The sequence below is a fragment of the Stenotrophomonas sp. Steno-Z4 genome, from assembly GCF_056393145.1.
This window is the reverse complement of record NZ_JBWJPC010000003.1, coordinates 220,549-276,998: the sequence shown is the minus strand read 5'-3', so window position 1 is coordinate 276,998 and position 56,450 is coordinate 220,549. Positions and strand designations below refer to the sequence as shown.

The following is a 56,450-nucleotide window of genomic DNA, read 5'->3' as shown; positions in this document are numbered from 1 at the left end:
GACCGCCAGGCCGAACTGGTGAAGTACTTCCCCAACGCCAAGCGCGAAGACTGGGAACTGGTCACCGCCGGCCAGCGCGTGCAGATCATCAAGCACGACCCGGAAAAGGGCGCCGTCCTGCAGTTCGGCACCGAAATCGTCACCGACAAGGACCACACCCTGGCCGCCCTGCTCGGCGCCTCCCCGGGTGCCTCGACCTCCCCGCCGATCATGCTGGACCTGCTCAAGAAGGCCTTCCCCGAGCAGATGGCCGCCGGCTGGGAAGCCCGCCTGGCCCAGATCGTGCCGTCCTACGGGCGCAAGCTCAACGACAGCCCGGCCCTGACCAACGAGATCCGCCGCCAGACCAGCGACACCCTGCGCCTGCCGTACCTGGACGTTCCGGTGGAAACCAGCCCGGCAGTGATGCTGACGCCGCCGCCGGTGACCCCGGCAGCGCCGGCCAAGGAAAAGCGCAACGCCAACGAGGAATTGCAGGCGTTGTGAGCCTTTCCGGCACCGCGTAGACACGCATGGCGTGTCCCTACAACCGGCCCTCGCGGGCCGGTTTTTTTTTGCCTTTGCCTGTTCCGGCCGCCCCGCGCCCCAACTCGTAGAAACGAGACGCCCTCGCTTTCATCTCGTTAAATTATTGTAATTAGAATGCGAACGATTTACATTTGCGTCCCACTGTGCCCCACGGCCCCCGCTGAGACCGCGTATGTCCTTCCGTTCCCGCTCTGCTTCCGTCCGCCGCGCCCCGCTCGGCCTGGCCCTGCTTTCCGTGCTGTCGCTCGCCGCGCCCCTCGCGCAGGCCGAGACCGCCGATGCCGCCAGCGATGCCAAGACCCTGGACCAGGTGAACGTCGTCGGCTCCCAGCGCGCGCCGTCCAGCACCACCCGCCTGCCCATCACCCTGCAGGAAACCCCGCAGTCCACCAGCGTGCTCGCCCTCGACCGCATCCAGAACGAATCGCTGTTCTCGATCAACGACGTCATGCGCAACATCACCGGCGTCAACGTCTCCTTCTACGACACCCAGCGCCCCCTGTACTACGCGCGCGGCTTCACCATCACCGACTTCCAGGTCGACAGCCTGCCCACCTACAGCGGCTCCACCAACCAGGAATACGACACCGCCTTCTACGACCGCATCGAAGTCATCCGCGGCGCCAACGGCCTGCTCAGCGGCGCCGGCATTCCCTCGGCCACCGTCAACCTGCTGCGCAAGCGCCCCGGCAAGGAGTTCGACGCCTCCTTCGCCATCAGCGCCGGCAGCTGGGACTTCCGCCGCATGGAAGCCGACGTCAACGCCCCGCTCACCCGCGATGGCCGCTTCCGCAGCCGCGTCGTTGCCGCCTATACCGATCGCGAGCTGTATTACGACCGCTACAAAGAAGACAAGATGGCCGGCATGGCCGTGCTGGAAGGCGACCTGACCGATTCCACCACCGTCACCGTCGGCTACCAGCGCCAGGACAACAACCCGGTCGGCTCCACCTGGGGCACCGTGCCCTTCTTCAACAGCGACGGCACCTTCGCCCACCTCCCCCGCGAAACCAACATGGCCCCCAAGTGGAGCTACTGGCAGCGCGAAACCAGCACCGCCTTCGCCAACCTCGAACAGCGCTTCGGTGAGAACTGGCTGCTCAAGCTCAACACCGCCTACACCCGCGGCAACGTCCAGAACGTGCGCGTCTACGGCAGCGGCTACCCCGATCCCGTGAGCGGTGCCGGCACTTACCTGCTGGCCGGTGCCGGCGATGCCGAAGACACCCGCAAGGGCGCCGACCTGTTCCTGTCCGGCACCTTCCCCGCCTTCGGCCGCGAACACGATGTCGTCGTCGGTGGCAGCTGGTCCGACCTCGAAGCCACCACCTGGACCCTTACCTCGGTGGCCAACTGGCGCTACAACATCCCCGACATCCGCAACTGGAACGGCGACATTCCCGAGCTGACCGCCAGCCGCACCGGCGCCCGCCGCATCGCCCGCACCCGGCAGAGCGGCGTGTACGCCTCCACCCGCCTGCGCCTGGCCGATCCGCTGTCGCTGATCGCCGGCGCACGCCTGAGCCGCTGGGAAACCCTGACCCGCGCCTACAACGCCGCCGGCACCTACACCGGCACCAGCGGCCAGTACAAAGTCACCGACGAGGTCACTCCCTACGTCGGCCTGGTCTACGACATCGTGCCCGACTTCTCGGTGTACGCCAGCTACACCGAAATCTTCAACCCGCAGAACTACAAGGACCGCAACGAGAACCTGCTCGCCCCGGTGGAAGGCTCCAACCTGGAAGCCGGCATCAAGTCGCAGTGGTTCGACGGCCGGCTGACCGCCAACGCCGCCATCTTCGAAGCCAAGCAGGACAACTACGCCGTGCGCGACATGAGCCTGCCGGACGGCTCACTCAGCGATGGCACCTCGGCCTACATCGGCGTCAACGGCACCAAGTCGCGCGGCTGGGAAATGGACATCAACGGCGAGATCCGCCCGGGCTGGACCGTCAATGCCGGCTACACCCACGTCAAGGTGACCCGTGCCAGCACCGACCTGATCTACGCCAACCTGCCCGAGGATTTCCTGCAGCTCAACACCAGCGTGCGCCTGCCCGGCGTGCTGGACCGCCTGACCGTGGGCGGCGGCTTCTCCTGGCAGAGCGAAGTGGAGGGCTACAACATCCCCTACCCGCTGGGCGGCACCCGCACCGTGCGCCAGCCGGCCTACATGCTGGTCAACCTGCACGCCAACTACCAGATCAGCGACAGCTGGACCGCCACCCTGAGCGTGCGCAACGCGCTGGACAAGACCTATTGGGCCAACCTGGACTACAACAACTACGGCGAACCGCGCTTCATTTCGGCGAGCCTGCGCTGGAAATACTGATCGTCAGCAGGGTCGCGTTTCGCGCAGGCCCCACAGCACCGGCAGCACCAGCAGCGCGACGGCGGCGATCATCGCCCCGGGCGCTGCCGCCCAGCCGGTGTGGCGTACCAGCAGTTCGGCCAACAACGGGGTGGCGCCGCCGAAGAAGGCGGTGGCCATGGTCACGCCCAGCGCCAGGCCGCTGAGCCGGCCTTCGCCGGGGAACTGTTCGGCGGTGGCCGGCGCGGCGACGGCGCTGACGCCGCCGGCCAGGCAGGCCAGCACCACGGCGGCCAGTGCGATCTGCACCGCGCTGCCGGTGGCCATCACGCCAAACATCGTCAACGGCAGCAGCGCTGACAACAGTGCCAACCCGATCAACACCGGGCGTCGCCCCACCTTGTCGGACAACGCGCCCACCAGCGGGGTCACGCCGATCACGGCGACGGCGGCGATGGTGGACAGCCACAGTGCCTGGGATTCGCCGATGTCACTGGCCGAGCCGAGAAACGCTGGCACGTAGGTGATGCCCACGTAGTAGGTGATCGAACCCAGCGCGGAGATGGCGAAGGTGCGCGCGACCGCGCCGCGGTGGTAGCGCCAGGTATCGCGGATCGGCGAGGTCGGTACCGTGCCGGCAGCCACCTGGCGTTCGAATTCGGGCGATTCGTGCATGGTCGAGCGCGCGAGGAGGATCGCGCCGGCCAGGGCCGCACCGATGAAGAAGGGAATGCGCCAGCCCCAGCCATCGAGCTGGGCGCTGCTGAGCAGCGCCACGGTCAGTGCCGAGAGTGCAACGGCGAGCAGGGCACCCACTTCGCTTGCGGCGGAGGCGAGAGAGGTCACCAGCCCGCGCCGGCGGATGGGGGCGCTTTCCAGCAGGTACGCCACCACGCCGGTGTATTCGCCGCCTACCGAGAAGGCCATGACGCAGCGGAGCAGCAGCAACAGCACGCCGGCGGTGGCGCCGATGCTGTCGAAGGTCGGCAGCAGCGCGGTGGCCAGCATCGCCAGCGTCATCAGGGCCATGGAGGCCAGCAGCATGTAGCGGCGGCCGAAGCGGTCACCGAAGTGGCCGAAGCAGAGCGCGCCGAGGGGCCGCATCAGGTAGCTCACCGCGAAGCCGGCCAGGGTGGCCAGCAAGGCGTTGTCGCCCCCGCCGAAGAACACCCGCGACAGCACCGTGGCCAGGTAGAGGTACAGGGTGAAGTCGTACCACTCCACCACGGTGGACAGACCAGCGACGATCATGGAGCGGGTGGGTGTGGCGGGCGGTGGGTTGGTCATGGGGTGGAAGCCTACGACAGCAGACCTGCAGGCGATGTCGTCGTGGGGACGCCGTGCCTGGCTCACGCATTCCGTGGGACACGCGTGGCGTGTCACTACGTCCGGGTGTAGGGGCACGCCATGCGTGTCGTCACGCGGTACGGGCGTAACGCAGGAGGCGTCCGCGCCCTGGCGAACTGCTTTCATCCTCGCCGAAGCCGCCCTCTTCGCTCGCTTCATACCCCTGCAGGGCCATGGCGCGCGAGAAGCCGCCGAGGTTGCCGCGACCGGGATCGGTCAGCAGCAGTTCGGCCGTAGGCTTGGCGTGGCGCTCCATCACCGCGGCGATCTGTACGCCGTGGCCCCGCTCGTACAGCACATCGCTGCCGATGATCAGGTCGAACCGACCCAGTGACGTATCTGGCATTTCCCAGGGCAGGTCGCGGTAATGCACGGCCGGCAGGTCGTTGAGCCCGGCGTTGTAGGCCAGGAACGATTCGGCCAGCGGATGGTGGTCACTGGCCACCACGTTGGCACCACGATGCGCCAGCACCAGGCTGGACAGGCCCAGCCCGCAACCCAGTTCCAGGATGCGTTTGCCGGCCACGTCGTACTGGCTCATGGTCTCGGCCAGCACCCGGCCGGCGGGCCAGACCTGGCCGAACAGGCTCCACAGCGAGGAATGGATGCCGGCGCGTTCGGCGCGGCCGGTGGGATCGGCGAACTGCTGCAGGTCGCTCAGGGCACGAATACGGAACTCGTGGCCGTTGACGGCAACCGTGAGAATGCGGGTGGTATAGCCCGGCATGTGCGCTCCATGAAACACGGAGAGCCGGCCCACCCCGGTGGCGGACGGCTCGAAAGGGGAGCGAAGCGGGCGACCGCAAGGGGCCGCGCAGGACGCGCGAAACGGCGTGGGACGCACCCATCCTACAGGACGGGTGGTTTCCGCCCTTCACTCAGTACCGGATCTGGCAATTGGGACAGAAGAAGGTGCGCCGCCGGCTCTTGCCGGGGTAGGTCTTGGAAACCGGGCCGCCGCAGGTCGGGCAGGTCCGCTTGGTATGGATCTGCCAATGCTTCTTGAGCTCGAAGGCGCGCTTCCATTCCAGGAACAGGAAGCTGTAGGCGCGGGCGTCGGCAATGACCCGGCCGAGTACCCGCGGCGGCAACGCTCCCACCGTGCTTTCCGGGTGCACCCGCTGGCGGAACAGCACTTCGTTCTTGATGATGTTGCCGACGCCGGCAAACAGCTCCTGGTCCAGCAGTGCATCGCAGATAAGGGTGTCCGGCTGCTGCTTCAGACGGCGCCGGGCCAGGCGGGGGTCCCACGCGTCGTTCATCACGTCGGTGCGCCAATCGTAGGTTTCGTCCAGCTTGCCTTCGATGTACTTCAGCGATGAGGCGTAGATGTTCAGCTCGCCGTTGTCGAACTGCAGCGAAACGCGCGGGGGCGATGGCTTGCGTTCGTCGATGCGGTAGCTGCCGAACATCAGCATGTGCACGCGCAGGCTGAAGCCGCTGAACTCGATCAGGAAGTGTTTGCCCCAGCTGCGCAGCGCGATCACGCGCCGCCCCTCCATGCGGGTGAGATCCAGGGAGCTGTTGCCCAGCGCCCGGCGCACGGTCTTGCCACGGAACTTCGCCGCCGCCTCGCGCAGGATGACGATGGAAGGACCTTCAGGCATGCAACCGCTCCTGCAGGCGCGCCGCGTTGACCACGGCAAAGCCGTGCGCGGTGTTGTCGAAGATGACCCAGCGGGGTCCACGTGCATGGCGCACCTGCGCGGCCAGCGCGTCCAATGCCGCGTCGTCGTAGTCGCTGTAGTACATCCGCGGTGCGCCGTGCCAGCGCCAGTAGCGCCACGTCGGTGCACCGCCCGGTTGGGCCGCCGCCGGCACGCGCGCTGGATCGGCCCCCAGCCGCGAGACGCCGTGACGCAGCAGCAACGCGTCGGCCGTGTCGGTGAACCAGCTGGCATGGCGCGGCTCGCACGCCAGCGGCACCCCGCTGCGCCTGCGCAGCGCGCGGAAGAAGCTCGAGGCGCGGCGGGTATCCAACGCCAATGAGGGCGGCAACTGCAGCAGCAGGCCGCCCAGCTTGGTGCCGAGCGCGCTGGAGTCATCGAGGAAGCGGTCAAGCAACGGCCCTACGCCGACCAACGCCGAATCGTGGGAGATCGTGCGCGGGATCTTGACCGAAAAGCGGAACCCGGGCGGCACACTGGCCGCCCAACGCTCGTAGGTGCCGGGCTTGTGCGGCCGGTAGAACGAGGAGTTGATCTCCACTACGGGAAACCGGGTGGCGTAGCGCGCGAGCATGCTCTCCCCGGGGCCGAACAGGTCAGCGTAGCGGCCCGGAATGGACCAGCCAGCGCAGCCGACCAGCGGCCCGGAGGAGGCAGGCATGTCCGGCGTTCCTCAGACCTGGATCTCGCCCTGGTCTTCACCGTCCCAGTAATGGATGCGGTGCGCGTGGACGTGGATCAGGACCAGGCCGGGGGTGTCCACACCCTGTTCGAACCAGCGCTCCAGGCTCTTCTGCCAGTGTTCGCGCATCACTTCCTTGTCGCGGATGATCCGGCCCTTGCCCTGCACGAACACGAACAACGGCGGTTTGCCGAGCAGACCCTTGCTGCCGACGAAGCTCAGCGCGGCCTTGGGCTCGGCCTGCAGCTCGCGCACCATGTCGGTGCTGTCCAGCGAGAAGAACCAGCTGTCACCGTCGTAATCGACATCACCGTTGTTGCTCATCGGGCGGCCGGCGATCTCGCCGTTGTCGGCGAAGGTCTGCAGCATGGTGAAGTCGATGCCGGCCATCTTCTTGGCCAGGTCGTGCAGGGTGAGCGTGGTCATGGCGGTATCCGTGCGGGAATCGGGTACTGCCAGACTCGGTGGGGGGCCGTGACCGGATCGTGCACGTGCCATGTCGTGGCGTTCACGGCGGTGAGTTGTTGCCGATGAACACCGGGTTGGAATGGAACCACAGGTCCTGCCAGGGATCTTCGCCTTTGATGTCGACCAGTGGCGTCGGCTCATCCGTGTTGCTGCCGCGTGCACGTACGAATCCGCCGCCGGGCGGCGCCGGCAATTCCCACGTCACCTCATACCACTGACCTTCCTGCTTCCACTCCTTGGCGGTAAAGCGCCGGGTCTGCATCCTGGGCGCCTGGCCGGTGCCACTGCCGAAGATCAGCTGCAGCTGGCGCAGCGCCGGATGTCGCCCGATCGCATTGGCGCTGTCCGGCGTTCGCACCCGCAGCTGCACGCGCATCGGCGTACCCGCTGCCACGGTCACGCCCCCGCCCATGTGCCCCACCCCACCGCTGCCATCGACCGCCTGCACGGTCAGCTCCAATGCATCGATCAGGTCGCCGGTCACCGCGAACATGCGCCCGGCACGCACGCCGCCGAGGATGTCATCGGCTTCCGGGCGTGCCCAGACATACGTCTTGCTGTACTCACCGGGATCGAAATCGCTGCCCCCGTCGCGCTGGTTCACGTGCGAATCGGAACTGGCGGTGATCCAGAAGCGGCTACCGTCGGCCAGCATCTGGTCCCAGACGCCGCCGACCTGCGTGGTCATCTGATCGAAGCCGCCGAAGGTCGGCGCCGCCGCATTCCGGTACAGGCCGCGCTCGGAGCGGGTAGCCTGGTGCCCGGGCGCGCCCTCCATGCCGACCAGCACCTGCGGCGCAGCGGCATGCCACGCCTTCAGCTCAGCAGGCTCCACTTCGCCCCACTGCCCCACCCCGGTGGCGGTTCGCGAGGGGTGGTTGATCAGCATCAGCGGCAGCGGACGCAGCCCGCGCATGTGGACCAACGCGTCCAGCATGTGCTGGTGGGTATCGCGGCTACCCGCTTCCAGCGGTTCACCGCGACCGTAGTGGCGCTCGATCGTCACCAGCTGTTCGGCTTCGCGCGCGCCCGGCGCGATGATCAGCGAGGCGTGTTCGCCGGCCGGCACATCGAACTCCATGCCGTTGAACTGGATGACCTCGGGCACGTCCTGCCGGGCCTGCAGCAGCGCCGGATAGGCGTGATCGCGGGTCACCGCCGAGTGGCCCGGGCCGCCGTGGTCGGTGTGCACCATCCAGCGCAGCCCGAAGTGCCGCGCCCGTTCAGCGTTGTGGCTGCGGGTGTAGGACGAGTCGCCGCCACGGATCGGTGTGGGCGGCGTGGTGCTGCGGTCCCAGTCCACGCTCCATTCGCTGTGCACGTGGTGGTCGCCAGGCTGCCAGTCGCGACCGGCATCAGGATCGGCAGGCGACGCCGTGGTCGGCGCCGCAAGGAGCGCCAGCAGGAGAAGTGTCTGCATGATCAGAAGTCGGCGCGCAGGCCCAGGCTGATGCGGCGGCCCGAGGCTTCGTACATGGTCGGGAAGGATGGATCCATGGTGTAACCGCTGGTGATCTCGTTGGTCAGGTTGATGCCCTTCAGGCTGACCTTGATGTTGTCGGTGATCCGGTAGCCGATCGACACATCCATCTGGCCATAGGCATCGCGCCAGATCGGGTACATGTCATAGCCGATCGATTCCACGTATTCGTCCTTGTGGTTGTAGGACACGCGGGCATCGAACCGGTCATTTTCGTAGTACGCAGTAAGGTTCCAGGTCTTCTCGGCCAGGCCCGGCATCGGCGTGCGGATGCCCAGGTCGGACTCACCGGCCAGCGAGCTGTCCAGCACGGTGTAGTTGGCATTGACGCCGAAGCCTTCCAGCATGGGGTGGAACATGCCCAGTGGCAGCTGCGCCACCAGCTCCACGCCGTCCACCTGGTAGGAACCCTTGGCGTTCACCGGCTGGTACACGTCGAAATCGAAGATGCCGTTGAGGGTGCCGTTGGCGTTGTACACGGCCACATCCTCGACCACGCCGGTCAACGAGTTGATCACCACGCCGTCGATGTTCTTGCGGAAGTAGGAAGCGGCAAACAGCGCGCCGTTGTCCAGGTACTTCTCCAGGCCCACTTCCCACTGCTTGGCGTAAGTGGGCTTCAGCTCCGGGTTGCCATCGGTGAAGCGGTACGAGCTCCAGCTGGCGGTGCGCTTGTAGGCAATGTCGGTCAGCGCCGGGCGCATCATGGTCTTGGACGCGGCCGCACGCAGCAGCAGGCCCTGGGCCAGTTCGGCGGTCATGTTGAAGCTGGGCAGCAGGTCGTCGTAGCTGCCGTCCCTGGACACCGGGGCATCGGTGTAGCCGGTGCTGCCATCGGGCCGCTGGATCGGGTGGTAGCCGAACGAGGTGACGCTGGTATCGACATAGCGCGCTCCGGCGTTGATGTTGACCGGCACGTGGCCGATCTCGAAGGCGAAATCCGCCATCGCGTACACGCTCGTCACCTTCTCATCGACCTGGTAGAACTGGCCGGCGTCGAAGGGGGTGTAGAAGCCGTCATAGCGGAAGGCGCGGCGTGCGTAGTCGTTGGACACCTGCTGCCAGTCCAGGTCCTTGATGGTGTAGTCGCCGCCGGGAACGATGTCGCCGATCCACTGCAGCGGGCTGTCGGCCAGGGTGCGGGTGTTGACCCAGGCGCTGCTGCCGGCGGTCGGCCCGGTGATCTTGAGCTCGCCATACTCGCGCTGCTTGGAGCGGTCGGTGTAGCGCGCCCCGAACTTCAGGTCACGCAAGGCCGGCAGGAAGGCCAGGTCGAGCATGCGGGTCACGTTGACCTGGGCGGCGTACTTGTCGTCGTCCACCTTCTCCAGCGTGGTTTCGTAGGCTTCGAACAGGTACTTGTCCGAGGCGTTGTACATGTCGAAGCCGCCCGGCGTGCTGGGGATGGTTTCGCCGCTGCGGCCGGTCCAGCGGGTGCGCGAAGGCGCGTAGGCGACGTGCTTGAGGTTGGAGAAGTCCGAGGTCTTCTCCGCGCCGGAATAGCCGGCCATGGCATCGATGTACCAGTCCTGGCCCTTCCAGTCGAGCGCAACGCTGTACTGGCTGTAATCGGTCTTGTTGATCCGCTCCTTGCTCAGCATCTCGTGCTGGGTGGCGGTGTAGGACACATCGCGCAGCACCACCATGCCGTACTCGGACAGGGTGCTGGCGTCGTATTCGTGGATGGTGTCGAGGGTGCTGCGGCTGGAGGCGGAATAGGCCGCCGCGTCGTACTCGTCCTCGGTTGAATCGTAGCCGCCCAGCATCGCATCGAAGGTCAGGCTGAAGCTGCTGCTGGGCTTGTACTGCAGCGACGCGGTGGCGCCCCACTTGTCCTGCTCGTTGAGGTAGACGCGGTCGCCGACCTTGTCCTGGAAGACCACCCGATTGGTTTCATCGGTGTCGGTGCGGTTGGCGATGTTCACCCCGGCGTCGCGGGCCAGCACGGCCTGGGCCTGGGTACCGCGCGTGCCGGACGCCCCCAGGAAGCGCGACATCGGACGGAAGTTGATGCCCGAGGTGGAGTCGGTACGGTTGGTGCGCTTGGACTGCGAGTACGACACCAGGCCGCCCCAGTCGCCCCAGGTATCGGCGGCCAGGAAGGCGAAGCGCGGGTCGACTTCTTCGGAGATGCTGTTGTGTGCGCCCTCGGCCGACAGCACCAGCTTGCGCTCGTTGTAATCGAACGGTCGCGCGGTGGTGATCTTCACCGAGCCGGCGATGCCGCCCTCTTCGTCGGCGGCGGTGGGCGACTTCTGCACCGTGACCTGCTGGATGATCTCCGAGGCGAACATGTCGAATTCCACGTCACGCCCGCCACTGCCCGAAGCAGTGGCCAGGTCGTTGATCGACACGTACGTGTACTCCGAAGGCAGGCCGCGCACGTTGACCTTGGTGCCCAGGCCCTTGCTGCGCTCGATGGTCACGCCGGGAACGCGCTGCAGCGCTTCGGCCAGGTTCTGTTCCGGAAAGTCGGCCACGTCGGTGGCGACGATGGAGTCGGAAAAGCCGATGTTGTTGCGCTTCAGGTCGACCGCCTGTTCCAGGCTGCGGCTGTAGCTTCCGGTCACCTGGATGGTTTCCAGGTTCTGCGCGCCGGGCGCGGCGCCTTCGCCCGCAGAAGCCTGCAGCGGGGCGGCCCCGGCCTCGGCTGCCGCCATCGGCGCAACCACGCCGGAGGTGGGCGCGTTGCCCGCCGTCGCCGCTTCAATGGTGACCGTACCGGCATTGAGGTAGCGGTAGCGCAGCCCGGTGCCGGCCAGCAGGCGGTCAAGCGCCGCCTCCGCGCTCAGGCCCGCCGGCACCGCCGGGGTGCGCGGATTCCCCGCCACCTGCGCGTTGTAGACGAACTGCAGGCCGGTCTGGCGCGACAGCGCGTTGAGTGCCATGTCCAGCGGCTGCGAGGCGATGGCGTCGGCGGCAAGCCGGGTCGGTTCTGCAGCGGTAGCCGTCGCGGTGGCCTGCAGGGCAAGGGCGATCGAAAGGAACAGAGTGCAGCGCATCGTGGGATCCAGTGAGGGAATGGCGGTGGCGTTCCCCAACTACGACGCGGCAAGGCGTGGATCGGGCACCGCTAATTCGATGAATTTTTTTTGACAACGCTTTCGGCCACGTCGCGCATGCGTACGTGGATGCCATCGGCACGTTGCTGGATGACCAGCGCCGGCTGCTGGTCCAGGAACGCACGCAGCGAACCCAGGTCATCGGCGCGCAGGTTGCCGGTCAGGCGAAGCGCGCCGGCGTCATCGCCCACGCGCAGGCGCAGGGTGTTGCTGCGGTTGAAGCGGTCGGCCACTTCGCGCAGGGGCTCGTCGCGGAACACGATGCGGCCCTGCCACCACGCGATCATGCTGGCCGCGTCCTCATCGCGCAGCTGCACGCGCTGGTCGCGATAGTCCACCTGGACCACCTTGCCCGCCGACAGATCGGCCAGCAGGCGTCCGCGGCCGCCATCACCGTGCACCTGTACGCGGCCCTCGCTGACCGCGATCCGCGCCTGCTCGCGCAGCAGCGAGACATCAAAGGTGGTGCCGATGTCGGTCACCCGCAGGCCGCCAGCATGCACGGCGAATGGCCGGCGGTCCGGCGCGACCACGAAGCTGGCCTGGCCTCGCTCCAGTTCAACGCGTCGACCGAACAGGCTCATCCGCACCGAGACTTCGCTCTCGGCATTGAGATGAAGCACGCTGTGGTCGGACAGCTCGATCTGGCGCGGCGCGCCATGGGCGGCCACATAGCGGTTGGTCTGCGGCCACGGCAGCGGCGTGCCGACACCCACCGCCAGCAGCAGCGCGGCTGCGGCAGCGATACCAGGAAGCCACCGACGTCGCGCCGGCGCAGGCGCGGCTGCACGCGGCGCGCGCGCCGGCAGCTGCACGACGTTATCGCCCGAGCCCTGCGCTGCCGGCGCCGCCAGCAGTGCATCCAGGTCGATCGGCATCGCGCGCAGCGCCTCCCCCAGCGCGCCCGCGGTTTCGCTGATCACCAGGTACTCGCGCAGGTGCTCGGGTGAGACCAGCAGCCAGTCCATGAAGGCGCGCTGCTGCGCGGACGTCACATCGCCCTGGCGTTGCAGCGCATGCCAGTGGGCGGCGGCCTGGGTCAACGCGGAGGGGTGCAGCGACGGTGCGCTCATCGCAGCACCTCGCGGTCGGCCATCGCACGCCGGCACACGGCAAGTCCGCGCACGACGTGCTTCTTCACCATGTGCGGGGAAACACCCAGGCGCTCGGCAATCTGCTTGTAGCTCAGCCCATCGCGGTACTGCATCACCAGCACGGCGCGGGTGTGGTCGGGCAGCGTGGCCAGCAGCGCCTGCAGGCGCTGGCTGCGTTGTTCGCGTTCGGCGGCATCTTCCACGCATTCCCCGCTGGCCAGGCCCTGGCCCAGCTGTTCGATGTCCTCGATCGGCAGGGTCGACCAGCGCCTGCGGCTGGCCTGCTCACGCGCCAGGTTCAGCGCTACGGTGAACAGATACGCCTCGGGGTTGGCGATAGACTCGCCCGGCCCCGCATGCGCACGCAGCAGACGCAGGTACGTCTCCTGCACCAGGTCTTCGGCGTCCTGTCGCGCCCCCCGGCGCACGAAGAACCCCCGAAGCACCGGCGCGTGTTCCACGAACATCCGCGCCAGCCGCCCTCTTGCCTGCTCGGCCACTGTGCCGCCCCAACCCCTGAAGTGCGGCGCAAGGTAAGCGCTGCGTATTACGCGGTGGTGACGGTGCGATGCGGCACCCGGCACTTGACAGACCCAGGGCCACGAAGCACGATTAGTTAACGAATTAATTAACTACCGGAATGGACCGCATCTTCGAGGCCCTGGCCTCCACCGCCCGCCGCCAGATCCTGGCCTACCTCAACGGCGGCGAGCTCACTGCGGGCGAACTGGGCGAACGCTTTGATTTCAGCAAGCCGGCGCTGTCCAGCCACCTGCGCATCCTGGAAGATGCGGGCCTGATAGAACGCGAGAAGCGCGGCCAGTTCGTGTATTTCCGCCAGGTGCCCGACCGCCTGACCAACACCCTGTTCGCCTGGGCCGCCGAAGTCTGCCCGGTTGGCGGCCCCTTGCAGCGCGAGAGCCGCGCACGCGCCAAGCGCAAACCCACCCCTTCGACCTGAGCCCTGCCACCAGGAGACCGGCATGCTGGACACCCACCGCGTGAGTCGTTCGTTCCCCAGCATCAGCCTGCCTTCGTACGGGGATGGCAGCCCGGTGGAAGTGGCCTTGATCACCCAGCTCGGGATCGGTGCGGGCGACCAGCTGCTGCGTGATGCCGGGCTTCGCCAGGCCGCGCATCCGGCCTTCGTGGATGCGCTGGACGAGCCCTCCGCACGGCTCGGCGGCATGCACCTGGCCCACGACGATGCGTCGTCGCTGTACTCGTTCTCGGTCGGGCGCCAGGGGCATCCGTTCCACCGCCATGCCGGGCCCCGCATGTTCACCGCCATCGCCGGCAGCGGCGGTGCGCAGCTGCGTTTTTCCACCGCGTCCGATGCCCAGCTGCAGCGCGACCCCGCTGCGTTCCTGCATGCGCTGCGCTGCGTGGACATCCCGCCTGATTGCCTGTTCACGGTGCGCTTCGGCAGCGGCACCTGGCACCAGTTCGTGTCGCGCCACCCGCGCCACCCGGCGCTGTTCGCGCTCTCCTGCCATGCCAACGAACGCAGCGGCGCGTTGACCGAGGCGCAGCGCGAGCAGATCGATGCGGACAGCGCCGACATTCCGTCCCTGACCGATACCCTGCCGCAGACGCTGCAGTTGTTGCTGGAGCAAGCCGACCTGTCGCGCGTTCCGGTGGTGAGCCTGTCGCTGCAGTCGCCGGCCCGTTCGGCGTTGGCCGGCCTGTGCGCGCGCACACGCGACCTGGTCGGCCCACTGCGCGCGTGGCTGGCGCGGCTGCGCCCGGCGCAGGGTTACATCGGCCGCAGCGCTGCGCGGCATCCGGTGCAGGCGCTGCCCGCCCCGCCGGCGGATTCGCTGCTGCACGGGGCGCTCGCCGACGGCGTCGACCACCAGGACTACAACACGCTGGTGCTGCCCGCGCACAGCGTGGCAAGCCGTTCGGCCAGCGTGGTGCTGGAAGCGCTGCTGGAAGGCTTCGTGCTCAATCCACCGCCCAGCGTGGGCCGTTTGATGGCACTGCGAAATGCACTGGTGGCGCCGCTTCATCTGCGCACTTCAGCCTTGGGTTGCCCGGTCTCCTCGCTGCTTTCGACCGACCGCAGCACGCTCTTTGCCGGTCGTTTCCCGGTCCATGCACAGCGCGTGGACGCAACCGACCGCAGCGCCGAAGTGCTGCTGGGCGCGGACGACCGCCACCTGCGCTTCCGTTCCTGCGTCCGTGTGCAGCTGCAGGCGGACGGCGCGGCAGTGATTGCACTGGGCACGCGGGTGCGCACCCACAACCGCTTCGGTCGCCTCTACATGGCGGCCATCGACCACGTGCATCGCCGCCACATCAGCCCCGCCATGCTGCGCATGGCCGTAGCCCACGCGCTGGCCCCGGAACTGGCGCAGGCCACCACGCACGCCAGCTGCCGACCGGTGGTCGGCACGCTGTCTACCGCGCCCGCAACGTCACCAGGGTGATCTCCGACGGCACGCCGATGCGCGCGGCGAAGCCCGGCCACAGGCCGGCGCCGTTGCTGACGTACAGGGTCATGCCGTTCACCTCGTAACGCCCGGAGACATAACCGCCGTTGGCGCGCTTGACCAGCTGGTCCATGCCGACGATGTGGCCCCCATGGGTATGACCGGACAGCTGCAGCTTCACGCCCTTGGCCGCATTGGCCAGGGCCTCGCGAGGGCGGTGGTCGAGCAGGATCACCGGGGCGGCGGGATCGGCACCTGCCAGTGCGGCAGTCAGATCCGGCATTGGCAGGCCATAGCGCGCCGCCACCGGGTCGGTGACCCCGGCGATGGTCAGCACCGCGCCATCGCGCGTCACCTGGGTGTGGCTGTTCTCCAGCACCTGCATGTGCAGCGCGCGGAACGCCTGCATCCATTGCGCGTACTGGCCGTAGTATTCGTGGTTGCCGGTAATGGCGATCACGCCGTCCGGCGCCTGCAGCTGGTCCAGGCTGCGCACATCGTTGGCACGGGCGCTGACACTGCCATCGACCAGGTCGCCGGTGATCACCACCAGGTCCGGCTTCAGCGCGTTGCTTTCAGCCACCACCTTGGCCACCCAGTCGCCGGTGAGCAGGCGGCTGGCGTGGATGTCGGTGAGCTGCAGCACGCGATAGCCATCGAACGCTTGCGGCAGGCCGGCAATGGTCACCTCGATCTGGCGGCTCTGCGGCACGGCAATGCCCTGCTGCACGCCCCAGATGCCCAGTACCAGCGCCAGTCCGCCCGCCGCTGGCCGCAGCCAGCTGCGACGCAGGGCATCGGCAGCGCGCGGCAGCTTCAGCAGGCGCGCGCCCAGCAGCAGGACGTCCAGCACCAGCAGGAACACCGCCACCAGCAGCAGGGCGGTGAAACCGCTGGCCAGCACCACCAGGGCCGCCTTGGGAATCTCCGGCGAGGCCATCGTGCCGGCAAACCGCGCCACGATCCGGTGGTGCAGCGCCAGCGCCAGCACCAGCAGGCCAAGCGGACCACGTACCGAGACCGGCACGCGCAGCGGCCAGATCAAGCGCCACACCACATACAACGCAAGCACTACTCCAACAACACTCAGCACAGGCAATTCCAGGTTCCGGGGGGATGCGCGCGCGCCAGCGGCGATCGTGCAGCGCACCATCTTTGCCGATGTTGACGACAGGTGCCACCGCGAGGGGGTGGAATTCTGGGTTGCGCGGTTCAGCGCGAGGGTGATTTCTTCGCTTTTGCCTTGGCCGTATTGAAGGCCACCGCCGCCCGGATCAAGGCCTTCAAGGCCGCCTCGTTGATCTTCTCGCCTTCATGCACGTCGATGGCGCGGCGGGTGTTGCCCTCCAGGCTGGAATTGAACAATCCCTTCGGATCGTCCAGCTTGGCCCCATGGGCGAAGGTCATCTTCACCGCGGCTTTGTAGGTTTCCCCGGTACAGAGGATGCCGTCGTGCTCCCAGACCGGCACCCCGCGCCACTTCACGGTCTCCACCACGTCGGGATCGGCCTTGTGGATGATGCTGCGGAGCTGCGCCAGGGTTTTGCCGCGCCAGTCGTCCAGCGCGGCGATCTTTGCATCGATCTGCTGCGCGGCGTCGTCCGGTGCAGCGGTGGCGGTGGCGGTGGCAATCGGCTTGCTGCGGGTGCTGGCACGGGGCATGACCGGGTCCTGATCAACGTTGAATGGAAGGGGAACTGTTACATCCGTTCGCCGGGAAGCCGGCTGGCCTGCTTTACCCAGCGGGTGAACTGTTTGGCATCCAGCGGCACGTCCTCGACAACGTGCAGGTAGCGCGTGTCCTGGCTTTTGGATGCCTCCGGCGGCACCGGATCCAGTGCCTTGCCACGAAAGAACGCCACTTTGATGTAGCGCGCGTAGCAATGCATGCTCAGGAACCAGCCGTCATCGCCGGCGGCATACAGCGGCGAGTTCCATTTGACCGCCTTGCGCACGCCGGGCACCGCCGCCACGATCAGTGCATCCAGCTGCCGGGCCGCCTCGCGCTTCCAGTCGGGTATCGCCGCGATCCACGCCTGCACGGGGCCATCGCCCTCGCCTTTGGGAATCTGCGGGTTGCCGCCGGCCAGCAGGCGTGGCGCCGCGCCTTCGGGTCGGGGTGCTGCCGTGCGTCGGGTGGGTGCCACGTCGGTGCCCATACAGATGCCTGACCGCCTTATAGACCGCCCTCCCATCGATTTCAATGTGAGCGTGCCGAGTCAGCAACGTGACGAGGCGCGTGCGGTACCGCAAAAGTACTGAGTCGAATGCGGGAGATTACCGATGCGTCACCGGTGTCCTACGGGGCAGGATCAACCCTCCCCCGCACACCAGCGCAGGCGCAGACACCATGGCTACGAAGGCATCCAAGGCACCCAGCAAGGCGTCCAAGGCACTCAAGGCGACCAAGGCGACCAAGCCCAACATTCTGGTCATCTTCGGTGACGACATCGGCATCCCGCAGATCAGCGCTTACACGCGCGGTCTGATGGGCTACCAGACGCCCAACATCGACCGCATCGCCAATGAAGGCGCGTTGTTCACCGACTCGTATGGCCAGCAGAGCTGCACCGCAGGCCGCGCCTCCTTCATCCTCGGCCAGGAGCCGTTCCGCACCGGCCTGCTCACCATCGGCATGCCGGGCGACCCGCACGGCATTGCCGAGTGGATGCCGACCATTGCCGATGTACTGAAGACCGAAGGGTATGCCACCGGCCAGTTCGGCAAGAACCACCTCGGCGACCAGGACCAGCACCTGCCCACCAACCATGGGTTCGATGAGTTCTTCGGCAACCTGTACCACCTCAATGCGGAAGAAGAGCCCGAGGGTTACTTCTACCCCAAGGATCCGGCGTTCAAGAAGAAATACGGCCCGCGCGGGGTGATCCACTCGCATGCCGGCGGCAAGATCCAGGACACCGGCCCGCTCAACAAGGCGCGCATGCCCACCGTGGATGAAGAGTTCCTGGACGCCGCGCAGGGCTTCATCAGCGATGCGGTGGAGAACGACGAGCCCTTCTTCGTCTGGTTCAACACCACCCGCATGCATGTGTTCACCCACCTCAAGCCCGAATCGGACGGCAAGACCGGCAAGGGCCTGCATGCCGATGGCATGGTGGAACATGACGGCCACGTCGGCCAGTTGCTTGACCACCTGGACGAGCTGGGCGTCGCCGACAACACCATCGTGCTGTACACCACCGACAACGGTGCGGAAATCGCGCTGTGGCCGGACGGTGCGATGACGCCGTTCCGCGGCGAAAAGGGCACCACCTGGGAAGGCGGCATGCGCATCCCGATGATGGTGCGCTGGCCGGGCGTGATCGAACCGGGCACCGCCTACAACGACATCATTTCGCTGATCGACTGGTTCCCTACCTTATGTGCGGCCGCCGGCGTGGACGATGTGGTGGGCAAGATGAAGAAGGGCTTCAAGACCAGGAAGAAGACCTTCAAGGTGCACCTGGACGGCTATGACTTCGGCCCCTACTTCCACGGCAAGGTGGATGCCGGTCCCCGCCAGGCACTGTACTACTTTGACCAGGGCGGCAACCTCAACGCGGTGCGCTATGCCGACTGGAAGGTGAGCTTCGCGGTGGCCAGCCACGGCAACATCGCCACCGCCAAGCGCGAGGTCACCGCGTGGGCGACCATCACCAACCTGCGCATGGATCCTTACGAGCGCGGCATCGAAGAAGGCGGCGGCGCGATGGGCTTCATCGGCCAGCAGATGTGGCTGCTGGTGCCCATCCAGGGCCTGATCAAGACCTTCTTCTCCGACTTTGCCAGCTACCCCTACCAGGCCGGCAGCTCGCTCAACCCCAGTGGCATCAACTACAGCCTGCTGCAGGCACAGGATGCGATGAAGCGGTTGAAGGAGCTGGAGACCCTGCGGACCAACTGAGGACCGCAGGCCGACGATGGGGCGAGCTGAACGGCCGCCCCATCCTCGCCGGCCGCCCCTTGCATCCTCGCGTCCCGCGCCCTATAAATGAGTGGTCACTCACTTATAGTCTTTCATGGCCCGCCCCCTCAGCGAAGCGAAACGCGATGCGATCCTGGCTGCTGCCGCCCAATTGGTGGCGGCACAGGGCGTGGGCGCCTCCACCGCGCAGATCGCCAAGGCGGCCAAGGTCGCCGAGGGCACGGTGTTCACCTACTTCGAGACCAAGGACGCGCTGCTCAATGCGCTGTTCGTGCGCCTGGAGGAGCGCCTGGCGCTGGCGGTTGGTGGGACGTTCCCGGCGAATGCCGAGGTCCGCGAACAGCTGCACCATGTATGGAACGCGCTGGTGGTCTGGGGTGCGGCGCATCCGATCGACCGCATGGCACTGCGCCAGTTGAAGGTGTCCGAACGCATCACCGACTGCACCCGCACCCACTGCGCGGGGCTGTTCGGCACCACGCTGCAGACTCTGGAAGCCAGCCTTGCCCGCCATATCGACCCGGAGCGCATTCCGTTCTACCTGGGCCGGGTGCTGATCAGCCTGCTGGAAACCACGCTGGAGGCCATGGCCGCCCAGCCCGAGCAACGCGACACCCTGCAGCAGGCCGGTTTCGACCTGTTCTGGAAGGGCATTCAACGTTGAATTTCTTGCCGCCAATGAATGAGTGCCTGCGCACTCATCCACAAGACCAAGGAGACGCATGCGCATCCTGCCTGTACTCGCTGTCGCCTTCGCCCTCACCGTTCTGATCGGGATGACCTTTGCCGTGCCTATCGCCTCTTACGACACTTCGCCGCAACGCGCCGATGACCAGTTCACCAACGTGGCCGCCAAACCGAAGGAGTCCTTCGGCGCCACGCTCAAGCTGTTCTGGGAGTTCATGTTCAACCGCCCGCCGGGCACCACCCCGCCCAAGGCGCCGCCGGTGCGCGCGCTTACGGCGCAGGCGCTGGCCGAAGCGCCCGACCGCAGCATGTACCGGCTGGGTCACTCCACCCTGCTGATGAAACTTCGCGGTGGCTGGTGGCTGACCGACCCGGTGTTCTCCGAGCGCGCCTCGCCCGTGCAATGGATGGGACCGAAGCGTTTCCACGCCCCGCCGATCGCGCTGCAGGACCTGCCGCCGATCCGTGGCGTGCTGCTCTCGCATGACCATTACGACCACCTGGACCGCGCGACCATCAAGTACCTGGCAACGCGTGCACAGGTGTTCCTGGCCCCGTTGGGCGTGGGCGACCGCCTGATCGACTGGGGCGTGCCGCAGGACCGCGTGGTGCAGTTGGACTGGTGGGAAGAAACCCAGGTCGATGGCGTGCGTTTCGCCGCCACCCCGGCCCAGCATTTTTCCGGCCGCGGGCTGCGCGATGGCAACCGCACGCTGTGGGCCTCGTGGGTGATCCTGGACGATGAGCTGCGCGTGTTCTTCAGTGGCGATACCGGCTACTTCAACGGCTTCAAGCGCATCGGCGAACGTTACGGGCCGTTCGATGTCGCCTTCGTTGAAACCGGTGCGTATGACGCCAAGTGGCCGTTCGTGCACATGCAGCCGGAACAGACCGTGCAGGCGCACCAGGACCTGCGCGGCAAGTGGCTGGTGCCCATCCACAACGGCACCTTCGACCTGGCGATGCACCGCTGGGAAGAACCATTCGAGCGGGTCAGCGCGCTGGCCGCGCAGCGGGGCATCGCGCTGTCCACGCCGGAAATGGGCGAACGCCTGGATCTTTCCGCGCCGCATGCCGGCACGCCGTGGTGGCGTGCACTGGCCGCGACGGAAAGCGAAGGCAGCGGCGTGGTGGCAGGCAGCACGCGCTGAGTGGAGCCTGCCCATCAACGGGCAGGCTGGCGATGACCCGGGGCATTACCGATCAACAGCGTCGGCGCGCTCCAGGGTCAGCTCGGCATGCTCGGCCGGCGTCTTGGCCAGCCAGCTGGCCCAGCCCAGCTCACGGGCCTTTGCCAGCTGCGGAAGGGCCCTCGCCGGCATCGGCGGCTCGCTGCCCAATGCCTCCACGCGCCGGCTCTGCCGGACCCAGTTGATGAAATCCGGGTTGTCCATGCTGTAGTCGCTGCCCCCATCACGCCGGATCGGCCGCAGCTGGTAGCCATTGCCATACACGGGACGGACCAGTACGTAGTAGCGCCGGCCGGCCTCCAGATCGGCGTCCATGAAATGCACGCGCATGCCATCGTTGGAGACGAACATCTTCCTGCCGGGGGCCGTGGAATACACCACCTTGTCTTTTCCACCGATGGCCGAGATGAAACGGTCACCCTCGGGGGTTACTTCACTCAACATGGTGTACATGCCGCCGAACAGCGAGGACGGGCGCAGGAAGATCAGCTGCGCCTTGTCGGGCTCCGGGAGAGCGACCGACTGCGTGGCACTCTTCTTGACGAAATCCCGGGCCCCGACGGGGGCAACGAACGCAAACAGCGAAAGCACGCACAAAACGAATCGCATCATGGTGGATTCCAGAGGTTGGCAGGAGGAACTGCGAACGAGGTACCCCAGCACAGGGGCGCGGTATCATCGCGCGTTCCCGCCATGGAGTCACCGCATGCCCAACCTTTCGACCTGCTGGACCGGCCGCGCGGCGGCGGTACTCCTGCTGCTGGCGCTGGGCCCGGTGGTGGCTGCCGCCGATGACACGACCGCCGCGCCCAGCGCCCGCGACCGCGCGGTGGCCGATGCGGACCAGATTGCCCGGCAGCTGCTCCAGGTGCGCGAGGGCGAGAACGAACTGAACTGCGCCAAGGCCGTCGAGAACGCGCGGTACGGCGTGGAAACCATGCTGGAAGTGGGCGAAAAAAACGTCCGCGGCGGTTACCTCGAGGCGGAGCAGTTCAATGCCTCCGCCGCGCCCTTGCGTGCATTGCTGCCGCAGCTCACCACTGCCGACTGCGAACAGGCTGAAGGCAACAAGCGTGCCTTCTACCAGTGCATGTCCAGCGACTACAACCACGTGCTGGCCTGCGGGAAAGCGCATCCCTACTGAACCGCGTTACGGATCAAGGGAATACGAGGGCAGCCGTTGCAGAGCGATCGTCTACCGTGAAACAGATGATCAGCGTGTCGGTCTGGCCTTCGAGCCCAGCGTGGGGCAACCAGGCACTGCCTGCTTGCAATAGGCAGCAGTGGAACCCCGCACCATCAGGCTGAATTCCAGGGTCTGCTGCAGCGGTACATCCACGCCTTCGATGATGGCGAGCAGCAGGTTGACCGCGCGCTCGCCGATCTCCCGCATGGGCTGCCGGACGGTAGTCAATGCGGGCGTGAGGTAGCTGGACGATGCCAGATCGTCGAAGCCAACGATGGACAGCGCATCGGGCACGCGGATGCCCAGGTCCCGGCAGGCTGCCAGCACACCCAGCGCCATCTGGTCGCTGAAGCAGAAGATCGCGCTCGGCACGGTCGCGCCCGCCAGCAGCGCCATGGCTGCCGCATGGCCGGATTCCACGGAGAAGTCGCCCGGCACCACGCTCAGGCTGCGCAGGCGACCGCGTGTCTTGCTGGCGGCCCGCACCCCTTCGAGACGCTGCTGGTGCAGGGGATTGTCGGGCGGCCCGCCCACTACGGCGATCCGCTCGTGGCCCAGACCGTACAGGTGGTCCATGACCGCGCGCGCGGCGGCGGCGTTATCGATGTGCACGCTGGGGATGCCCAGTGCTGGGTCGAACTCGCAGCCATTGACCACCGGCGCGGTGCTGCCCTGCTGCTGCACGATCGCGCGCGCGGTCGGCGGCAGGCGATGGCCGAGCACGATCATGCCATCGGCTTCGTTGCGGCGGAGCATCTGCGCGTAGCGTTCTTCGCGCTCGGGTCGATGCTGGGTATCGCCGAGCAGCACGGCATACCCGACCGCCTGCGCCGCTTCCTCCGCGCCCTGCAGAATCTGGGCGAAGAACGGATTGGCGATGTCCGGCACGGTCACCAGGATCTTGCCGCTGCGCTGGGTCTTGAGCGTGCGGGCCACCGTGTTGGGCACATAGCCCAGCGCGGCGGCGGCCTGCTCGATGCGCGTGCGCGTGGCCGGCAGGACTTTGTCCGGCCGCGAAAGCGCCCGCGACACCGTGCCTGCGGAAACGCCGACGTGCTTTGCGATGTCGTAGATGGTTGCCATGGGTGTTGGGTTCTTCTTGTCGCTGTGCAGTGCACAACAGGTTTTGCGGAACGTCCTGCTAGGGTAATGCAATCGATTGCATCGAGGTGAATCACGTTGAAGACGCTCAAGGGTCCGGCGCTGTTCCTGGCACAGTTCATCGGCGACACACCGCCCTTCAACCGGCTGGACACGCTGGCCGAGTGGGCGGCAGGCCTGGGCTATTCTGGCGTACAGGTCCCCACCAGCGCGCCGCACCTGTTTGATCTGGCCGAGGCCGCCCGCAGCCAGGCGTACTGCGACGATATCGCCGGCATGCTGGCCGGGCATGGCGTGCAGATCACCGAGCTGTCCACGCACCTGCAGGGGCAGCTGGTAGCCGTCCACCCCGCCTACGACAGCCTGTTCGACGGCTTCGCGCCAGCGGACAAGCGCGGCGATCCGGCCGCCCGCCAGGCCTGGGCCGTGGAGCAGCTGCTGCTGGCTGCCAAAGCCAGCGAGCGACTGGGGTTGACCGCGCATGCCACCTTCTCCGGCGCGCTGGCCTGGCCTTATTTCTACCCTTGGCCGCAGCGCCCGCCGGGCCTGGTGGAAGAGGCCTTCGCCGAACTTGGCCGGCGCTGGCGCCCGATCCTCGATGCCTTCGACGCCTGCGGCGTGGACCTGTGCTTCGAGATCCACCCGGGCGAGGACCTGCACGACGGCGCAACCTTCGAGCGCTTCCTCGACGTGGTGGACCACCATCCCCGCGCGAAGATGCTGTACGACCCCAGCCATCTGCTGCTGCAGCACATCGACTACCTGGGCTTCATCGACCGCTACCATCCGCGCATCGGCATCTTCCACGTCAAGGACGCGGAGTTCCGCGCCAGTGCGAGTAGTGGCGTGTATGGCGGCTACCAGGACTGGATCGATCGCCCGGGGCGGTTCCGTTCGCTCGGGGACGGCCAGATCGACTTCAAGGCGATCTTTTCCAAGTTCGCGCAGTACGATTTCCCGGGCTGGGCGGTGCTGGAGTGGGAGTGCTGCCTGAAGCACCCCGAAGACGGCGCGCGCGAGGGCGCCGCCATCATCCGCGACCACATCATCCGCGTGACCGAACGTTCCTTCGACGACTTTGCCGACAGCGGTGCGGATCCTGCATCGTTGCGCCGCATGCTGGGTATCTGAGCCATAACCGCCTGGGAGGGCAAGCCATGAGGCACGCCATGTCGCGCTTGGGCGCGATGATGTTTCTGCAGTTCTTCATCTGGGGCGCATGGTTCGTGACCCTGGGCACGTACCTGGTGCAGGGCCCGCTCCAGGCCAGCGCCAGCCAGGTGGCCACGGCCTTCCTCAGCCAGTCCATCGGCGCCATCGTGGCGCCGTTCCTGGTCGGGCTGATCGCGGACCGCTACTTCGCGGCGCAGCGCATTCTCGGGGTCCTGCACCTCGCCGGTGCGGTGCTGATGTGGCTGGCGTCCACGGCGACGGACTTCAACACGTTCTTTGCCTGCGTGATGGGCTACATGCTGCTGTTCATGCCGACGCTGGCGCTGGCCAACAGCGTGGCGATGCGCCACATGCAATCGCCGGAGAAGCAGTTCCCGCCCGTGCGCGTGGCCGGCAGCGTCGGCTGGATCGTGGCCGGCGTGCTGATCGGCTGGCTGGGTTGGGAACAGGCGCATACGCTGGAACTGACCTTCCGCATGGCGGCGATGGCATCGCTGGCCTTGGGCCTGTATGCATTCACCCTGCCGCACACGCCGCCGCTGGCGCAGCAGCGCGACGCCGGGCTGGGCCAGATGCTGGGGCTGGATTCGCTGCGGCTGCTGAAGTCGCGCTCCTACCTGGTGTTCTTCCTGGCCTCCATCGCCATCTGCATTCCGCTGGCGTTCTACTACAACTTCACCAACCCCTATCTCAACGACCTGGGCGTGCGCGGCGCGGCCGGGCTGCAATCGCTGGGCCAGGTGTCCGAAGTCCTGCTGATGCTGGCCATGCCGTTCCTGTTCGTGCGGCTGGGGGTCAAGACCATGCTGGCGGTGGGCATGGCCGCATGGGTGGTGCGCTACGTGATGTTCGCCTTCGGCGATGCGGGCGGCGGCTTCTCCCTGCTGGTGATCGGCATCGTGCTGCACGGCATCTGTTACGACTTCTTCTTCGTTACCGGCCAGATCTACACCGATGCGCATGCCGGCCCCGCCGCGCGCAGCAGCGCGCAGGGCTTCATCACCCTGGCCACCTACGGCGTGGGCATGCTGATCGGCACGTTCCTGTCCGGCGCGGTGGTGGAGCACTACACCACAGCGGCGGGCCCGGACTGGCAGCGGATCTGGCTGTTCCCGGCCGGCGTGGCGCTGGTGGTGCTGGTCGCCTTCCTGTTGTTGTTCCGCGACCGGCCGGCGCTGGCCGCCGCGCCCAGCACGCACTGAGGAGCCGACACGATGCGCAAGCTTGGAATCGCCATTGTGGGCACCGGCATGATCGCCGCCGTGCATCGTCGCGCGGCGCTGCTGGCCGGTGCGGAGGTCCGCGGCGTGGTCGCCTCGTCGCCGCAGCGCGCGGAGGAAGTGGCGCGCTCATGGAATGTTCCGCGCGGCTATCGTGACATCGAAGAGGTGGTCGCCGATCCGCAGGTACAGGTGGTGCACGTGTGCACGCCCAACCACCTGCACCGCGCCATGGCGCAGGCGGCACTGGAAGCCGGCAAGCACGTGATCTGCGAGAAACCGCTGGCCACCACGCTGGAAGACGCCCAGGCCCTGGCGGCATTGGCTGCCTCGACCGGGCTGGTCGCCACGGTGCCGTTCGTCTACCGCTACCACCCGGTGGTGCGCGAGGCACGCGCACGCATCGCGCAGGGCGAGTTGGGGCCGCTGCACCTGATCCACGGCAGCTACCTGCAGGATTGGCTGCTGGACCCAGCCAGCAACAACTGGCGCGTGGACCCGGCGCTGGGCGGCGCCTCACGCGTGTTCGCCGACATCGGCTCGCACTGGTGCGACCTGGTGGAATGGGTCAGCGGCGAGCGCTTCGTTGATGTCAGCGCGGCGTTCGCCACCGTGGTCGCCGAGCGTGGTGCGGTGGGCGGGCAGAGCTTCACCACGCCGGCGGCGGGCGGCGCGATGCAGGCGGTAACCAGTGAGGACGTGGCGGCGGCGATGTTCAAGACCGGCGCAGGTACGCTCGCCTCGTTGACCGTCAGCCAGGTCTCGGCGGGCCGCCACAACCGCCTCTGGTTCGAGATCGACGGCGCCACGGCCAGCGTGGCATTCAACCAGGAAGACCCGGAGCGGCTGTGGATCGGCCGGCCCGACCAGCGCGAAGAAACCTTCGTGCGCGGGCCCGGTGCCGGCAGTGCCGAACAACGCCGGCTGGCGGTGCTGCCACCCGGCCACGCGCAGGGCTACGCCCAGTGCTTCGAGGCGTTCGTCGCCGACACCTATCACGCCATCGACGGCGAGCGGCCGCAGGGCCTGCCTACCTTCGAGGACGGCCTGCGTTCGGCGCTGATCGTCGACCGCGTCATTGCATCGGCCAGGTCGCGCGCCTGGACCGCCATCGGTTGAACTCCACGAGGATTTCTTGATGAAGACTGCTGCACGCCGGACCACCACCCTCGCATTGCTGCTGCTCGCCGCCCTGCCCGCCTTCGCCGGGGACGCGGCCGGTCCACAGCAGCCCATCGCGGTGCAGATGTACACGCTGCGCAACGCCGGCACGCTCGACCAGCAGTTGAAGATCGTGCACGACGCGGGCGTGGGCGCGGTGGAAACGGTCGGCACCCAGAACGTCAGCGCCGCTGAACTCAAGCAGCTGCTGGACCGCTATTCGATCAAGGCGGTTTCGTCGCACGTGCAGCTGGCCGATCTGCGCAAGGACCTGGTTGGCGTGGTGGCCTTCAACCGCGCGATCGGCAACACCACGCTGGTGGTGCCGTACCTGGAGAAGAAGGATCGGCCGACCGATGCCGCCGGCTGGACCGCCCTGGGCCAGGAACTGGGCCGGATCGCGGCGCAGGTGAAAGCCCAGGGCATGCACCTGGCCTACCACAACCATGACTTCGAGCTGGTCGACTTCGGCGGCAAGACCGGCCTGGAACTGCTGTTCGCCGCAGCCGGCCCCGACCTGCAGACCGAGCTGGACCTGGCCTGGGTGGCGCGTGCCGGCCATGACCCGGTGGTGATGCTGGGCAAGTTCCGCGGCCACGTATTCGCGGTGCACGCCAAGGACAATGCCCCCAAGGGCCAAGCCGAAGCCGAGGGCGGCTTTGCCGCCGTCGGCCAGGGCGTGCTGGACTGGAACGCGATCCTGCCTGCCGCCGCCGCTGCCGGGGTGCAGTGGTACATCGTCGAACACGACCAGCCGCGCGATCCGGCCACCGTCATCAAGACCGGCGCAGACTACCTGCGCCACCACCTCACCGCCCGCCTGCCCGCCAGCGCACAGCGCTAGCCAGCCAAGGAGCCCTGCTTGAAAACGATCCTGACAATGGCCGTGGTTCTGTGTGGAACCACGTTTGCAACGGCCGCGTGGTCCAAGGACGATCCCGCCGCCGGCGCGCAGCTCTACGCGACGCACTGCGTTGCCTGCCACGGTGCGAACCGGGCCGGCGTTCCGCCGACGTTCCCCGCGCTCACCGATGTCGCCAAGCGGCTGGACTCGGCTCAGATCAAGGACAAGATCAAGAAGGGCGGCGGCTTGATGCCGCCCTTCTCCCAACTCTCCGAACAGGACATCGGCAACCTCGCCAGCTACCTGGCGAAGTAGCTTCCCACTACAGCTTCCGCACCCAGATGTTGCGGTAGCTGACCTTGGAGTCGTGTTCCTGCAGGTACAGCGGCGCGCACCCATGCGGTGCATACGAGGGCGCGCCGATGTACTCGGTCTTGCCCGACAGCACGGTGTCGTCCTGTACCAGCACGCCGTTGTGCAGCACGGTGATGCGCGCCGGTGACGTGAGCCCACCGCCCGGCGAGAAGCGTGGTGCCTTCCAGATGATGTCGTAGGCCTGCCATTCGCCCGGCCTGCGCGAGGCGTTCACCAGCGGCATGGCCTGCTTATAGAGCGAGCCGGCTTGGCCGTTTGCATAGGTGGGGTTGTTGTAACTGTCGAGCACCTGCAGCTCATACAGCTCCTGCAGGAAGATGCCGCTGTTGCCGCGATGCTGGCCGTCGAACCCTTTGGTCGCGGTGGGCGCGCGCCACTCGACGTGCAGCTGGATGTCGCAGAAGTCCTGTCTGGTGCGAATCCCCTTACTGCCTGGCACCACGGTCAGCGCGCCGTTGGCGACGCTCCAGGGCACGGGCCCGCCCGTCTCCGACTCCCACGCGGAGACATCCTTGCCGTTGAACAGCACGATCGCATCGGACGGCGCGGCGTTCGCGGGGGAGGCCACGGTCGCGGGCACCGGCTTCCACACCTCGGTCCTGGTCGGATCGCGCGCGGGGTCATCTGCCTGCGCGAATGCAGGCGTTGCAGCCAGCACGCAGACGGCCATCAGCAGGGGCTTGCTCATCGTGTTCCTCATCAGCTGGTGCCCCACGCGGGGGTACCGGGGACATAGGCCAGGTCGCCGTCGTAGCGACCCGGCACGGCGACGTACTGCAGCGTTTCGGTTGCCCCCACCTTCGAGGTGAAGAAACCGAAGATGGCCAGCTGCTTGATCATCGTGAAGTAGTGCGGCGTCGCTTCACCGCCTTCGGCGGTACCGGTCTCGCTCACATCGGTGGCGCGTTTCCTGGCCTGCGCATCCAGCGTGCGCAGCAGCTCAGTGCGGGCCTGCGGTGCGAGCGCCACGAAGCGGCCGCCGGCACGTTTGTCGATGTCGGCCAGGCCGGCATGGAATGCCGCCTGCTGCTGGGCGGTGTAGCAGTCGGTGACGAACCGCGCCATGAACGCACCGGCACCGGCGTCCTTGGCCCCCGGCGTTTTCGTGCGCGGCAGGATGGTTTCTGCGATCTCGTCCAGCGTGCCGATATCGGCGGTGGAGAAGGCGGTCTTCGCCCCCGCCACCGGCGCCTGGCCACTGGCGAGCGCGGGCAGGCCGACCAAGGCTGCGCCCGTGGCGGCGACGATCATCTTCAACAGGTCGCGACGTTCCATTACAGGTTCCCCGCTTTCAGCTCGCGCACCGCATGGTCGGCCGCGCGTGCGGTCAGGGCCATGTAGGTCAGCGAGGGATTCACGCACGCGCTGGAGGTCATGCAGGCACCGTCGGTCACGTACACGTTGGGCGCATCCCAGACCTGGTTGTGCTGGTTCAGCACGGAGTTCTTCCGGTCACGGCCCATGCGTGCGGTGCCCATTTCATGGATGCCCTTGCCCGGCGCGTAGTCGTTGTCGTGCATCTCCACGTCTTTGACCCCGGCGGCCTCCAGCATTTCGGCGGCATCGGCGGCCATGTCCTTGCGCATGGCCTTCTCGTTCGCGCGCATGGACACGTCCATCGCCAGCACCGGCAGCCCCCATTTGTCCTTGCGGTCAGGGTCGAGGCGGATCGTGTTGTCGTGGTGCGGCAGCATTTCGCCGAAGCCGGTCATGCCGATGCGCCAGTCGCCCGGCACGGTCAGCGCCTCCTTCAGGTCGGCGCCGATGTTGAGTTCGGCGATCTCGCGCGACCAGCCGTTGCGGCTGGCGCCGCCCTGGTAGCCGAACCCGCGCGTGTAGCCACGCCTGTCGCCGCCGACGTTGCGGAAACGGGGAATATAGAAGCCACAGGGGCGCCGGCCGAAGTAGTACTTGTCATCGTACCCTTCGACCCGGCCGGAGGCACCGGCGCCGAAATGATGGTCCATCACGTTGTGGCCCAGCTCGCCGGACGACGAGCCCAGCCCGCCTTCCCACACGTCGGTGGCCGAGTTCATCAGCAGCCAGGTCGAGTTGAAGGAGGAGGCGTTGAGGAAGATCACCTTGGCTGTGTACGTGTAGGTCTGCCCGGTCTCGGCATCGATCACCTCCACGCCGCGTGCGCGCTTGCGGTCCTTGTCGTAGAGCACTTCCTTGACGATCGAGAACGGTCGCAGGGTGAGGTTGCCGGTCTTCATGGCCGCAGGCAGCGTTGCCGACTGGGTCGAGAAGTAGGCGCCGAACGGACAGCCCAAGATGCACTTGTTGCGGTACTGGCAGTTGACGCGGCCCTGCTCGGGCTTGGGCTGGGTGATGTTGGCGGTGCGCGAATGGATCATGTGCCGGGTGCCACCGAAGGCCTGCTTGATCCGCGCGGCCACGTCTTTTTCAACGATGTTCAACGGGACCGGCGGCAGGAACTCGCCGTCCGGCAATACGTCCAGCCCTTCGCGCGTACCTGCGATGCCGGCGAACTTCTCCACGTGGTCGTACCAGGGCGCGATGTCGGCGTAGCGGATCGGCCAATCGGTGGCGATGCCATCCTTGAGGTTGGCCTGGAAATCCAGGTCCGACAAACGATAGCTCTGCCGCCCCCACATCAACGAGCGACCACCGACGTGATACCCACGGAACCAGTCGAAGCGCTTGGTCTCGATGTAGGGCGAGTCCTGTTCGTCGGCCCACATTCCCTCGAGGTTCTCGGCCAGCGCGTAGTCGCGCATGAGTACCGGAAAGGCGGCCTTCATCGCCTGGGTTGGCCGGTTGCGGTGCGGGAAGTCCCACGGTTCCTTCATCGCATTAACGTAGTCCTTCACGTGCTCGATGTTGCGCCCGCGTTCCAGCATGAGGACCTTGAGGCCTTTCTCGGTCAGTTCCTTCGCCGCCCAACCGCCACTGATGCCGGAGCCGACGACGATTGCGTCGTAATGATTGTCTGCCATGGGTTCTACTTCACCTGGGTGGATATCAATTTCAGACGTCGCAGAGGCGGATCGCCTCGCGCAGCGAACCGATGGGATCGGGTGCCGCAGGCATGAACTCCTGCGCCAAGTACCCATCGAAACCGGTGTCGCGGATCGCGCGACAGATGGCGGGATACTGGAGTTCCTGCTGGTCTCCGATCTCGTGCCGGCCCGGCACGCCCGCGGTGTGGTAATGCTTGAAATGCGCGTGATGCCGGCCGATGGTGGCGATGATGTCGCCCTCCATGATCTGCATGTGGTAGATGTCGTACAGCAGGCCGAAATGATCCGATCCGAGCCGTTGGCACAGTTCAACGCCCCATGCGGAGTGATCGCACAGGTAGTCCGGGTGATCGACCCGGGAGTTCAGCAGCTCCATCACCAGCACCACGCCGCGCTTCTCGGCATGCCCGAGGATGCGCTTGAGCCCGGCTTCGGCATGCGCTAAGCCCTCCTGCGGGTCCATACCGTTGCGGTTGCCGGAAAAACAGATGAGATTGCGGTAGCCGGCATCGGCGACCAGGTCGATGTGCCGGGTATAGCGCTCCACCAATTGGTCGTGGAACTGGCGGCTGGCAAAGCCCTTGGTCAGGCCCAGCTCCGCGCCGTTGCACATCGAGCTGTACACGCCGTGTGCCTTCAGCGTGGGCCAGTCCTCCGGCCCCACCAGGTCGATGGCGGCGAACCCGATGCCCTTTACCGTCTGGCAGAGCTGGGCCACCGACAACTGGGGGAAGGTCCAGCGGGCGACCGAATGCTTCAGGTTGCCCTTGAGCGGCGCGGTGGCGGCCATCGCGGGCGTCACGCCTGCGGTTGCCAGGCCAAGGCTTCCCGCGACCGCAATACGCAGCGCATCGCGCCGCGTGACGCGCGCACCTTGGATCGATCCAATCGAATGGTCGGGCATCCGCTTTCCGGCCTCCCAACCGGTATCAAACGCAACTATTCACTGCAATGCAATCGATTGCACCATAGAGGAGTCGTTCGTTTTTTTTCAAGACGCACTGCACGAAAATTAATGCTGCACGGCACAACGTCATATACCGCACGTTGCTCATTTACCCTTAGGCTGAGATGGGGGTTTGGAGCCGGTCGAGTCCTACGGGGATGAGGACCGTTCAAAAAAAGCAGGCGACACAGCAGACACGGCGAGAATGATGGGTTCAGCGCTGTGCGCCTCAAGCTGGCTGATCGCCGGCAAGTTTTCCAAGGTCATCCTCGCCATCTGTTACCAGAAGAAGGCGAACCCGCCCACGTCGATCACCTACGGGAAAGTAAGCACATGACCATCAGAACCTTCACACTGGCGCTGGCTCTTCTGACAATGTCCGTTTGTGTTGACGTTTCGGAAGCTATGGAGACGAGCTCACCGGTAAGTGCCGCCTACAAGTGCGGGAGCGAAGGGGGCATGACCATCATCGCAGCGACGGCCGATTTCTCCACGTCCGCATCCGGACCTGGCAAAGACGGCTATCAGCGTGCGCGAACAGGCAGGCAGACATTCCGGTGCAATGGTGGGCCAAGCGTTTCGGTCGTAGTGTTGCCACCGCAGGCAACCGGAGAATGCGGCGCTGATGGACGGGTGGTCATCACCGACATCACACCTCCCGGTGGGCGCACGGGCACCGAGCTGATCGAGTTCAACAGACGGTGTTTCTTCAATGATTACATTACGACAATACGCATTTTCAAGCAGGATTCGCACTACTCGATAGAGCGTTGTTCGGAGACGAACAGGTTCAACAAACAGGCATTCGTCGGCTGCACGACCACGTCCATCGCTTCTGAAAGAACGTAATTACTTCCGGCCCGAAATGCACGAAGCCCAGTGATAACTCATTCACTCAGTGACCGATCAAAACATCCAGCCCTTCCTGAGCCATTCGGAACTTGATGGCCTCAATAGGATCGGGGGCCTCGAGGCGGAAATGGGTGCCTTCGTAGTTGGCGACCAGGATCAGCAGGACTTCAAACAGATCACCTTGCTCGGTACCCGGCTCAGGCATGGCATCGAACCAGGCGGCAAGCTTCTGCTTGGCCTCGTGATAGTCGCGCTCGGAATGGAGAGGTCGCATGTTCATCAGGATTGGTCCACGTTGGCGGCGTCGATCTTGTCGTACTCTGCGTGAGTACCTACCCCTGGTCCCATCTTGGGACCTGGTCAATCATGCTGCCAGCCGCAGGTAGTGTCGGCTGGCGGACGCATGACAGCATGACACGCGCGGCGTGTCACTACGTAAGGGTGTGGAAAGCAAAAAGGCCCGCTATCGGCGGGCCTTTTGGTCGTGCAGGAAACAACCTGCGCTTAGAACGGAATGTCGTCGTCCGCGAAGTCGTCCATCGGCGGAGCCGACTGCTGCGGCTGCTGCTGCGGGCGCTGCTGCTGGCCGTAGCCACCACCGCCACCACCGCGCTGACCGCCGCCGCCACCACCACCGCCGTATTCCTGGCGCGGGGCCTGCTGGCGCTGCGGGCGCTCGCCGCCGCCGTAATTGCCACCGCCACCGCCGCCACCACCACCGCCTTCACCGCGGCCGCCCAGCATCTGCATTTCGTCGGCGATGATGTCGGTGGAGTACTTCTCCACGCCATCCTGGCCGGTGTACTTGTCGTAGCGAAGGCTGCCTTCGACGTAGACCGAGCTGCCCTTGCGCAGATATTCACCGGCAATTTCGCCAAGCTTGCCGAAGAACACCACGCGGTGCCATTCGGTGCGCTCCTGCTGGTTGCCATCCTTGTCCTTGCGGACGCTGGTGGTGGCCAGGCTGATGCGGGTGATCGCCATGCCGCCTTGGGTGTACTTCACGTCCGGGTCGTTGCCGAGGTTGCCGACCAGGATGACTTTATTGATGCCGCGCGCCATAGGGTTGCTCTTCCGTTGTCCGAGGGCAGGCCCGACAGATATCACACTCTGTTCGGTGCCGATACGGGTGCTGCCCTGCGTGTGATCTGGGTAGGATTGCAGAACGGGGCATTCTACCATCCCCGCTCGCCCCGCCCCTGTCAGGATCGCCCCCGCTGGAGGTCGGATTCCTGCCAAACCCTTGTCAGGATTGGGCCTGCACCCAGTTGCGCCGCCGGCTGAGGCAACCTCGGAGGGGGGTCCAGCCGGTCCCCGGGCTTACCGCGTGCCTGGATTCCCTTCAGGCATCACGATCAGCAGAGGGACGGGAGAAACAGGTGTCCACGCGCCGTCCGGCGCTTCATCGCTGCGATAGCCGAAGGGGAGACGTAAGGCGACCCTGTAGCCCGCTCCTGGCGCGAGGCGATAGCTCTTGTCCAGCGCGACTTCCACGCTGAACGTGCCACCAGCAGGCAGGGAGAGAAGAGTTGGGACGGCTGGCAACCTGTCCATGAGGATTCCGACGTACTCGGCTTCAGCTCCATCCGGCAGCGTCACCACGAAGAAATCGTCCAACAGCATTCCGCGCGCATTCGGCTGCGGAAGAGAGGGACCCCACACCACTGCAGCCCGGTCACCAACATTGACAAGTTTCAGTTCGATCGACGCTCCGCGCCCACCGCTCACCGGGAGGATCTCGGCCTGCAGGCGGGCGCCGGCGACTGCATTGGCGCTGCACCCCAATGCGACCACCAGCAGCGTTACCCTGATCGGCAGATTCATGCCATCTCCCTTGTTCGTCCGTGAGCACCGATGAACCAGTTACCACGAACCCCACCCCGCGCCAATAGGCAGGAAATCTACGTCAGTACCGATGTGGAGGCCGATGGCCCCATTCCCGGCCCGCATTCCATGCTGAGCTTCGGGTCGGCGGCGTATCTGGCCGACAAGACCCTGCTCACGACCTTTTCGGCCAATCTGGACACCCTCCCGGAGGCGCAGGGCCATCCCGATACCATGGCGTGGTGGGCGACCCAACCGGTGGCGTGGGCGGCCTGCCGGCGCGATTGCGAGGCGCCCGAGGCGGCGATGCACCGCTACGTCGCGTGGCTGAAGGCGTTGCCGGGCAAGCCGGTGTTCGTTGGGTATCCGGCCGGGTACGACTTCCTGTTCGTGTACTGGTACCTGATGCGGTTCGCCGGGGAGAGCCCGTTTTCGCATTCAGCTCTGGATATCAAGACCTATGCCATGGCGATGCTGAAGACTGACTACCGCAGCGTCACCAAGCGGAGCATGCCCAAGCGCTGGTTCGACCGGCTGCCGCATACCCACGTGGCGCTGGATGATGCGATTGAACAGGGTGCGCTGTTCTCCAACATGCTGGCCGAAAACCGGGGGTAAAACCACGGTCCCACGTCCCATGGCATCATGGGTTCCGTCGTCCCCGCCCTGCCCTTCATGACCATCCGCGGCAAAGCCACCTCCCTGGATATCGCCCACCTGGCCGGGGTTTCCCAGCCCACGGTGTCGCGGGCGCTGCGTGGCAGCCCGATGGTGAATCAGGAAACCCGCGAGCGGATCCTGAAGATCGCCCGGGAGCTGAACTACAAGGTGGACAAGAACGCCTCCAGCCTGCGCCTGCGCAATGCCGGCACGCTGGCCCTGCTGTTCTTCGAGGACCCCACCAACGACGATTCGCTGATCAACCCGTTCTTCCACGCCATGCTGGGCTCGATCACCCGCGCCTGCGCGCTGCGCGGCTACGACCTGCTGGTGTCGTTCCAGCAGCTGTCCACCGACTGGCAGGCCGATTACGAAGACAGCAATAAGGCCGACGGCATAATCCTGCTCGGCTATGGTGACTACCACGAATCACGCGAGCGGCTGCAGCGGCTGGTGGAACAAGGCACCCATTTCGTGCGCTGGGGCGCGGCACTGCCGGACCAACCCGGGGTGTCGATCGGCTGCGACAATTTCCAGGGCGGCTTCGACATCACCACTCACCTGCTCGACCAGGGCTGCCGGCGCATCGCCTTTGTTGGCCATGCGTCCAGCCACTACCCCGAGTTCGAGGAACGTTACCGCGGCTATGTGGCCGCGATGACCGAACGCGGCGTGCCGGTGGACCCGGCATTGCAGTTCGATGCGATTACGACCGAGCTTTCCGGCTACGACGCCTGCCAGGCGCTGCTGGGCGATGGACAGGCCATCGATGCGGTGTTCGCGGCCAGCGACCTGATCGCCATCGGCGCGATGCGGGCATTGCGTGAGCACGGCATGCGCATTCCACAGGATGTCGCGCTGGCCGGGTTCGACGATATTCCGCTGGCGGCGTCGGTATCGCCCACCCTCTCCACCGTGCAGCAGGACACCAAGCAGGCCGGCCAGCTGCTGGTGGAGCGCCTGCTCGCGCTGATCCAGGGCGAGCCGGTGGAAAGCCAGACCATTCCGGTGAAGCTGGTGCTGCGGGAATCGTCGCTGGCCGGGCGCTGAGCCTGTTACCGGAGCACCTGCTCCGCATCCACGATGTCCACTCCCTGCAACTGGCCCAGCCACTGGTCGAACCACGGTTTGTGCGAGGCACCGACCACCGACAGCACGCGCACGCCCGGGCGTTCGCGGAACGTCTGCTGGATGTTGGCCACCATGCGCAGGTTGCGGATCTCCCAGCCGCTGACCCATATCTGCGGGTAATGCTCGGCTGATGTTGCACGCAGGGTGGCGCCGACGTTGACATCGGTCAGTACATTGAGCCGTTCAGGCGCATTGATGAAGCGGTACAGCGGCAGCAGGTCGCGCGCTTTCGCCAGCCTGTCCTCGATTGCGGTGTTCTTGTCCAGCTCTGCCTTGCCAGCGTTCCACGCCTGTTCCAGCGAGGTGCCGAACGCCTTGGGATCCTTGACCTGGATGTTGTCGCCGGTGTGGTCGTCGATGGCGTACACGCGCGGCAGGCCCAGTCGCGCGGCCAGCTGCGCGGCGATCAGGTAGCTCTCGTTCTGGCGGGTCGCGATGGTGTTCAACAGGGCAACCAGCGTGGCATCCAATCCATCGCCAGCGCGGCGCTCCGCCGGGGGCAGCTGCAGCCATTGGGTGTAGGCCGAGGCCCGCTCGTTGGCGGCCAGCATCCATGCGGCCAACTGGCGACGCTGGGCTGGCGTGGGTGCCTTCGGCCACGTGTCGAGGGCGGCGTTGATCTTCTCAATCGCGGCCGGGATCTGCAGGCCGGTGGCCGTGCGCGCCACGTCGGTGCTGGCGCAGTAGTCCGGTCCGTAGACGCTGGCATGGCGCTCGGCAAGATCGCACTGCTCACCACTGATGGCTTCCACGGTGATGATGTCCGGCTTGTAGGCGGCCAGCTTGTCCAGCAGGGGACCGAGCGCACCGGGCTGGACGCCGCCTTCCACCTCGCTCAGGTGCACACTGCCCAGCACCAGCACCTGGGTGCGCGGGCCGGTCATTTCCCGGTCGAGCGTCGCCAGATCGACCGGCACCGCGGCCAGCGATGGAAAGGCGGAAACCAACAGCGTTGCGATCCATAACCTGCGTTGCATGCCACCACCCTCAATCCATCGATGCAGACAGTGTGGGTCACCATGGACCCTGCCGACGCGTGACGGTGGTCAGGGTGCCGTTGGTCAGGGTCTCAGGCGCTGGCGTCGCTGACGGCATCGGCCAGCGCGCTGCGCACCGCGTCGCTGAAGGCCTCGAGCAGGAACGGTTTGGCGATCATGCTCATGCCGGGCTCGAGGAAGGCCGAGCGCTCCTGTGCCTTCTCGGCATAGCCGGTCATGAACAGCACCGGCAGCTCGCTCCGCGACTGGCGGGCGATCTCGGCCAGCTGGCGGCCGTTCATACCCGGCAGGCCGACGTCGGTGACCAGCAGGTCCAGCCGCCGCGTTGACGCCAGCACCGGCAGCGCGCCGTCGGCATCGCCCACCACCTCCACCGTGTAACCCAGGTCTTCCAGCACCACCGTCACCAGCATCCGCACCTGCGGATCGTCTTCGACCACCAGGATCGACTGTCCGGCACCCAGTGCCACCGGCGCCGCGTCCGCGGCCGGCTCCGGCTCGGCGTCGGCTTCCACCTGCGGAATGAACAACGAGATCGTGGTGCCCTGCCCTGGCGTTGAATCGATGGCGATATGGCCGCCGGACTGCTGCATGAAGCCATACACCATGGACATGCCCAGGCCGGTGCCCTTGCCGATCGGCTTGGTGGTGAAGAACGGCTCGAAGGCGCGCTCCACCACTTCCGGCGGCATGCCGGTGCCGGTATCGGAAACCGCCACTACGGCGTAATCGCCGGCGGGCACGCTGGCGCGTTCGCCATCGGCCAGCCGCAGCGGGAAGGTACGCAGCGCCAGCTCACCGCCGTTGGGCATCGCATCGCGTGCATTGATGGCCAGGTTCAACAGCGCGCTTTCGAACTGGTTGGTGTCCAGCGCCGCGTGCAGCGGTGCCGGCGCTTCTTCGGTACGGATACGAACGCTCTCGCCCAGCGTGCTGCGCAGCAGGTGCTGCATCGCGCCGACCAGTGCGTTGAGTTCGACCGGCCGCGCGTCCAGCGACTGCCGGCGCGAGAATGCCAGCAGGCGCTGGGTCAAGGCGGCGGCGCGCTGGCTGGAGGTGGTGGCCGCATCCAGGAAGCGCTCCAGATCATCCGTGCGCCCCAGCTCCAGCCGCATTCGCACGATATCCAGCGCCGACAGGATGCCGGTCAGCATGTTGTTGAAGTCATGCGCGATGCCGCCGGTCAGCTGGCCGATGGCCTCCATCTTCTGCGACTGCCGCAGTGCCGCTTCGCTTGCCTCGCGCGCGGCCATCTGTGCTTCGAGCTCACGGGTACGCTCGGCGACCACCGTTTCCAGCTCCAGTGCATGCTGGCGGCTGGCTTCCAGTGCCGCTTTCGCGCTGCGCTCCAGCGCACTGCGGCTGTCGGCCAGCGCACGCATCTGGTCGCGCACCAGGAATTGCTTCTCGCGCGCACGCAGCGCGCCCTGCACGGCGCTGAGCAGCGACATGCCGCCCAGCGGCCGATCCAGTTCCACCACGTTGACCGTGCGCGGAAGCAGGCTGTCGAACGGCGAACGACGGTGCGCACGCGGGGAGCGCAGCAGGATGACGGGCAGGTCCGACCAGGCAGGCTGCGCGGAGAGGCGTTGCAGAAGGCAATCGGTACCACGGGCGATGGCTTCTTCGGTGATCAGCACCACGCCGGCCTGGTCATCGAGCGCAGCGGCCAGGTCGTCCAGGGTATCGGCCGGCCGGGTGGCCAGCCCTGCGCCATCCAGCACCGACGCAATGCTGGCCGCATCGCGGCCGAACGGGGCGACGATATGGACAACGCCGCCGCGCCCGGGGTCATCCTGCATAGGGATGGGCCAGCAGGGATGCCGTATCGCCCACGAACTCCGGGGTGCCGGTGAGGATGCCCTTGAATTCGTTCAGCGGCGCGCTGAGTGCCAGGCCCTTGCCGTTGATCTTGAGCTCGCGGATGGTGTCTTCGTGGGCGCCGCCGCGGTTCTTGATCACCGAAATCGCCTTGCGGATGCGCCCCTGTGCTTCGAAGAAGCGGAACAGGATCACCGCATCGGCGATGTAGGACACGTTGAGGTTGCCGGTGGACATCGTACCCACCAGGCCGTGCTGCGGGTTGATCAGGAACGTGGCCACGCCCTTCTGGTTGAGGTAGGACAGCATTTCATGCAGCTGCAGCATAAGCTGCTTTTCCTGCGGCATAGCAGCAACGTAACCGTTGAGGCTGTCGATCACCAGCACGCTGCAGCCGCGCTGCTCCACGGCCTTGCGCACGTTCCAGGAGAACTCACCGGGCGAGATCTCGGCCGGGTCGATCTGCACGATCTCCAACAAGCCCGAGGCCAGGTGCGACCCCAGGTCGATATCCAGCGCCTTGGCGCGGGCCAGCAACGTGCCCACCCGCTCGTCGAATTCGAAGATGCAGCACCGCTCGCCGCGCTCGCAGGCGGCCCAAACATACTGCAGCGCCACGTTGGTCTTGCCGCTGCCGGCCGGACCGGTCAACAAGGTGCTGGTGCCCCGCAACGGGCCGCCGCCGAGCAGGTTGTCGATTTCCGCCACGCCGCTGCCGAGGGTCTCCCCGCCGAAGTCGTCATGGTGGTGCGAGGCAATCAGTCGCGGGAACACTTCCAGCCCGCCGGTGCGGATGGCAATGTCATGGTAGCCGGCGACGAAATCCACGCCGCGCAGCTTCTGCACCTGCATCCGGCGCCTCGCTGCGCCAAAGTCCAGGGTCAGCCGTTCCAGCGAAATCACGCCGTGGCAGAGGCTGTGCAGCTGGCCGTCGCGATCATCGGCGCCCGAGGTCAGGTCGTCCACCAGCAGCACGGTGGCGCTCTTGGGCGCGAAGAACTGCTTCAGGGCCAGGATCTGGCGGCGGTAGCGCAGCGAGTCCTGGGCCAGCAGGCGCAGCTCGGACAGCGAATCGAACACCACCCGGTTGGGCCGGATGCGATCCACTTCGCCGAGGACCAGCTTTACCGTTTCATCCAGCTCGACTTCCCACGAATGCAGGACCGACTGCAGCCGGCCATTGCCCAGCGCATCTTCGGCCGAGCCGAGCTCGAACAGGTGCAGGCCCTCCAGCGACCAGCCATGCGCACTGGCCACCTCGCGCAGCTCCTCCGCCGTTTCCGAGAGGGTCACGTACAGGCAGCGTTCGCCCCGTTTCAGGCCCTGCAGCAGGAACTGCAGGGACAGCGTGGTCTTGCCCGAGCCGGGCGGGCCTTCCAACAGGTAGAGGCGCCCCTGCGGCAAGCCGCCACTGAGGATGGTATCCAGGCCCTGTACACCGGTGGTGACGCGCGACGACTCTGTCTGCATGAAAGACCCCTGTTTTGCGGCGGAGTCTAGCAACCAGCACTGTGTAGAGATTGTGTGATCGACATCTCTACATTAAGTCCACTTCAGCAATGTGCAAACCGCGTGGAGCGGGAACTGCAGGCCATCCCTCAGGCGAAATCCTTCAGGATCTCGCCGATGCCTGCCGGGGACAGTTCCAAGCCGAGCGAGGTGCCCGGATTGACCACCACGCCATAGCCGCCGGGTACGCGCTTGAGCACCTCCAGCATCTGCATGCGGATCGTGTGCGGCGCCTGCTCGCTGTGGAAGCCGACCCGCTCCATGTGGGTGAACACCGCCACGTGCAGGGTGCCCTGCTTGTCGAACAGCAGCGGGTCGAAGCCGCTGCCGTCGGGGGTAACCAGGCTGCCGGTGAGCAGCACCACGTCCGAGGCGACGAAGGCCTTCATGAAAGCGCCGATCGGGGTCTTCCCGTCCATGGCGGATCGCAGAAGGGCTTCGATCGGGGTCAGTGGGGTGAGGTCGTTCATGGGGCGATTCTACCCGGTCGGCAGCCACCGACCGTTGGTCGGTGGTCAGGGCGTACCCACCAACGGTGGGTACCTACCGGGACAGGCGCGTGGTCCTCGCCTGCTGGTCCGCCACCGCCTTCGCCAGCTCGGCCTGCAGTTCCTTCTGGTTCACCGCCGCTTCCAGCAAGTACACCTTCACCCCGTGCGCGGGGACGTCGGCTTTCAGGGTGCGCTCGACCGACTGGCTGCCGCCGCCCAGCGCATCACGCCAGGTGCCCGGCTGCAGGTAGCGGCTGACCTCGAAGGTGCTGGCGGTGTCGCCCTTGTTGAGCAGCACCAGCGCGGTCTGCGCGGTGTCGCCGTGCTGCAGTACGCGGTAGAACACCGCCTGGTCGCCCTGCAGGCGTTCGTTGACCTGCAGCCCGCGCTGCAGGGCCGGGGTGGCCTCGCGCAGCTTGGCGATCCGCTGCAGGGGCCCGAAGATCGGGCTCTGCGGGGCGGCATCCACCCGCGGCTGGCCGAAGTACGCACGGTTGCCGGCGTGTTCGGCGCGGCTGCGCATGAAGCCGGTTTCCGAGCCGTAATACAGCACCGGAATGCCGCGCGCGGTGAACAGCCAGTTATGCGCGTCGATGAAGCCGTTGTCGGTGGCATCCAGCCGCGCCATGTCGTGGTTGTCGTAGAAGCTCATCAGCTCGTACGGGTTGGCGTACGGCCCACCCACCAGGTGCAGCGGCTCGGCCAGCGCTTCGAAGCCCTTCTGCTCCTTGCCGAACACGCTGGACATCGCGCCACGCAGCGGGAAGTCCAGCACGCTCACGTTGGCGTTGGTCGGCCAGGTGTGCTCGGCGATTTTGCTTGCGTCGTAGTCGAACGCCTCCCCGAACATGAACATGTCCGGATGTTTGGCGCGGATCCGGTTGACGAACTCATGCCACCACGGGTGCGGCAGCCAGCCGATGGTATCAATGCGCAGCGCATCCACGCCCTGTGCGGTCCACTGCAGGTAGGCGCCCACCAGGTACTCCATCACTGCCGGATTGTCCTGGTTGAAGTCGCCCAGCTCGGCCAGGTTGCCGTCGAAGATCGAGCCCTTGTCCGCGTCGACCGGGCCGATGTTGTTGTAGAACGCGTGCAGCGGCTTGTGCTTCGGGTCCAGCTGCTGCGGCGGCAGGTTCTGGTGGTCGGCGATCAGCTTGCCGTCCTTGTCGAAGATCTGTCCGAACTGCGGCTGCTTCACCGGCATGGTCCAGGCCGGCGAACCGTGATTGCCGACGATGTCCAGCACGACCTTCAGCTTGGCGTCGTGCAGGCCACGGGTGAGCCCGGCGAAATCCAGGTCCGCGCTGGGCAGGTGCTCGTCGAGCTTGTAGAAGTTGATGCCCCAGTAACCGTGGTACCCGGTCTTGCCGCGGTCGGTCAGGGTGCTGGTGCAGCTGATCGGCTTGCTGCCGGTGAAGGCCTCATCCGGGTTGTCGATGATCGGGGTGATCCACACCGCACCGAAACCGAGGTTGCGGATGTAGTCGGCATTGTCGAGCACGCCCTTGAAGTCGCCGCCGAGATAGCCGATGTTGCCGTCGACCTTGTCCGGGCACGGCACCGGGATGTCGAAGGTGCGGTGCTTGCCGCCCTGGTCGCGGTGGTCGTTGGTCGGGTCACCGTTGACGAAGCGGTCGGTGACCACGAAGTACACCGCATCGCTGGCGAACGGCTCCAACGTGCCCACGTACTCGGGGCGCGGGGCGGCAACGGCATGGCCGGCCAGCAGCGCGAACGAAAGGCCCAGCGACAAACGCGAACGAGACAGCATCAGACAACCTCCTGGTGGGACGGCACCCGCAGCACGCACAACCCCGCGATCAACAGGCTGACGCCACCCAGCGCCAGCACGTGCATCGGGTTGCCGCCCAGCCACAGGCGCAGCATGAAGCCCAGCGCGCTGGCCGCGACCAGCTGCGGGATGACGATGAAGAAATTGAACAGGCCCATGTACACGCCCATCTTGGCCGCCGGCACGCTGTCAGACAGCAGTGCATACGGCAGCGACAGGATCGAGGCCCAGGCGAACCCTACCCCGACCATCGACAGCAGCAGCCACTTCGGGTCGTCGATCAGCATCAGCGAGATCAACCCGAGGCCGCCCAACCACAGGTTGACCAGGTGGCTCAGGCGCAGGCCCATCAGCCGCACCATCAGCGGAATCAACAGGGCGGCGAGTGCGGCAAAGCCGTTGTACGCGCCGAACAGCACGCCCACCCAGTTGGCGCCCTCGTTATAGGCGGCCGACGCCGGATCGGTAGAGCCGAAATGGGTACCGGCCACCGCGGCAGTGGTATAGATCCACATCGCGAAGAGCGCAAACCACGAGAAGAACTGCACCCACGCCAGGCGGCGCATGGTGCGCGGCATGCTGCGCAGGTCATCGACGATGACGGCCAGCATGTGCGGGCCCGGCAGCAGCCGCGCCATGCCAAGCAGCAGGCCGTAGGCGATGCACAGCCCGGCCAGCACGTAGAGCATCTTGTCGCCGTTGCGCCAGGCGATCGCCGCAGCCAGCGCCAGGCCGAGCGCGATCCAGCCGCCGATCTGCAGCATCGGCGGCGGCCCGGCGACAGGCGCGGACTGGTGCACGGCCGGCGGCTCGGCATCATCGAAGCTGGCCAGCTCGGTCGGGGAGTATTCGCGCGTGCTGAACACCGTCCAGGCGATCGAGGCCAGCAGCACCACCGCGCCGAAGTAGAACGCATAGCGCACGGTCGGCGGCACTTCGCCGGCGGCAGCGGTATTGGCCACGCCGAAGTGCGCCAGGATGAACGGCAGGAAGCTGGCCACGATGGCGCCTACGCCAATGAAGAAGCTCTGCATTGCGTAGCCGGTCGGGCGCTGGCGCGGGGCCAGCTTGTCGCCGACGAACGCGCGGAACGGCTCCATCGAGACGTTGATCGAGGCATCCAGCACCCACAGCGTGCCCGCCGCGATCCACAGCGTGGGCGAGTTCGGCATCACCAGCAGGGCCAGCGTGGTGAACACCGCGCCGATCATGAAGTACGGGCGGCGGCGGCCCCAGCGGGTCCAGGTGCGGTCGGACAGGTAGCCGATGATCGGCTGCACCAGCAGCCCGGTCAGCGGTGCGGCGATCCACAGCCCGGGCACGGCGTCCATCGGCGCGCCCAGCGTTTCGAAGATGCGGCTGGCGTTGGCGTTCTGCAGGGCAAACCCGAACTGGATGCCGAGGAAGCCGAAGCACATGTTCCAGATCTGCCAGAACGACAGGGTCGGCTTGGCGGTGCGGCTCATCGGGCGGCCTCCGCGTCGCCGGCCACCGGTGCGATCAGCAGCGCCCGGACGTTGGCCGCGTTGAGCACGCCGTCGCGGCCGCCCTTGCCACCGTTGTACTGGGCGAAGTGTTCCAGTGCGCTCATGTTGAAGCCAGGTTCCAGGGTGAAACGGCAGCTGCCCTTGGGCAGGTCGAATTCGGCGGCGGTGGACTCCTGCGGGCCGATGCTGTGCGGCATCACGATCGTGGCGCGCTGGACCGGTTGCCCCGTGCATTGCACAGCCAGTTGCTTCACGGCAGCGGTGACGCCGGTGTTGATCGGGCCGTTGGGGTTGTCGTAGTGGAGGCGGATGCGGACACGGGTGGGCTTTGCGGCGGTCCAGACCCACTGGGTTGCGCCGGGCAGGCGTTGCTGTGGGCCGATGCAGGTCATCGGGCTGTGCAGCGACTCAAGGGCGCCTTCGCGACGCGTGAGGCTCAGGCAGTGCTGGTGGCCGTCGTTGGTGACGGTGTGGGTGGCCGAGCTGCCGACCGCGATGCCGTCCTGCCAGAGCTGGTGGTGGGCGGGGATGGCGATGGTCCAGGTGTTGCCGCGCTTCTGCGCTGCCGGGGCGGCGGGGGTGGCCGGGGCGAAGGCGTTGGGGTTTGCCGGGTCTGCGCGGAAAGCGGACACGCGTGGCGTGTCCCTGCGCGGTTCGAGCTGGACGGTTACGGTGTTGCCCTTGCGCTCGATCTTCTTTGCTACGAGCAGGTCGCCGTCGAGGGTGCGGGGGCGCTTGAGGATGTAGCGGGTGCTGCCGGTGTCGAGCTCGATGCTGTCGCGCTTGCCGAACAATTGCGGCACCAGGGCCACCGGGAGTTTGGGGGCGACGCTGCCGTCGGCTTCCACGCCGAACACGCCTTCGAGCACCATCGAGAGGTAGCCGGCTACCGACCACAGCTGGCGAGGTGAGTTGACCACCGGGCCGCTCAACGGGCCTTCGTCGACGTGCACGGCGAGCGTGCGCATCTCGTAGTTTTCCATGTTCGAACCGGCCAGTGCGCTGCCGCGCATCAGCGATTCGATCTCGCGCTGGATGCGGGTGGCATCCTCCACCTTGCGTGCCGCACGCAGCGAGTAGGCGCTGACGAACGGCCACACCGCCCGGTTGTGGTAGATCGGCTGCTGCGCTTCCTGCGGCCACACCACCGGGCTGCCGCCTTCCACGTACGGGTAGTTGGCCAGCGAGCGGCGGGCACGCTCGGCCGGGAACACCTCGGCCAGCACGCCCAGCGAGATGCCCAGCAGGTCGTACTTGGCATACGGCACCGGGTGTGCGGCTTCGCCGATGTAGCTCATGTACATGCCGGCGTCTTCGCGCCAGAAGCGCGCGTCGATCTGCGTGGCCAGCGCGTCGGCCCAGGCCGCGTACTCGCTGGCGCGGGCGTCGCCGAGCTCACGGGCGTACTTCTCGGCCAGGCGCAGCGCCTGGTAGTGCAGCACGTTGGTGGACAGCGCGAAAGAGTCGCCGATGAAGCGCACGTCGTTGCGGGTCCAGTCCGGGTAGGTCTGCTCGCGCCAGTCCAGGAACGAGGTCTCGCCGCGGTACAGCCCCGTGCGCGCATCGAACACCATCGCGCGGTCCTGCGCCAGGGTGGCCTGCAGGGCCTCCCAGGTCTCGGTCATGAAGCTGGAATTGTCGTGCAGGTCGCGTGCGGCCAGGAACCACACCACGCGGTCGCTGCTGATCGGCCAGCTGCCGCCGGAGCCGGTGTCCTGGGCCACGAACAGGCCGGGGGTGACGCCGTCGCGCGCCTTGGACAGCTTGAACTGCAGGGACTGGCGGGTGCGGATCGGCTCCAGCCGGGCCAGCGCCAGGTCGGCGGCGAAACTCACATCGCGTGTCCACACGTACGGCCAGCGCTCGCCGGTCTGGAAGCACTCGCAGTCCACCGGGTTGCCGAAATTGAAGGCCGGGTCGCGGATCGCGTCCACGCGGTCGGCGGCCATGTCCTGCTGGGCCAGCGCGAACAGCGCATCGAACATCACGCTGTCGGTGCGGCTGCGCATCGGCTGGGCGGCAATCGCCACCGGCTTGCCATCGGCCAGCAACTGGAAGCTGCCGTCGGCAGCGGCGGTGGCGCGCGCGGTGCGGCCATCGAAAGTCAGGTCCGCCGCCGTAGCGGTGGACACCAGCGCCGCCCCGAGGGCAGCGGTCAGGCAGATCGTTTTCAGCATCGAAAAGCGGCGGACCGGCTTGCGCCCGTCGGCCTTCCTCCCTTCTTGCACGCGGTATGGTTCGCCAGCGCCGGGGCGCTGTCGTCGCGGCCCCCTCCCAGGGTGCCTGCCTGCATGGTAGGCGACGACCGTCGCCCGTCGCACTGCACAGGCGATATACGTGCCCGCTTGCATACGTATTCATGGCGATGCGCGGTGAGGCCGCGGCAGGCGTGGCTATAGTCCGGGGCAGATATGCGCTGCCCTGGGAGGGGAAATGCCACTGGAGTTGCCGTTGTTGCGCGCTGTTGCCGCGCCCCGCCCGCTGGCCTGGCTGGCACTGTCGTTGCTGGTCTGCACCACCGCCGCACACGCTGAACCGGTCACGGTGGCCAGCGCCAGCTCACCGGGCGACATTCTGAAGGTGTCGCTGCAGCTGGATGGCGGCAACCCGAGTTACCGGGTCGAGCGCCTCGGCCAGACCGTGGTGGCCGAATCGAAACTGGGCTTCCAGCTGCGCGACGGCCGCCTGGACCGCGACCTGGCGGTGCTCGGGCAGGAAACGCGCCGTGTCGATGACACCTGGGAACAACCCTGGGGCGAGCGCCGCAGCGTGCGCAACCACTACAACGAAGTCACTGTGCACCTGGGCGAGCGGAGCGGTGCCAAGCGCCGGCTGGACGTGGTATTCCGCGTCTACGACGACGGCCTGGGCTTCCGCTACCACTTCCCGCAGCAGCCGGGCCTGCGCGAGGCGATCATCGACGACGAGCTGACCGAGTTCGCGATCGCCCCGCCATCCACCGCCTGGTGGATCCCCGCTGGCGAGCCCATCCACTACGAGTACCTGTACCAGCGCACGCCGTTGGACCAGGTGCCGCTGGCCCATACCCCGCTCACCCTGCGCAGCCACGACGGCCTGCATGTGGCGATCCACGAGGCGGCACTGGTCGATTACGCCGGCATGTGGCTGCGGCGCACCGAGGGCCAGCGCCTGCGCGCCCAGTTGTCGCCGTCGGCCGAAGGCTGGAAGGTGCGTCGCACCCTGCCCTTCGATACGCCCTGGCGCACGCTGCAGATCAGCGACACCGCCGGCGGGCTGGTGGAATCCAACCTGATCCTCAACCTCAACGAACCCAACGCACTGGGCGATGTGAGCTGGGTAAAGCCGTCCAAATACCTGGGCGTGTGGTGGTCGATGCACCTGGACCAGGAAAGCTGGGCGACCGGCCCGAAGCATGCGGCGACCACGGCAAAGACCAAGAAGGTGATCGACTTCGCCGCCGAACACGGTTTCCGGGGCGTGCTGGTGGAAGGCTGGAACCCGGGCTGGGATGGCAATTGGGTCGGCAACGGCTACGACTTCGATTTCACCCGCGCCACGCCGGACTTCGACATCGAGGCACTGTCGGCCTACGGCGCGAAGAAAGGCGTGCACCTGATCGGCCACCACGAAACCGGCTGCGCGATCGAGCACTACGAAGACCAGCTGGGCGCGGCCCTGGACCTGTATGCGCGGCTGGGCGTGGATTCGTTCAAGAGCGGCTATGTCTGCGACGACGGCCAGGTGGATCGGCGCAATCCGGCCGGCGGCCCGCTGTGGCGCGAGTGGCACGACGGCCAGTTCATGGCCCGCCATCACCTGAAGGTGGTGCAGGAAGCAGCCAAGCGCCACATCGCGGTGAATCCGCACGAGCCGATCAAGGACACGGGGCTGCGCCGCACCTATCCGAACTGGATCTCGCGCGAAGGCGCACGCGGCATGGAGTACAACGCCTGGGGCCAGCCGCCGAACCCGCCCGAACACGAGGTCAACCTGGTGTTCACCCGGCTGCTGTCCGGGCCGATGGATTACACCCCGGGCATCCTCAGCCTGAAGGGCCGCCACGGCCAGGCCATTCCCAGCACGCTGGCCCGCCAGCTGGCGCTGTACGTGGTGATCTACAGCCCGATCCAGATGGCCGCCGACCTGCCCGAGCATTATGAACAGCACCGCGAGGCATTCCGCTTCATCGAGGATGTGGCCGTGGACTGGGACGACACCCGCGTGCTGGATGGTGAGGTGGGCGACTACGTGACCATCGCGCGCAAGGATCGCCACAGCCGCGACTGGTTCCTGGGCAGCATCACCGATGAGCATGGGCGTTCGCTGCCGGTACCGCTGTCGTTCCTGGAGCCCGGCGTGCGCTACCGCGCCGAGATCTACCGCGATGGGGAGGGTGCGGATTATCAGTCCAATTCGTTCGCGTTCACGCGCGAAACCCGCCAGGTCACCAGCGCTGACACCCTGACTATCGTGCTGGCGCCCGGTGGCGGCCAAGCCATCCGGTTTACCCCGTTGTGAAGCCTTAACGACCTACGGTCGTTACCTACCGGGGGCGGCGAATGCCCCGGTAGGGCACGACCGTTGGTCGTGCCGCCGGTGAAACCGGTTCCATAATCCCGCATTTTCATTGAATACGTATGCAGGGTGATTCACGCCGAAGGCGCGCTGCCTACCATAGCCACGCAGTCAACGGCCACCGCGCCATGACACCTGCGGCAACGCATCGCCGTTGATCACAACATGAGTTTGGCAACATTGCCTGGGAGGGGAAAATGTTGAATCGCAAGCGCAGCGCGCTGAGTATCGCGCTGGCCGTCGCCCTGACGCCTTCATTGGCGTTGGCGCAGTCCACCACCACCGCACCGCCGGCGGGTAACGCCGCCACCGACCTGGATACCGTCCAGGTCACCGGTATCCGCCGCGGCATCGAAAACGCCATTGCGATCAAACAGGACGCCACCTCGGTGGTCGAGGTGATCTCGGCCGAAGACATCGGCAAGCTCCCGGATGTGAGCATCGCCGAATCGCTGGCCCGCCTGCCCGGCCTGGCCGCCCAGCGCGTGGCCGGCCGTGCGCAGGTGATCAGCGTGCGCGGCCTGTCGCCCGACTTCGCCACCACCCTGCTCAACGGGCGTGAAGTGGTCAGCACCGGCGACAACCGCAGCGTGGAATTCGACCAGTACCCGTCCGAACTGGTCAACGGCGTGACCGTGTACAAGACCCCGGATGCGGCGCTGGTCGGCCAGGGCCTGTCGGGCACCATCGACATGCAGACCGTGCGCCCGCTGGCGTTCGGCGAGCGCGTGATCGCGCTCAGCGGCCGCTACTCGAAGAACTCGCTGGGCAAGGCCGCCAACGTGGACGCGTTCGGCAACCGCTTCAGCGCCAGCTACATCGACCAGTTCGCCGAAGACACCTGGGGCATCGCGCTGGGCTACGCGCACAGCGACAACCCGATCCAGGAAAACCAGGTGGGCCTGTACGAGCCGTGGACCACCGAGCAGACCGACCAGGGCAATCGCCCCGGCGTGGCGCCGGGCACCGCGTTCTCCGACGGCATCAAGGCGCTGCGCCGTACCGGCAACGCCAAGCGTGACGGCTACATGGCCACCGTGCAGTTCCGCCCGTCGAACGTGTGGACCAGCACGCTGGACATGTTCCACACCAAAGCCGAGCAGATCGACACCGCCAACCAGTTCGAGGTCAACCTCAGCAACTACAACGGCGGCTACACCCCGGGCCTGCTGATCACCAATCCGCAGGTGAACGGCAACGGCACCTTCACCGGCGGCACCGCCAGCGGCGTGTACCCGCTGGTGCGCGGCATGTACAACAAGCGCGAAGACAAGATCGACGCGTTCGGCTGGAACAACGAGCTGACCTTCGACAGCTTCAAGCTCACCGCCGATGTGAACTACTCCAAGGCCACCCGCGATGAGCTGAACCTGGAGAACAACCTGCAGCTCACCCCGATGCCGCAGCTGGACACCATCGGGCTGACCATCAATCCGGATGGCTTCTCGCAGATCCGCCCGGGCCTGGACTACTCCAACCCCGAAGCGCTGTACCTGACCAACACCATCTACGGCTCCGGCTACGGCAAGGTGCCGCAGGTGGAAGACCGCCTGAAGGGCGCGCGCCTGCAGGGCACGTTCAACATGCCCGAAGCCCTGTCGTGGTTCCAGGACGTGGACGTGGGCGTCAACTACGCCGACCGCCGCAAGGAAAAGACCCAGGCCGAAGGCAACATCCTGCTCGGCGCGCAGGGCGACGCCAACGTCGCCGGCGACCTGCAGTACGCCCCGGTCAACCTGGGCTTTGCCGGCATCGGCTACATCCCGGCGTGGAACGTGCCGGCCGCGGTCGATCGCTACATGACGTTCAACCCGGTCACCAACCTGGATTACCTGATTCCCAAGTCGTGGGTGGTGCAGGAAAAGACCACCACGGCCTGGGTGCGCGCCAACATCAGCACCGACATCGGTGACGTGGGCGTGCGCGGCAACATCGGTGTGCAGATGATCACCACCGACCAGAGCTCGCAATCGAACTACTTCGACCGCTCGCGCCCGGCCGGCCAGGAAGTGCTGCCGATCGACGAAGGCAAGAAGTACACCGACTGGCTGCCGAGCCTGAACCTGGCCTTCCTGTTCCCGCACCAGCAGACCCTGCGCTTCGCAGTGGCCAAGCAGGTCGCGCGCCCGCGCGTGGACCAGATGCGCGCCGGCCTGGAGTTCGGCGTGGATACGGCCACCGGCAAGCCGGGCGGCAGTGGCGGCAACCCGCTGCTGGATCCGTGGCGCGCCAATGCCATCGACCTGTCGTACGAGAAGTACTTCGGTGAGAAGGCGTATGTGGCGGCGGCGATCTTCTACAAGGACCTGAAGAGCTATGTCTACACCCAGTCGGTGGACGACTACGACTTCAGCGACCTGCTGGCCAGCTACGTCATCCCGCCGGGCATGACCGCCCCGCTGCAGACCACGGGCACCTTCTCCGCACCGCAGAACGGCGAAGGCGGCACCCTGCGTGGCCTGGAGCTGACCGCGTCGTTCCCGCTGGAAATGCTGGCCGAACCGCTGCGTGGCTTCGGCGTGCAGGCCAGCGCGACCTTCAATGACAGCGACATCAAGATCCTGGACCCGGAAAGCGCGTCCAGCGTGGGCACCGATCCGATCAGCCTGCCGGGCCTGTCCGAGCGCGTGTACAACTTCACCGCCTATTACGAGCGCAATGGCTTCGAAGCGCGCGTGAGCCAGCGCCGTCGTTCGGACTTCATCGGTGAAATCGGCAACTTCAACGGCAACCGCACGCTGCGTTACGTGGTGGGTGAGAACGTGACCGACGCGCAGATCAGCTACACCTTCGCCGATGACAGCGCGCTGCACGGCTTGACCCTGCTGCTGCAGGGAAGCAACCTGACCAACGAGCCGTACCGCACCTACGCCGGCACCAAGGATCGCCCGCTGGAGTACATCGAGTGGGGCCGTACCTACATGCTGGGTGTGAACTACAAGTTCTGATCCAGGCGTAGAAGCGAATAAAGAACCCGCTGCGCGAGCAGCGGGTTTTTTCTTCCCGCAAGCCGAGCCCCGTCGCGGCCGGCAGGCTCCTGGCAAAGTAAAGGAGGAGGCCGTCGCCGCAGGGCGACCGCCGGGGGACATTTGCACAGGGGCCTGCCGGCCGCGGCGGGGCCCTCAACGCTCGCGATGAACCTGATCGAAGAAAAAAGGGCGGAACCTTTCGGCTCCGCCCATCAATACCACCGGAAATCGTGAATCAGGCGCGGCGTGCGCAGTACATCGCCTGTGCCGGCAGGTGCAGCGTTGCCCCATCGGCCTGCCCTGCATCCGGGCCCGGCACGTGCAGCGCGTGCCACTGCCCTTCGGGCAACGTCACCTGGGTCGCCTGGGCCGACAGGTTGAACGCCAGCAGCAGCGTCTCATCGCCGTGCGTGCGTTCAAACATCAGCACCGGTTCGGCCGTCTCCAGGAACCGGATGTCGCCCAGCAGCAGCGTCGGCATCGTCCGCCGCCACGCCAGGAACTGGCGGAACGCGTTCAACACCGAGTGCGGATCGTGCTCCTGCACCGCCACTGCACTGGCCTGGTGCTCCTGCGGGATCGGCAGCCACGGCGCACCGCTGGTGAACCCGGCCAGCGGCGCATCCAGCCACGGCATCGGCGTGCGGCACCCGTCGCGGCCCTTGAAGTTCGGCCAGAAGGTGATGCCGTACGGATCCTGCAGCGCCTCGAACGGCACGTCCGCTTCGCCCAGGCCCAGCTCTTCGCCCTGGTACAGACAGATCGAACCGCGCAGCGAACACAGCACCGCCACCAGCAGCCGCGCCAGCCGCGGCTGCGCCGGGTGCCCGCCCCAACGGGTCACCGCGCGCTCCACGTCATGGTTGGAGATCGCCCAGCACGGCCAGCCTTCGGTCATGGTCGCTTCCAGCCGCGACACGGTGTCGCGGATGTAGGCCGCGCTGTAATCCTTGACCAGCAGCTCGAAGCTGTAGCCCATGTGCAGGCGACCCGGCGCGGTGTACTCGGCCGTGGTCGCCAGCGAATCCTCGGCGGAGATCTCGCCCAGGCTGACCGCGCCCGGGTACTCGTCCAGCAGCCCGCGCAGGCGCTCGATGAACGGCAGGTTCTCCGGCTGGGTGTTGTTGTAGTAGTGGTACTGGTAGGCGTACGGATTGTCGGTGCTGAAGCCCCGGCCCAGGCGCTTTTCCAGCGGCTTGGCCGGGTTGTCGCGCAGCTGCTTGTCGTGGAAGCAGAAGTTGATCGAATCCAGGCGGAAGCCATCCACGCCGCGGTCCAGCCAGAACCGCACGTAGTCCAGGGTGGCCTGCTGCACGGCCGGATTGTGGAAGTCCAGGTCCGGCTGGTCGGCCAGGAAATTGTGCAGGAAGTACTGCTCGCGGCGCGGCTCCCACTGCCAGGCCACGCCACCGAAGATGGACATCCAGTTGTTCGGCGGGGTGCCGTCCTCGCGCGGGTCGGCCCACACGTACCAGTCCGCCTTGGGATTGGTGCGGTCCTGGCGGCTCTCGCGGAACCAGGCGTGCTCGATCGAGGTGTGGCTGAACACCTGGTCGATCATCACCTTCAGGCCCAGCGCGTGCGCCTTGGCCAGCAACCGGTCGAAATCGGCCAGGGTGCCGAACAGCGGATCCACATCGCGGTGGTCGGCGATGTCGTAGCCGAAGTCGGCCATGGGCGAGGTGAAGAACGGCGAAATCCAGATCGCGTCCACCCCCAGCGAGGCCACGTAGTCCAGCCGTTCGATGATGCCGGGCAGGTCGCCCACGCCATCACCGTTGGCATCCAGGAAACTGCGCGGGTAAATCTGATAGATGACGGCACCGCGCCACCATGGAGTCTGCGTCATCGAGGGCCCCCCTCCGGGCTTCCAGGGCGCCCTCCCACGGGCGCCAGAACGTACCCGACAAGCTTAGCGGCGCACCCTCGGCGGTGGCGCCGCTTGCATACGTATTCACGCCCTGCCCGGCCCCCGGAACGCCTTCGCGGGCGGAATACGTCCGCACCGCCTATAATTCCGCCCAAGCCTGAAAGTCAGACCGCATGACCATCACCGAAGACACCCGCCCCGCGCTTGGCCTGCCCCAGATCCAGTCGCTCGCCGCGCCCGACATGGCCGCCGTGGATGCGCTGATTCGCCGCCGACTGTCCTCGGATGTCGTGCTGATCAACCAGATCGCCGACCACATCATCTCCGCCGGCGGCAAGCGTCTGCGGCCGATGCTGGTCATGCTGGCCGGCCACGCGGTCGGCCAGGCCGGCCCGGAGCACCACCAGCTGGCGGCGATCATCGAGTTCATCCACACCTCGACCCTGCTGCACGACGACGTGGTGGACGAATCCAGCCTGCGGCGCGGCCGCAGCACCGCCAATGCGCTGTGGGGCAACGCCCCGAGCGTGCTGGTCGGCGACTTCCTGTACTCGCGCAGCTTCCAGCTGATGGTTGAACTGGACCGCATGCCGGTCATGCAGATCCTGGCCGATACCACCAACCGCATCGCCGAAGGCGAAGTGCTGCAGCTGCTGCACGTGCATAACCCGGATACCGACGAGGCCGCCTACCTGCGCGTGATCGAGCGCAAGACCGCGGTGCTGTTCGCTGCCGGTACCCGGCTGGGGGCACTGGCCAGCGGCGTGCACGAGGCGACCCAGCAGGCGCTGTACGACTACGGCATGCACCTGGGCTACGCCTTCCAGATCGCCGACGACGTGCTGGATTACTCGGCCAATGCGGACGAGCTGGGCAAGAACCTGGGCGACGACCTGGCCGAAGGCAAGGCGACCCTGCCGCTGATCCACGCCATGGCCCATTCCGACGCCACCACCCGCGAGCGTCTGCGCGCGATCGTGCAGAACGGCGATGCGGATGCGATGCCGGAGGTGCTGGCCGCCATCCACGCCACCGGCGGGCTGGAATACAGCCGCCGCCGCGCCGAGGAATACGCCGACGCCGCCGAGCGCGCGCTCGACGGCCTGGCCGACAACGATGCGGTCGCCGCCCTGCGCGGCCTGGCCCGTTACGCGGTACAGCGTTCGCATTGATCCCCGCGGGTGATGACCAACGGTCGTCACTACCGTGCTGCCGCGCGTTGATCGGGGCGCGACGACCAACGGTCGTCGCCTACCGGGCCGCGGCGCGTTGATCGGGGCGCGACGACCAACGGTCGTCGCCTACCGGGCCGCGGCGCGTTGATCGGGGCGCGACGACCGACGGTCGTCGCCTGCCAGGGTAGCGCCCGACCGTTGGTCGGGCGGCGCCGCAACGCGGCGTGCGTCAGCGCTTGTCGAACAACCCGTCGAAGAACGTATCCAGGCTCTTCCACGCCCGCTTCGCCGCCCGCTCGTTGTACAGGCAGCCTGGCGGGTTGTTGGCATCGGATTCGGCGAAGCAGTGCACCGCACCGCTGTAGTTGGTGAACTCCCAATCGACCTTGGCCGCGTTCATCTCCTGCTCGAAGCTGGCGATGTCGTCCTTGCTGACGCCCTTGTCGTCGGCGCCATTGAGCACCAGCACCGACGGATGAGTACCGCCGGCCTTGGCCGGCAACGGCGAGCCCAGCCCGCCGTGCAGGCTGACCACACCGGCCAGCGGCGCCCCGGCACGGGCCAGCTCCAGCACCGTGGTGCCGCCGAAGCAGAACCCGACCGCGCCGATCTTCGTGGCATCCAGCGGCGCGTTGCCGGCCTGGGCCTTGAGCACTTCCAGCGCCTTCAGCGCGCGGGCGCGCAGCACCGGGCGGTCATTGCGCAGCTTGGTCGCCACCGGGCCGGCTTCCGCGTCGGTCTTCGGGCGCACGCCCTTGCCGTACACGTCGGCGACCAGCACCACGTAATCGTCGCCGGCCAGCTGCTTGGCCTTGGCGATGGCCGACTCGTTCACGCCCTTCCAGTTCGGCACCATCACCAGGCCGGGGCGCTTGTCGTTGTCTTCGTCGTCGTAGACCAGCACCCCGCTGAAGGTAGTGCCTTCGTGCTTCCACTCCACCGGCTTGGCCTGCATCGCCGCCAGGGCCGGCAATGCCGTCATGCCGAGTACCAGTGCCGCACCCCACTGCCATTGCTGCTTCATGCGCCTGCTCCTTCCGGGAAAGAGCCCAGAGTGTATGTCGGGACATGTGACGGGCCGCAGGTGGCGGGTGGTTACGTGGCGGGGGGTCGCGTGGCGAGTGGTCAAACGGCGGGTGGTCGCTCGGCGCGGGTCAAACGGCGGGCGGTCGCTCGGCGCGGGTCAAACGGTGGGCGGTCGCTCGGCGCGGGTCAAACGGTGGGCGGTCGCGCGGCGGGTGGTAGAGCCGACTGTTAGTCGGCTGCGCCGTTGGCGCTATGTCAGGGTGGGCCGCGAAGAGCATCGGACTAACAGTCCGCTCTACCGTCCGGCTGCGCCGTTGGCGCTATGCCAGGGTGGGCCGCGAAGAGCAGCGGACTAACAGTCCGCTCTACCGTCCCGCTGCGCCGTTGGCGCTATGCCAGGGTGGGCCGCGAAGAGC

At 66.6% G+C, this 56,450-nt stretch carries 50 protein-coding genes (1 of these 50 running past the window's edge); 20 read left to right on the top strand and 30 right to left on the bottom strand.

Features of this window, described 5'->3' with window-relative positions:
• Window positions 1–486 carry the 3' portion of a malate dehydrogenase (quinone) gene (gene mqo / locus AC06E7_RS10105; protein ID WP_478064453.1) on the top strand. Its footprint begins 1,212 nt before the window's first position, so the window shows 486 of its 1,698 coding nt (coding positions 1,213–1,698); the start codon falls outside the window, past its left edge; it ends in the stop codon at window positions 484–486.
• Window positions 487–700: 214 nt separating this feature from the next.
• Window positions 701–2,863, top strand: a complete 2,163-nt coding sequence (locus AC06E7_RS10100; protein ID WP_478064451.1) for a TonB-dependent siderophore receptor — start codon at window positions 701–703, stop codon at window positions 2,861–2,863.
• Window positions 2,864–2,866: 3 nt separating this feature from the next.
• Here the strand turns inward: AC06E7_RS10100 and AC06E7_RS10095 are convergent, their stop codons facing one another.
• The 9 genes from AC06E7_RS10095 to AC06E7_RS10055 all read right to left on the bottom strand — a co-directional run bounded on the left by AC06E7_RS10095 (window position 2,867) and on the right by AC06E7_RS10055 (window position 13,109).
• The gene (locus tag AC06E7_RS10095; protein WP_478064450.1) at window positions 2,867–4,129 is read right to left on the bottom strand and encodes an MFS transporter; all 1,263 of its coding nucleotides are present in this window, start codon (window positions 4,127–4,129) and stop codon (window positions 2,867–2,869) included.
• Window positions 4,130–4,259: 130 nt separating this feature from the next.
• Window positions 4,260–4,916 carry a class I SAM-dependent methyltransferase gene (locus AC06E7_RS10090; protein WP_068850060.1) on the bottom strand — a complete coding sequence of 219 codons (657 nt, stop codon included), beginning with the start codon at window positions 4,914–4,916 and terminating at the stop codon, window positions 4,260–4,262.
• Between the two features lie 151 nt (window positions 4,917–5,067).
• Window positions 5,068–5,796 carry a DNA-formamidopyrimidine glycosylase family protein gene (locus AC06E7_RS10085; RefSeq protein ID WP_354277509.1) on the bottom strand — a complete coding sequence of 243 codons (729 nt, stop codon included), beginning with the start codon at window positions 5,794–5,796 and terminating at the stop codon, window positions 5,068–5,070.
• Window positions 5,789–6,517, bottom strand: a complete 729-nt coding sequence (locus tag AC06E7_RS10080) for a DUF72 domain-containing protein (protein ID WP_478064448.1) — start codon at window positions 6,515–6,517, stop codon at window positions 5,789–5,791. Before AC06E7_RS10080 ends, AC06E7_RS10085 begins: the two co-directional genes overlap by 8 nt.
• Window positions 6,518–6,529: 12 nt before the next feature.
• On the bottom strand, window positions 6,530–6,964 hold the full coding sequence (locus tag AC06E7_RS10075) for a pyridoxamine 5'-phosphate oxidase family protein (protein ID WP_093533219.1): 435 nt from the start codon (window positions 6,962–6,964) through the stop codon (window positions 6,530–6,532).
• Window positions 6,965–7,046: 82 nt separating this feature from the next.
• Window positions 7,047–8,426 carry a CehA/McbA family metallohydrolase domain-containing protein gene (locus AC06E7_RS10070; protein ID WP_478064446.1) on the bottom strand — a complete coding sequence of 460 codons (1,380 nt, stop codon included), beginning with the start codon at window positions 8,424–8,426 and terminating at the stop codon, window positions 7,047–7,049.
• Between the two features lie 2 nt (window positions 8,427–8,428).
• Window positions 8,429–11,488: a TonB-dependent receptor gene (locus tag AC06E7_RS10065; RefSeq protein WP_478064445.1), complete on the bottom strand. Its 3,060-nt coding sequence runs from the start codon at window positions 11,486–11,488 to the stop codon at window positions 8,429–8,431.
• A gap of 71 nt (window positions 11,489–11,559) precedes the next feature.
• The gene (locus AC06E7_RS10060) at window positions 11,560–12,621 is read right to left on the bottom strand and encodes a FecR family protein (protein WP_478064443.1); all 1,062 of its coding nucleotides are present in this window, start codon (window positions 12,619–12,621) and stop codon (window positions 11,560–11,562) included.
• Window positions 12,618–13,109: an RNA polymerase sigma factor gene (locus tag AC06E7_RS10055; protein WP_478064619.1), complete on the bottom strand. Its 492-nt coding sequence runs from the start codon at window positions 13,107–13,109 to the stop codon at window positions 12,618–12,620. Before AC06E7_RS10055 ends, AC06E7_RS10060 begins: the two co-directional genes overlap by 4 nt.
• A 173-nt stretch (window positions 13,110–13,282) precedes the next feature.
• Here AC06E7_RS10055 and AC06E7_RS10050 point away from each other — a divergent pair, with 173 nt between their 5' ends.
• Together AC06E7_RS10050 and AC06E7_RS10045 are read left to right on the top strand one after the other, a co-directional pair.
• Window positions 13,283–13,603, top strand: a complete 321-nt coding sequence (locus AC06E7_RS10050) for a metalloregulator ArsR/SmtB family transcription factor (protein ID WP_068850041.1) — start codon at window positions 13,283–13,285, stop codon at window positions 13,601–13,603.
• A gap of 22 nt (window positions 13,604–13,625) precedes the next feature.
• Window positions 13,626–15,074, top strand: a complete 1,449-nt coding sequence (locus AC06E7_RS10045; protein ID WP_478064441.1) for a DUF2867 domain-containing protein — start codon at window positions 13,626–13,628, stop codon at window positions 15,072–15,074.
• Here the strand turns inward: AC06E7_RS10045 and AC06E7_RS10040 are convergent.
• From AC06E7_RS10040 to AC06E7_RS10030, 3 genes are all read right to left on the bottom strand, one after another.
• Complete coding sequence (locus tag AC06E7_RS10040) at window positions 15,046–16,170, bottom strand: metallophosphoesterase (protein ID WP_478064440.1); 1,125 nt, start codon at window positions 16,168–16,170, stop codon at window positions 15,046–15,048. The two genes, AC06E7_RS10045 and AC06E7_RS10040, sit on opposite strands and share 29 nt — an antisense overlap.
• Window positions 16,171–16,289: 119 nt before the next feature.
• Window positions 16,290–16,739, bottom strand: a complete 450-nt coding sequence (locus AC06E7_RS10035) for a DUF1801 domain-containing protein (RefSeq protein WP_478064438.1) — start codon at window positions 16,737–16,739, stop codon at window positions 16,290–16,292.
• A gap of 38 nt (window positions 16,740–16,777) precedes the next feature.
• Window positions 16,778–17,236, bottom strand: coding sequence for a DUF1801 domain-containing protein (locus AC06E7_RS10030; RefSeq protein WP_478064437.1), 459 nt, complete (start codon window positions 17,234–17,236; stop codon window positions 16,778–16,780).
• A 191-nt stretch (window positions 17,237–17,427) separates the two neighbouring features.
• On the opposite strand from AC06E7_RS10030, the gene AC06E7_RS10025 reads away from it, so the two are divergent.
• From AC06E7_RS10025 to AC06E7_RS10015, 3 genes are all read left to right on the top strand, one after another.
• Window positions 17,428–18,981 carry an arylsulfatase gene (locus AC06E7_RS10025; RefSeq protein WP_478064435.1) on the top strand — a complete coding sequence of 518 codons (1,554 nt, stop codon included), beginning with the start codon at window positions 17,428–17,430 and terminating at the stop codon, window positions 18,979–18,981.
• A gap of 115 nt (window positions 18,982–19,096) precedes the next feature.
• A complete protein-coding gene (locus tag AC06E7_RS10020) occupies window positions 19,097–19,666 on the top strand; it encodes a TetR/AcrR family transcriptional regulator (RefSeq protein ID WP_478064433.1) in 570 nt (189 codons plus the stop codon).
• A 58-nt stretch (window positions 19,667–19,724) separates the two neighbouring features.
• Window positions 19,725–20,840 carry an MBL fold metallo-hydrolase gene (locus AC06E7_RS10015; RefSeq protein ID WP_478064431.1) on the top strand — a complete coding sequence of 372 codons (1,116 nt, stop codon included), beginning with the start codon at window positions 19,725–19,727 and terminating at the stop codon, window positions 20,838–20,840.
• A gap of 45 nt (window positions 20,841–20,885) precedes the next feature.
• On the opposite strand, the gene AC06E7_RS10010 is transcribed toward AC06E7_RS10015, so the two are convergent.
• A complete protein-coding gene (locus tag AC06E7_RS10010; RefSeq protein ID WP_068850019.1) occupies window positions 20,886–21,491 on the bottom strand; it encodes a hypothetical protein in 606 nt (201 codons plus the stop codon).
• Window positions 21,492–21,585: 94 nt separating this feature from the next.
• Between AC06E7_RS10010 and AC06E7_RS10005 the strand changes: the two genes are divergently transcribed.
• On the top strand, window positions 21,586–22,023 hold the full coding sequence (locus AC06E7_RS10005; protein WP_478064429.1) for a hypothetical protein: 438 nt from the start codon (window positions 21,586–21,588) through the stop codon (window positions 22,021–22,023).
• A 69-nt stretch (window positions 22,024–22,092) separates the two neighbouring features.
• Here the strand turns inward: AC06E7_RS10005 and AC06E7_RS10000 are convergent, their stop codons facing one another.
• Window positions 22,093–23,148 carry a LacI family DNA-binding transcriptional regulator gene (locus AC06E7_RS10000; RefSeq protein ID WP_478064428.1) on the bottom strand — a complete coding sequence of 352 codons (1,056 nt, stop codon included), beginning with the start codon at window positions 23,146–23,148 and terminating at the stop codon, window positions 22,093–22,095.
• Window positions 23,149–23,244: 96 nt separating this feature from the next.
• Between AC06E7_RS10000 and AC06E7_RS09995 the strand changes: the two genes are divergently transcribed.
• The 5 genes from AC06E7_RS09995 to AC06E7_RS09975 are packed head-to-tail and all read left to right on the top strand — an operon-like array spanning window position 23,245 to window position 27,879.
• Window positions 23,245–24,297, top strand: coding sequence for a sugar phosphate isomerase/epimerase family protein (locus tag AC06E7_RS09995; protein ID WP_068850010.1), 1,053 nt, complete (start codon window positions 23,245–23,247; stop codon window positions 24,295–24,297).
• Between the two features lie 26 nt (window positions 24,298–24,323).
• A complete protein-coding gene (locus AC06E7_RS09990) occupies window positions 24,324–25,541 on the top strand; it encodes a nucleoside permease (RefSeq protein ID WP_478064426.1) in 1,218 nt (405 codons plus the stop codon).
• Window positions 25,542–25,553: 12 nt separating this feature from the next.
• A complete protein-coding gene (locus AC06E7_RS09985; protein ID WP_426804148.1) occupies window positions 25,554–26,678 on the top strand; it encodes a Gfo/Idh/MocA family protein in 1,125 nt (374 codons plus the stop codon).
• 19 nt (window positions 26,679–26,697) lie between these two features.
• Entirely contained in the window at window positions 26,698–27,564 is an 867-nt protein-coding gene (locus AC06E7_RS09980) for a sugar phosphate isomerase/epimerase family protein (RefSeq protein ID WP_478064424.1), read from the top strand.
• A gap of 18 nt (window positions 27,565–27,582) precedes the next feature.
• Window positions 27,583–27,879, top strand: coding sequence for a c-type cytochrome (locus AC06E7_RS09975; protein ID WP_249833896.1), 297 nt, complete (start codon window positions 27,583–27,585; stop codon window positions 27,877–27,879).
• Window positions 27,880–27,886: 7 nt separating this feature from the next.
• Here AC06E7_RS09975 and AC06E7_RS09970 read toward each other — a convergent pair whose 3' ends face one another.
• Genes AC06E7_RS09970 through AC06E7_RS09955 form a run of 4 tightly spaced genes read right to left on the bottom strand, consistent with a single transcriptional unit; the run spans window position 27,887 to window position 31,827 of the window.
• Window positions 27,887–28,627: a 3-keto-disaccharide hydrolase gene (locus AC06E7_RS09970; RefSeq protein ID WP_478064421.1), complete on the bottom strand. Its 741-nt coding sequence runs from the start codon at window positions 28,625–28,627 to the stop codon at window positions 27,887–27,889.
• An 11-nt stretch (window positions 28,628–28,638) separates the two neighbouring features.
• On the bottom strand, window positions 28,639–29,214 hold the full coding sequence (locus AC06E7_RS09965) for a gluconate 2-dehydrogenase subunit 3 family protein (protein ID WP_478064419.1): 576 nt from the start codon (window positions 29,212–29,214) through the stop codon (window positions 28,639–28,641).
• The gene (locus AC06E7_RS09960) at window positions 29,214–30,899 is read right to left on the bottom strand and encodes a GMC oxidoreductase (RefSeq protein ID WP_210131721.1); all 1,686 of its coding nucleotides are present in this window, start codon (window positions 30,897–30,899) and stop codon (window positions 29,214–29,216) included. The genes AC06E7_RS09965 and AC06E7_RS09960 overlap by 1 nt, the downstream gene beginning before the upstream one ends.
• Window positions 30,900–30,930: 31 nt before the next feature.
• Entirely contained in the window at window positions 30,931–31,827 is an 897-nt protein-coding gene (locus tag AC06E7_RS09955) for a hydroxypyruvate isomerase family protein (protein ID WP_478064417.1), read from the bottom strand.
• A gap of 250 nt (window positions 31,828–32,077) precedes the next feature.
• Between AC06E7_RS09955 and AC06E7_RS09950 the strand changes: the two genes are divergently transcribed.
• Window positions 32,078–32,206: a hypothetical protein gene (locus tag AC06E7_RS09950; RefSeq protein WP_478064415.1), complete on the top strand. Its 129-nt coding sequence runs from the start codon at window positions 32,078–32,080 to the stop codon at window positions 32,204–32,206.
• Window positions 32,203–32,718 (top strand): hypothetical protein, encoded by a 516-nt coding sequence (locus tag AC06E7_RS09945; protein ID WP_478064414.1) that lies wholly within the window; start codon window positions 32,203–32,205, stop codon window positions 32,716–32,718. The genes AC06E7_RS09950 and AC06E7_RS09945 overlap by 4 nt, the downstream gene beginning before the upstream one ends.
• A 46-nt stretch (window positions 32,719–32,764) precedes the next feature.
• Here AC06E7_RS09945 and AC06E7_RS09940 read toward each other — a convergent pair whose 3' ends face one another.
• From AC06E7_RS09940 to AC06E7_RS09930, 3 genes are all read right to left on the bottom strand, one after another.
• Complete coding sequence (locus tag AC06E7_RS09940; protein ID WP_478064412.1) at window positions 32,765–33,001, bottom strand: helix-turn-helix domain-containing protein; 237 nt, start codon at window positions 32,999–33,001, stop codon at window positions 32,765–32,767.
• A gap of 224 nt (window positions 33,002–33,225) precedes the next feature.
• Window positions 33,226–33,783 carry a single-stranded DNA-binding protein gene (locus tag AC06E7_RS09935; RefSeq protein ID WP_478064411.1) on the bottom strand — a complete coding sequence of 186 codons (558 nt, stop codon included), beginning with the start codon at window positions 33,781–33,783 and terminating at the stop codon, window positions 33,226–33,228.
• A 258-nt stretch (window positions 33,784–34,041) separates the two neighbouring features.
• Window positions 34,042–34,545: a hypothetical protein gene (locus tag AC06E7_RS09930; protein WP_478064409.1), complete on the bottom strand. Its 504-nt coding sequence runs from the start codon at window positions 34,543–34,545 to the stop codon at window positions 34,042–34,044.
• 30 nt (window positions 34,546–34,575) lie between these two features.
• On the opposite strand from AC06E7_RS09930, the gene AC06E7_RS09925 reads away from it, so the two are divergent.
• Both AC06E7_RS09925 and AC06E7_RS09920 read left to right on the top strand, forming a co-directional pair.
• On the top strand, window positions 34,576–35,163 hold the full coding sequence (locus AC06E7_RS09925; RefSeq protein WP_478064407.1) for a 3'-5' exonuclease family protein: 588 nt from the start codon (window positions 34,576–34,578) through the stop codon (window positions 35,161–35,163).
• Window positions 35,164–35,220: 57 nt separating this feature from the next.
• Window positions 35,221–36,255, top strand: coding sequence for a LacI family DNA-binding transcriptional regulator (locus AC06E7_RS09920; protein ID WP_478064617.1), 1,035 nt, complete (start codon window positions 35,221–35,223; stop codon window positions 36,253–36,255).
• 5 nt (window positions 36,256–36,260) lie between these two features.
• Here AC06E7_RS09920 and AC06E7_RS09915 read toward each other — a convergent pair whose 3' ends face one another.
• From AC06E7_RS09915 to AC06E7_RS09885, 7 genes are all read right to left on the bottom strand, one after another.
• Entirely contained in the window at window positions 36,261–37,313 is a 1,053-nt protein-coding gene (locus AC06E7_RS09915; RefSeq protein WP_478064406.1) for a DUF5694 domain-containing protein, read from the bottom strand.
• Window positions 37,314–37,405: 92 nt separating this feature from the next.
• Window positions 37,406–39,136, bottom strand: coding sequence for an ATP-binding protein (locus tag AC06E7_RS09910; RefSeq protein ID WP_210131737.1), 1,731 nt, complete (start codon window positions 39,134–39,136; stop codon window positions 37,406–37,408).
• A complete protein-coding gene (locus AC06E7_RS09905) occupies window positions 39,126–40,625 on the bottom strand; it encodes a DUF7125 family protein (protein WP_478064404.1) in 1,500 nt (499 codons plus the stop codon). Before AC06E7_RS09905 ends, AC06E7_RS09910 begins: the two co-directional genes overlap by 11 nt.
• Before the next feature lie 128 nt (window positions 40,626–40,753).
• Window positions 40,754–41,134, bottom strand: a complete 381-nt coding sequence (locus tag AC06E7_RS09900) for an SseB family protein (RefSeq protein ID WP_478064402.1) — start codon at window positions 41,132–41,134, stop codon at window positions 40,754–40,756.
• Window positions 41,135–41,207: 73 nt separating this feature from the next.
• Window positions 41,208–42,929, bottom strand: a complete 1,722-nt coding sequence (locus AC06E7_RS09895; protein WP_478064400.1) for an alpha-amylase family glycosyl hydrolase — start codon at window positions 42,927–42,929, stop codon at window positions 41,208–41,210.
• Window positions 42,929–44,416 carry an MFS transporter gene (locus tag AC06E7_RS09890; RefSeq protein ID WP_478064398.1) on the bottom strand — a complete coding sequence of 496 codons (1,488 nt, stop codon included), beginning with the start codon at window positions 44,414–44,416 and terminating at the stop codon, window positions 42,929–42,931. Before AC06E7_RS09890 ends, AC06E7_RS09895 begins: the two co-directional genes overlap by 1 nt.
• The gene (locus AC06E7_RS09885) at window positions 44,413–46,614 is read right to left on the bottom strand and encodes an alpha-L-rhamnosidase-related protein (RefSeq protein ID WP_478064396.1); all 2,202 of its coding nucleotides are present in this window, start codon (window positions 46,612–46,614) and stop codon (window positions 44,413–44,415) included. The genes AC06E7_RS09890 and AC06E7_RS09885 overlap by 4 nt, the downstream gene beginning before the upstream one ends.
• A gap of 256 nt (window positions 46,615–46,870) precedes the next feature.
• Between AC06E7_RS09885 and AC06E7_RS09880 the strand changes: the two genes are divergently transcribed.
• Window positions 46,871–48,937, top strand: coding sequence for a glycoside hydrolase family 97 protein (locus AC06E7_RS09880; RefSeq protein WP_478064394.1), 2,067 nt, complete (start codon window positions 46,871–46,873; stop codon window positions 48,935–48,937).
• Between the two features lie 254 nt (window positions 48,938–49,191).
• Window positions 49,192–51,942, top strand: a complete 2,751-nt coding sequence (locus tag AC06E7_RS09875) for a TonB-dependent receptor (protein ID WP_478064392.1) — start codon at window positions 49,192–49,194, stop codon at window positions 51,940–51,942.
• Between the two features lie 256 nt (window positions 51,943–52,198).
• On the opposite strand, the gene AC06E7_RS09870 is transcribed toward AC06E7_RS09875, so the two are convergent.
• Entirely contained in the window at window positions 52,199–53,812 is a 1,614-nt protein-coding gene (locus AC06E7_RS09870; protein ID WP_478064391.1) for an alpha-glucosidase family protein, read from the bottom strand.
• Window positions 53,813–54,006: 194 nt separating this feature from the next.
• Here AC06E7_RS09870 and AC06E7_RS09865 point away from each other — a divergent pair, with 194 nt between their 5' ends.
• Window positions 54,007–55,005: a polyprenyl synthetase family protein gene (locus AC06E7_RS09865; protein WP_478064389.1), complete on the top strand. Its 999-nt coding sequence runs from the start codon at window positions 54,007–54,009 to the stop codon at window positions 55,003–55,005.
• Window positions 55,006–55,237: 232 nt separating this feature from the next.
• On the opposite strand, the gene AC06E7_RS09860 is transcribed toward AC06E7_RS09865, so the two are convergent.
• Window positions 55,238–56,032: a dienelactone hydrolase family protein gene (locus AC06E7_RS09860; RefSeq protein ID WP_478064387.1), complete on the bottom strand. Its 795-nt coding sequence runs from the start codon at window positions 56,030–56,032 to the stop codon at window positions 55,238–55,240.
• Between the last annotated feature and the right edge of the window lie 418 nt (window positions 56,033–56,450).

Excerpts from the sequence above, each read along its gene's own strand:
- AC06E7_RS10100 (WP_478064451.1), top strand. The coding sequence starts at position 701 with ATGTCCTTCCGTTCCCGCTCTGCTTCCGTCCGCCGCGCCCCGCTCGGC.
- AC06E7_RS10095 (WP_478064450.1), bottom strand. The coding sequence starts at position 4,129 with ATGACCAACCCACCGCCCGCCACACCCACCCGCTCCATGATCGTCGCT.
- AC06E7_RS10090 (WP_068850060.1), bottom strand. The coding sequence starts at position 4,916 with ATGCCGGGCTATACCACCCGCATTCTCACGGTTGCCGTCAACGGCCAC.
- AC06E7_RS10085 (WP_354277509.1), bottom strand. The coding sequence starts at position 5,796 with ATGCCTGAAGGTCCTTCCATCGTCATCCTGCGCGAGGCGGCGGCGAAG.
- AC06E7_RS10080 (WP_478064448.1), bottom strand. The coding sequence starts at position 6,517 with ATGCCTGCCTCCTCCGGGCCGCTGGTCGGCTGCGCTGGCTGGTCCATT.
- AC06E7_RS10075 (WP_093533219.1), bottom strand. The coding sequence starts at position 6,964 with ATGACCACGCTCACCCTGCACGACCTGGCCAAGAAGATGGCCGGCATC.
- AC06E7_RS10070 (WP_478064446.1), bottom strand. The coding sequence starts at position 8,426 with ATGCAGACACTTCTCCTGCTGGCGCTCCTTGCGGCGCCGACCACGGCG.
- AC06E7_RS10065 (WP_478064445.1), bottom strand. The coding sequence starts at position 11,488 with ATGCGCTGCACTCTGTTCCTTTCGATCGCCCTTGCCCTGCAGGCCACC.
- AC06E7_RS10060 (WP_478064443.1), bottom strand. The coding sequence starts at position 12,621 with ATGAGCGCACCGTCGCTGCACCCCTCCGCGTTGACCCAGGCCGCCGCC.
- AC06E7_RS10055 (WP_478064619.1), bottom strand. The coding sequence starts at position 13,109 with ATGTTCGTGGAACACGCGCCGGTGCTTCGGGGGTTCTTCGTGCGCCGG.
- AC06E7_RS10050 (WP_068850041.1), top strand. The coding sequence starts at position 13,283 with ATGGACCGCATCTTCGAGGCCCTGGCCTCCACCGCCCGCCGCCAGATC.
- AC06E7_RS10045 (WP_478064441.1), top strand. The coding sequence starts at position 13,626 with ATGCTGGACACCCACCGCGTGAGTCGTTCGTTCCCCAGCATCAGCCTG.
- AC06E7_RS10035 (WP_478064438.1), bottom strand. The coding sequence starts at position 16,739 with ATGCCCCGTGCCAGCACCCGCAGCAAGCCGATTGCCACCGCCACCGCC.
- AC06E7_RS10030 (WP_478064437.1), bottom strand. The coding sequence starts at position 17,236 with ATGGGCACCGACGTGGCACCCACCCGACGCACGGCAGCACCCCGACCC.
- AC06E7_RS10025 (WP_478064435.1), top strand. The coding sequence starts at position 17,428 with ATGGCTACGAAGGCATCCAAGGCACCCAGCAAGGCGTCCAAGGCACTC.
- AC06E7_RS10020 (WP_478064433.1), top strand. The coding sequence starts at position 19,097 with ATGGCCCGCCCCCTCAGCGAAGCGAAACGCGATGCGATCCTGGCTGCT.
- AC06E7_RS10015 (WP_478064431.1), top strand. The coding sequence starts at position 19,725 with ATGCGCATCCTGCCTGTACTCGCTGTCGCCTTCGCCCTCACCGTTCTG.
- AC06E7_RS10010 (WP_068850019.1), bottom strand. The coding sequence starts at position 21,491 with ATGATGCGATTCGTTTTGTGCGTGCTTTCGCTGTTTGCGTTCGTTGCC.
- AC06E7_RS10005 (WP_478064429.1), top strand. The coding sequence starts at position 21,586 with ATGCCCAACCTTTCGACCTGCTGGACCGGCCGCGCGGCGGCGGTACTC.
- AC06E7_RS10000 (WP_478064428.1), bottom strand. The coding sequence starts at position 23,148 with ATGGCAACCATCTACGACATCGCAAAGCACGTCGGCGTTTCCGCAGGC.
- AC06E7_RS09990 (WP_478064426.1), top strand. The coding sequence starts at position 24,324 with ATGAGGCACGCCATGTCGCGCTTGGGCGCGATGATGTTTCTGCAGTTC.
- AC06E7_RS09985 (WP_426804148.1), top strand. The coding sequence starts at position 25,554 with ATGCGCAAGCTTGGAATCGCCATTGTGGGCACCGGCATGATCGCCGCC.
- AC06E7_RS09980 (WP_478064424.1), top strand. The coding sequence starts at position 26,698 with ATGAAGACTGCTGCACGCCGGACCACCACCCTCGCATTGCTGCTGCTC.
- AC06E7_RS09970 (WP_478064421.1), bottom strand. The coding sequence starts at position 28,627 with ATGAGCAAGCCCCTGCTGATGGCCGTCTGCGTGCTGGCTGCAACGCCT.
- AC06E7_RS09965 (WP_478064419.1), bottom strand. The coding sequence starts at position 29,214 with ATGGAACGTCGCGACCTGTTGAAGATGATCGTCGCCGCCACGGGCGCA.
- AC06E7_RS09960 (WP_210131721.1), bottom strand. The coding sequence starts at position 30,899 with ATGGCAGACAATCATTACGACGCAATCGTCGTCGGCTCCGGCATCAGT.
- AC06E7_RS09955 (WP_478064417.1), bottom strand. The coding sequence starts at position 31,827 with ATGCCCGACCATTCGATTGGATCGATCCAAGGTGCGCGCGTCACGCGG.
- AC06E7_RS09950 (WP_478064415.1), top strand. The coding sequence starts at position 32,078 with ATGGGTTCAGCGCTGTGCGCCTCAAGCTGGCTGATCGCCGGCAAGTTT.
- AC06E7_RS09945 (WP_478064414.1), top strand. The coding sequence starts at position 32,203 with ATGACCATCAGAACCTTCACACTGGCGCTGGCTCTTCTGACAATGTCC.
- AC06E7_RS09940 (WP_478064412.1), bottom strand. The coding sequence starts at position 33,001 with ATGAACATGCGACCTCTCCATTCCGAGCGCGACTATCACGAGGCCAAG.
- AC06E7_RS09935 (WP_478064411.1), bottom strand. The coding sequence starts at position 33,783 with ATGGCGCGCGGCATCAATAAAGTCATCCTGGTCGGCAACCTCGGCAAC.
- AC06E7_RS09930 (WP_478064409.1), bottom strand. The coding sequence starts at position 34,545 with ATGAATCTGCCGATCAGGGTAACGCTGCTGGTGGTCGCATTGGGGTGC.
- AC06E7_RS09925 (WP_478064407.1), top strand. The coding sequence starts at position 34,576 with ATGAACCAGTTACCACGAACCCCACCCCGCGCCAATAGGCAGGAAATC.
- AC06E7_RS09920 (WP_478064617.1), top strand. The coding sequence starts at position 35,221 with ATGACCATCCGCGGCAAAGCCACCTCCCTGGATATCGCCCACCTGGCC.
- AC06E7_RS09915 (WP_478064406.1), bottom strand. The coding sequence starts at position 37,313 with ATGCAACGCAGGTTATGGATCGCAACGCTGTTGGTTTCCGCCTTTCCA.
- AC06E7_RS09910 (WP_210131737.1), bottom strand. The coding sequence starts at position 39,136 with ATGCAGGATGACCCCGGGCGCGGCGGCGTTGTCCATATCGTCGCCCCG.
- AC06E7_RS09905 (WP_478064404.1), bottom strand. The coding sequence starts at position 40,625 with ATGCAGACAGAGTCGTCGCGCGTCACCACCGGTGTACAGGGCCTGGAT.
- AC06E7_RS09900 (WP_478064402.1), bottom strand. The coding sequence starts at position 41,134 with ATGAACGACCTCACCCCACTGACCCCGATCGAAGCCCTTCTGCGATCC.
- AC06E7_RS09895 (WP_478064400.1), bottom strand. The coding sequence starts at position 42,929 with ATGCTGTCTCGTTCGCGTTTGTCGCTGGGCCTTTCGTTCGCGCTGCTG.
- AC06E7_RS09890 (WP_478064398.1), bottom strand. The coding sequence starts at position 44,416 with ATGAGCCGCACCGCCAAGCCGACCCTGTCGTTCTGGCAGATCTGGAAC.
- AC06E7_RS09885 (WP_478064396.1), bottom strand. The coding sequence starts at position 46,614 with ATGCTGAAAACGATCTGCCTGACCGCTGCCCTCGGGGCGGCGCTGGTG.
- AC06E7_RS09880 (WP_478064394.1), top strand. The coding sequence starts at position 46,871 with ATGCCACTGGAGTTGCCGTTGTTGCGCGCTGTTGCCGCGCCCCGCCCG.
- AC06E7_RS09875 (WP_478064392.1), top strand. The coding sequence starts at position 49,192 with ATGTTGAATCGCAAGCGCAGCGCGCTGAGTATCGCGCTGGCCGTCGCC.
- AC06E7_RS09870 (WP_478064391.1), bottom strand. The coding sequence starts at position 53,812 with ATGACGCAGACTCCATGGTGGCGCGGTGCCGTCATCTATCAGATTTAC.
- AC06E7_RS09865 (WP_478064389.1), top strand. The coding sequence starts at position 54,007 with ATGACCATCACCGAAGACACCCGCCCCGCGCTTGGCCTGCCCCAGATC.
- AC06E7_RS09860 (WP_478064387.1), bottom strand. The coding sequence starts at position 56,032 with ATGAAGCAGCAATGGCAGTGGGGTGCGGCACTGGTACTCGGCATGACG.